Raw genomic sequence first — 57,671 nt, 5'->3', positions numbered from 1 at the left:
TCGTATGCTCTGTGTTTCTTATCAGCAAATTCAGGAGTTGTTGTTTTTGGTTCAACAATATATACATTATCTTTAGTAGCTTTTATGAACCAATCGTTTAAGTCAGTATCACTTGTGAATAGACGCATGTTATAGTCTAAGAAACTGTTTAACTCGCCTATACCGATAACTCCACCGATAGTTTCGCGATAAGCCTCTAAAGTTCTATCACCTTTAATATTACTTTCTTTAGAACCAATCTTAATTAAGAAGTCTAACACATTAACATTCTTACCATAGAAGTCCGGTTTGAATAACATTAATTCTTTAATATTAAAGTCATCGAATTTAACGCCGTAGTAACGGTTTAGATAAGCTAATCCAAGAAGGACTGCAGCTTTATTGTCATCAATTTTCTTAATTAATGCACGTTTAGCAGCTTCATCAGTGTTAAGTTGGTGATCTTCATTTTGAACTAACTTAGTAACGAATTTATTAAGGTTATCTTTAACATACTTGAAGCTTTCTTCTAGGTAAAGGTCCTTAATTGCATTTACCTTGTTACCACCTGTTCTTCCTAAGAGTTGATAAACAGGATCAGATTGTAATTCAACTGGACTTAATTTACTTTCGATAGCGCTGATTAAATCGCTACGCTCTTTATCAACGATGTTAGGAGTGTAAACTATTTCTCCAAGTTCAGCGATGCTATATTCTTTAACTTGTTTCACTTGAGATTCTTTAGGTGAGATGTTAAAGATTTCTTTTGTCTTATCAGCGTAATGAACGATAATGCGGTTGGCATCACCAAGTTCAGTTACGAACTCATTATCTTTCATCGCAGCAACAGATAAAACTTCTGTAGTTAATAATTTAGAGTTTGCAGGAATCTTGTTACCTTGGTTAACGATCCACTCTTTATTATAGAACGGTTGAAGTTTTTCGATGTTACGGTAAGCAAGTTCGTGGTCTGCTTTATAATCTTGAGTATCTTTATAAGTATCAGCTTTTGGTTTGATGTTGTTAAGTGTATTAACTACTGGTTCGTTAATTTTATACTCATGAGCAGTGATTCCCATTTTAGCAAATTTTTCTAAGGCTTGAGCTTCTGTAATACCTTTAATTTGTTTAGATTTTTTGTATGAAGATAATCCTGTAGCTACATCAGTTACATAGAAGTTATTCTTGAAGTTATCAAATCCGAAGTATGAATCTCCAGTGTCAACTGAACTTGCTCCATACATGATTTCTCCATTTGTAACTTTCATCATACTAACGTTGTTTTCAACCCATCCCCAGTCATAGTTTTCGTGGATTAGACCACCACTTTGACCGTGGTTTTTAAGTGTCATAGTACCTTTAACAAATGAATTTGTTAATCTACCACGTTGTTTGAAATCGTTAGGGTTCCCACCGTGGTTAACTTTAGCGACAAGTCCACCAAATTTAGAGTTGTTACCTACAATATCACCATCGAAATAAACGCTGTCTGTATTACTTCTCCAGCTTTCACTTACAAGTCCTCCAGACCACCAAGATTTATCTCCAAGACTGTTAATCTTACCGATAAATGCAACGTTACGCATATTTGATTCATCAAGTTTGTTAACCATACCGGTAACATCGTTGTTACCTACAACATTACCTGTTACCTTAATATTTTCGATATTTGAGTTTTTGAACATTTCACCAAGAGGTGCAACTTTATTTTCTCCAGGTAAATTAATATCTACATTACCTAAGTTAATATCATGAACATGGGCATTTTCGACTCTACCAAATAGAGGACGTGCTAAGTTGTGGATAGTAAATCTGCCGCCATCATTACTTAGTAATTTGCCTTTAAATGTATTAGTAACATAAGATTTTCCATTAGGTTTTACGTTTGCTGCATTAAGGTCTGCACCAAGTTTAAACTCTCCAGTAGGGTTAGCTTGCATGTCTTTTACAAGTTCGTTGAAGTTGTAGTAAACATTACCTTCTTTTAATTTTTGTTTTTCGAAGTAATGAACATACTCATTTGCTAATTTAGAAGCGTCTGTGTGTTGAACTAAATCAGGAGCTGTAGCAGTAACTTTGTATAAAGTTTTTCCATCTTTAACTACTTCTTCAACTTTATCAACAGAAAGTCTTGTCACTTTGTTATCGTGAGTTGTAACTCGTAGGTAAAGTGGGGCAACATTCGTTGGTTTTTCCGAAAGTAAACTGATGTCAGTTTCAACACCTGCATTATCAACGCTTATTAAGCTTGTTTCTTTGATGTTTTTGATTTCAACTTTTTTAAGATCTAATTGAATTGGTTGATCTGCTAATGTTTCAGTTTCTTCACCATTACCTTTATCGTAAACCATTGTAGTAGATAGAGTGTAACCTTTGAAGTATTCTACATTGTCTAATAAAGCATCTAGATTATTTTCTGTCAGATTTACAGTCTTAACAATTTGTCCATCTTTTTTCAAGGTAGCCGTGATTGATTTGATTTTAGCTTTAGTAGGATTTTCTAGAGAATACTTAGCAATCACTTCGTGGTCTAATACTTTCTTGTCAGTATCAACAAATTTCAGTATCGGTTTTTCAGCTAATGGAGCTAAGTTTTTGATAGCTTCTTTTAGTTTTTCAGTAGCTGCGTTTACTTTGCTTTGAGTAGTAGCTTCATCTGCATTTACAGGATTTGCTGCTGCAAGTGCTTCTTCTAAAGCTTTCCATGTTTGAGTAGTGTATTCTTCTTTACGTTTGCTGTTAGCTGTGTTAATAGCCGTTTGTAATGCAGTTTTATCTACAGCAAGAGCTTTAATAGCATCTTGAAGAGCTTTAGTAGCCGCATCTATTTCACTTTGTTTAGGAAGTGGAGTAGTTTGGTTGTTGATTTCTTTTGCTTTGATTTCAGCATTTTTGAATTCATTCCAAGTTTTAGGGCTATAGTCAGCTTCTTGTTTAGTTTCTGCGATTGTTATTTGTTTTTGTAATTTTGTTTTATCAACATTAAGAGCATCGATAGCGGCTTTAAGTTTTTTAGCGGCTTCATCGATTTGAGTTTGAGTAGCAGTAGCGTTATCTTCTACAGCTTGAGCAGCTTTTTTAGCTTCTTCTAATGCAGACCAAGTCACAGGGCTGAAATCTGAAGCGGTTTTAGAGTTAGCATTTGCTAGTTGTTTTTCAAGTTCAGTTTTATCTGTGTTTAATCCAGCGATAGCTGCTTTAAGTTTTTCGTTAATGTAATCTACTTCGCTTTGTTTTGCTGCTGGGTTGTTTGTAACTTTTTCAGCATCAGCTAATACAGATTGAAGGTTTGCCCAAGATGTATCACTGTAGTGTTCTTTAGTTTTTGATTTCGCATCTACGATAGTTTTATTTAAGTCTGTTTTATCAACATTTAGTGCATCGATAGCAGTTTTAAGTTTAGCTGTCTCGCTATCTACTTCAGGTTGTTTTACAGAATCTGAAGCGTAGACGCTTTGAGCAGCGGCTAAAATTGGTTTAAGAGCGTTGTAGCTTGCAGATGAATAATCAGCAGGAACAAGTGCAAGAGCTCTATCGATTTGGGCTTTTAGTGCTGTTTTGTCTACTTTCTCTTCTAGTTTAGTTTCTGCTGGTTGAGAAGGCTTAGTTCCCTCAGGTTTTGGAGTTTTCGGTTGAGGAGTAGGCTTAGTTTCCTCAGGTTTTTCAGGTTGAGGAGTAGGCTTAACTTCTTCAGGTTTTGGAGTTGGAGTAGTTGCTTCCTTAGTTCCTACAGCAATAATGTTATTTACAGGTTCTTTAGTGACTGAAGTTTTAATAACTTTGCTAGATTCTTTACCATCAATAGTAGTTACTTCGCTAAATACGATTTGTTCACCGTCAACTCCTTTTTGAACAATTTTAGTTTGCCCTTTAGGTAAAGTAGCATCAGGTTGTTTAACAGTTTGGAAAGCAACAGATTCAGTAGTAGATTTAAGTTCAGGTTTGTTTTCAATTACTGTTTTAATACCTTCCTCAGGTGTTGTTTTGTACTCAACTTTAGGTGCTGGAGTTGGTTCTGGTTGAGGTTGTGTCGGCTCAACGATAGGTTGTGTTGGTTTTGGAAGAACTTTTTGTTCTTCTTGAGGTAATACACCTAAATCACTAAGTGTGAAATACCCAACATAACGGTAACCATCAATATTGATTACACCATTCGCAAGTTCACTAGAATTAGCAACTGTTGTTTGTGTGTTGTAACGTACTAACTCTTTGTTTTCGAATGCAAATGATTGGTAAGGCATAACGATACTTTGCCCCATAGCTCCAATCAATACAATGCTAAGAACTTTGTTTCTGTGTTTTTTAGACATCAAAAGAACTACCAATACTGCAGTACCGATTCCAAGACCAGCTACTGGTAGTGAACTTTGCCCAGTATTAGGTAATTCTTTTAATTCTGTCGTAGGTTTAGCTTCTTTTTTATAAACCATGTAGTATGTTTCGTTGTTTTTCGCATCATTAGGAATACTTCGTTTAATTAAAGCTTTTTCCGATTCTGTAAGTTCGTTTTCAGCTAGATAAGTATATTTAACGCTTGAGTTATTTTCGTTGGCAAGCGCCTCACTTGGTACGTGGCTTCCGAAGAATAAAGCACCGATAACAACAGGTGCCGCACCAAAAGATAATTTTCTAATTGAAAACTTTAAAATTTTATTATTTTTATTTTGCGTTCGCATGAAAATTTTCTATCTCCTTATTATGTATTTTGTTGCTATTATATTCTATCAAAAAAGGTATGGTATTGCAATTGATAGACATTATGTAAAGCGTTTAAAGTTCAATAATTTTTTATTTGAAAGTATGGTAAGTAATAAAAATTTTTTCGATGAATTGAAAAATTAAATATATAAAAATTATAAAAACTATAATCGATTTAAATAGAAATGAGATTTTTAATAAAAAGATAGAGGTGAATTGTAAAAATTATAAAAAATTAATTTTTGTAAGAATACTCTTTTTAAATGAATTGTGATATAGAGAAAAATGAGGTGAAAAATGTCAGAAACCCGAAATCTAAGGGAATAGAACATAGAGAAAGGAGGAATGACGAGCTGAGGATTACTTAAGTGGAGTTTAAATGGTAGACAGGCAATCTTATAAAGTTAGTAGTTTAATTAATTGCCTAATTATTGAAATAGTTGTGACAGTTGAGTTTTTATGGTATAATATATAAATTAAATTGTATTATTACAGTTTAAGGAGATTGAAGTTGAAATTAAAATATTAGAACAAAAAATTATGAAAGGAAGATTTTTATGGGTGAAGAAACAACCAAGAAGAAAACAAAGCAAAATGTAGTTGTTAAGAAGGCTGTAAGTTTAGAAACATTTGTCTTTCTAGCGATATTCTTCTCGATATTTGGACTGATGGCGAGAAAAATGGGAACACCGCTTATGTTTAAAACGATGATGGCGACAGCTCACGATTTATTACTGAATACAGTATTTTTTATTATGGCGATGGCTGTTATTGCTGGAGCTATGAGTGCTCTATTATCAGAGTTTGGAGCGATAGCGTTAATTAACAAAATATTTGCACCTCTTATGAAACCACTTTGGGGAATGCCTGGAGCGAGTGTAACTGGGGCAGTAGCGACGTATTTATCAGATAACCCGGCGATTATTCCATTCTCAAAAGATAAACGTTTTATAGCTTTCTTCAAAAAATATCAAGTTCCAGCGTTATGTAACTTAGGGACAGCATTTGGTATGGGGCTTATCGTAACAATGTTTATGATGGGTCAAGGAGAAGGATTTGTTAAAGCAGCTATTATTGGGAATGTCGGGGCTATTATAGGAAGTATAATAAGTGTGCGTTTAATGTTAAGACAAACTAAAAAATACTACGGAGATGAAGCAGAAGATTCAGTTGTAGATGCTGAAGTAGAAGGTCAATCACTAGAAAAAGTTAGAATAGTACGTGATGGAAATTTATTCCAACGTACGCTTGATACTATCTTAGAAGGTGGAAAAGTAGGTGTAGAAATGGGTATGGCGATTATTCCAGGGGTACTTATAGTTTGTACTTTTGTAATGATGTTAACATTCAAAATGCCTGCTGGAGGATATACTGGAGCTGCTTATGAGGGAGTAGGATTTCTACCATGGTTAGGGGAGAAACTGAAATTTATTCTTGAACCATTATTTGGATTCCATTCTGCAGAGGCAATTGCCTTCCCAATCACAGCGTTAGGAGCTGTAGGAGGAGCGATTTCTCTAGTGCCAGAATTCTTGAAAAACGGACTTATTGGAGCTAATGATATCGCAGTATTTACAGCGATGGGAATGTGCTGGAGTGGATACTTAAGTACACACATTGGTATGATGGATGCACTTGGAGTTAGAAAATTATCTTCAAAAGCTATCCTTTCTCATACTATCGGAGGAATTGCGGCTGGGATTATAGCTCATTATTTGTTTGTACTATTAGGATAATAGGATTATAAAAGACGTAGCTTTGAAAGTTACGTCTTTCTTTGTTGTTAGAGAATTTTATAAATTTATATTCGAAAAACTATTGATGGGTGTTATTAATTTTTATGATTCCTTGAAGAGAAGTACGGGAAGTAGTATAATTAAGCTATATGTACTTTTTACAAATATTATAAAAGGGGAAATCTTTTATGGAAAGATTTAAGAGTGTTAATTTTTATTATACTTTGGGTATAATGTTAGTTATTTCGTTAGTTGCGAAGTATCTAGCACAAGTACCGGCATTAAAACTTTTTGGGCATTTGGTAATTGCGCTTGTTATCGGTATGGCGTTACAAACGTCAAAAGGATTAAAAGAACAGGTTAAGGCGGATATTCCGTTTATAAGTAATAAGTTCTTGCGCCTTGGGATAATTTTACTCGGATTTAAGTTAGCGTTAGATAGACTTTTAGCTGAAGGGAAGAAAACATTAGTCGTTGCCTTCTTTATTGTACTATTCATGATTACTTTAACGTACTTTATGTGCCGCGCGTTTAAAGTAGATCACGAACTTGCCTTACTTTCTTCGTGTGGTTGTGGTATCTGTGGAGCTGCGGCTGTTATGGGGGTAAGTGGTCAACTTCGTGCGAAAACCGATAACAGTGTTCTTGCTGTTGCGGTAGTTGCAATTTTAGGTACAGTGTTTACCTTGATAGAAGTAACCTTGCAACCTTATTTAGGGCTTGATGTATACAACTACGGAGTGTTTACAGGAGGAAGTCTTCACGAAATAGCTCACGCAGTTGCGGCAGGAGGAGCAGGTGGTCAAGTAGCTCTTGATGCTGCGATTCTTACTAAGTTGTCACGTGTTCTTATGCTTATTGTTGTGGCAGGTGTGCTGATTGTAGTTAATAAAAAAACTCAAGATGAAACGAAAGGTAAAGTTCCGATGCCGTACTTTATTTTAGGGTTTATCTTTATGAGTATTTTAGGAAGTTATGTTACTTTCTTAAAACCATTAGCGCCTTATTTCGTTGATGCAGCGTATATCTTCTTAGGTATGGCGATGGCAGCTCTTGGTATGAGTGTTAACTTTAAGGTTATTAAAGAACGTGGTGTGCGTGTATTCACAGCGTGCTTCTTATCATCGGTAATCTTGATGATAGTTTGCTACGTAGTTGCTAGATTTGTTTTCTAATAAACTATTTGTGATTGATTAGCTAGCAGGTGACAAGATTTGTTTTGTAGTGAAATTTCGATAGGAACAAGCAAGATAAATTTTCAAGTAGAAATTTTATTGGGAGTGACTCAAAAATTGTGATTTTAGAGAAACAAGATTTTGTCGAGTCACCCCCGCACGGTTTATTAGATATCTAAAAAGCTTTTATAAAGCGAATTTAGATATCAATAAACCACTGTGTCTATGAGTTCTCATATGAACTGTGTTAAATTTCAGGACTCTTGGTTCAGCCCCTTTTAAGAAATTTAAAATATAAAATCGATAGAGGAGAATGTTTATGACAATTACCAATCTTTTAGGGATAAAGTATCCAATTTTTCAAGGAGCGATGGCTCAAATAGCAAGACATGAACTTGTTTCAGCAGTATCTAATGCTGGTGCGTTAGGAATACTGGCATCAGGGGGAGTGAGCCCTGAAGAACTACGTAAAGAGATTCAACAGTGTAAAGAACTTACAGATAAACCTTTCGCGGTTAATCTAATGCTGATGATGCCGAATATCGATGAAATAATCGATGTTGTTATTGAAGAAGATGTCAAAATCGTCACAACAGGAGCTGGTACACCTAGAAAGTTCATGCCGCGCTTAAAAGAAGCGGGGATAAAAGTTATTCCGGTTATTCCTTCTGTGAAAGCTGCGGTGAAAATGGAAGAACTAGGCTGTGATGCGGTCGTTGTCGAAGGTATGGAAGCTGGAGGACACGTTGGAACTAGTACGTCTATGGCGTTATTACCGCAGGTAACGAGTGCGGTGAATATTCCGGTTATTGCGGCTGGTGGTATCGCCGATGGACGTGGAATGGCTGCGGCATATTGTTTAGGAGCTAGTGGAGTTCAGATGGGAACTGTATTCTTAGCTTCAGAAGAATGTCCGGTGACAGATGCATATAAAAATATGATATTAGAAGCGGTTGATACATCTACTACCTTAACTGGAGAAAAATTTGGAGCGCCTGTTCGTGGTATTAAAAATGAACTTACAAAAAGATATCATGAACTAGAAGAACAATCTTCAACTCTTATGGAATTAGAAGAGCTAACGCTTGGTTCATTAAGATGTGCTGTTTATGATGGTGATGTAGAAAACGGATCGGTTATGGCAGGGCAAATAGCGGGGTTGGTGACTGAAATTCGTCCTGTGAAAAACATAATAGAAGATATCATGAAAGAAGCAAAAGAAGTGTTGAAACGAACAGAAATATAGAATGTAAAATAAACCTTAGGTAATAAAAAATCTAAGGTTTATTTTGTTTAAAGGAATTGTAGCTAAAAAGGAAGTACAATATTAAATATAGTGTAGAATTAACTTTTATTTGAATTTTTAAAAAGTGCAAAAGTAGAGGTATTAATGAAATTTTAATTGACTATAGCTAATCTTTATTATATTATAATTATATAATTTAACTTTATTACAACAGGAGGGTTTTATGATAGACCAAAGACGCAAACATGTTACTTATGGTTCTTCTTTTAAAGACTTCTTTAAAGGGTTCGTGGACTTCACAGGTTATACATCTGTATCTGGACACTGGTTTCCTGTAGGGAGTATTTTAGGAGGACTTATCTTATTAACAGTTATAGTATTCCAAGGTATGTTCTCTTCATTTACAAGTATTGGTAGAAAATCAACGAGAAGTGCAGATTACCTACTAGGTGGAGGAGCATTCAATGATGGAGTTTCTACTCTTCAAACAGGATTAGCATTTGGAGTATTTATTATTATAGTTGGACTTATTTTAATTTTACCTATAACTGCAAGTTTCACAAGAAGACTACGTGATGTAGGTTTTGCAACATGGGGGATTGTTATTTTAATAGCTTTATATTATATTTTAAGTTATTTCTCAGTGTATTTATTAACTCCGGTTTATACTATTGTATTCTTCTTTGTGTTAATGTCACTACCATCAAACGCGGTAGAAACTAATTCGAATAGTGAGCTTGCCAGATTCTTCTTAAGACAAACACCGCAAGCACAACAATACTATAGCCAATTTGCAAATCCATTTGGACAACCAGTTCAATATGATCAATTTGGTAATCTAATTCCGAATCAGCCATACTTCAATAATGGTATGAGTCAAGGATTCCCAGGACAACAAGGGTTTAATCCAAATGCACAACAAGGGTATCAAGGGCAAGGATTCAACCCGAATGCACCGCAAGGGCACTCGCAAGGATTCAATCCAAATGCACCGCAAGGGCGCCCACAACAAAGGTATCAAGGACAACCGCAAGGATTCAATCCAAACGCGCAACAAGGACGCCCGCAACAAGGGTATCAAGGACAAGCACCACAAGGATTCAATCCAAACGCACAACAAGGACGCCCGCAACAAGGGTATCAAGGACAAGCACCACAAGGATTCAATCCAAACGCACAACAAGGACGCCCGCAACAAGGGTATCAAGGACAAGCACAAGGATTCAATCCAAATGCACAACATGGAGGACAGGCACAAGGATTCAATCCAAATGCTAAACATGGAGGGCAAGCACAAAGCTTCAATTCAAACACTCAACATGGAGCTCAAGTACAAGGATTCAATCCAAACACTCAACATGAAGCTCAAGCGCAACCTGTGAATGAAGTTCGAAAAGAGCAACCAGTACAAGCTTCTCAAGAAGTACGTGTTGTACCAGAGCAACATGGGGGACAACCACAAGTAAAAGAGGCTCCAGCTCCTCAAGTTGAACAAACTCACCAAGTAAAAGCTATAGAGGTTGTTGGTGGATCAAGAAGTAGAAGACTTCAAAAGCTAAACAGAGCTGAAGAAGAAGTTGGTTTCAAAAAAAGAAGATAATTAATAAGATAACTTATTAGATTAAAAAAAGGGGCTGAGACAAAAGTCCTAAAATTCAACAAAGTCCATGTGAGAACTCATAGACGCAGTGGTTTATTGATATCTAAATTCACTTTATAAAAACTTTTAGATATCTAATAAACTGTGCGGGAGTGACTTGATAAAATCTCGTTTCTTAAGAAATCACGATTTTGAGTCACTCCCTTTTTTATTTGAAATTATTTGAGGTTTAGGTTTGAAAATTTGTGTTTTTAAGTCGTGAAAAATCCTATTTCAAGATAATTCTTGATTTTTTCTTATTTGCTAATTTTAATACTTTAAAGTATAATACTTATGAGTAGTAAAATTGAATGGATGAGATTATAAATTTTTTACAGAATAAGTAATAAAGTAGCAAAAATCACTCATCAATCACGCTAAAAAAACCTTTGCAATGAGGATTTGGAAATCTTAGCTAATTTTGTTTATAAGTATTTTGAAAACATCTTAGAAACATATATGAAAATAAAAATCGCTCATCATTTAGAAAAACAATCAAATATCAAAAACAAAACACTCATTTTAATCACTTATTTTGATTATTTATGAGTGTTTTTGCTTGAATTTGATTGAATAGCTATATTATATTAGATATAATAATCATGGGAGTTAGGAGAGAAGAAAATGTTGAATGAAAGATGGAATAAAATTTTAGATTTATTAGATGAAAGAGGTTCGTTGAATCTAAAGGAGTTGATGGAACATTGTAATGTTTCAGAAGCTACGATAAGACGCGATCTTACAAATCTAGAAGATAAAAATTTATTATATAGAACACACGGTGGAGCGATGAAACGCTCAGTAGCCCGAGGTAGTGAAGAAAGTGTCGAAGCAAAACGTGCAGACTTCCTACAGGAAAAAAGAGAAGTTGCGAAGTACATTTGCGATAATATCTTACAATCAGGGCAGACGATTTATCTTGATGCGGGGACATCTACATATGAAATGATAGAATATCTTCGTGATAGAAGGATAACTGTTGTGACGAATTCAACATATCATTTACCGAAGCTTATTAATAACAAAATTCATACAATAATATTAGGTGGAACTATAAAACATTCGACGCAAGCTGTCATCGGTTCGGTGGCTATCGAACAATTGAAGAAATACAGCTTTGATATGTGTTTTGTAGGTTGCAATGGGATAGATGAGACTTTTGGTGTAACAACTGCCGAAGAAAATGAATCTTTTATAAAGGCTACGGCACTAAAAAACAGCAAGAGGAAGTATATTCTTGCTGATAAATCAAAATTCGGACATAGAAAATTCCAAAAATTCGCCGAATTAGATGATGTAACCATCGTATCTTATGAAGTTCCAGAAGAATATAAGAAGTTTAAAAATATAATAGAAGTAAAAAGTATAAAGGAGGACTAATAGTGTATTATACAATTACTTTAAATCCAGCTGTTGACATGTTGACAACGGCGGAAAATTTCGCACTTGGGAAGTTAAATAGAACCCAAGAAGCGAAGTATGTAGTAGGTGGAAAAGGTATTAACATCTCTATCTTGTTAAACAACGTTGGTGTTGATAGTAAAGCGTGGGGATTTGTCGCTGGATTTACAGGGTATTTTATAAAATCAGAACTAGATAACTTAGGTGTAGAACATGATTTTGTAGAAACGCGTGGAGCGACTAGAATCAACATGAAGTTAACTACAGAAACTGAGACTGAAATAAATGGTCAAAGTAGCAGTGTAAACCTAGATAACGTGAGCGACTTCTTTACTAAACTAGAAGTGTTGACGAAAGAAGATGTAGTATTCTTATCAGGTAATGTTATCGCGGGAATGGGTGTAGAAGACTTTAAAGCTATCGCGAAGAGAGTATCTGAATCAGGAGCTACATTAGTTGTAGATAGTAATAAAGAGTTAGTGCTAGACACACTAGAGTATAAACCATTCGTCGTTAAACCAAATGAATTTGAACTTGGAGAAATGTTCGGAGTAACTCTAAATGGTATCGAAGAAATCTTACAATATGCTGAAAAATTACAAGAACGTGGTGCGAAAAATGTTCTTGTTTCACGTGGAGCAGACGGAGCTTTACTACTAACTGAAGATAAAGAAGTATTCGAAGTTAATGTAGCTAAAGGTAAGATAGTATCGACTGTTGCGGCAGGAGACAGTATGCTTGCGATGTTTGTTGCGAAATACAATGAAACAAAAGACTACCAAGAAGCCCTACGCTATGCATCGGCTGCAGGTGGTGCGACATCATTCTCAGTAGGAGTAGGAAGTAAAAAGCTAATTGAAGAATTACTACCACAAATCGAAGTTAAAAAATTAAAATAGAACTTGGATAGATTGACGGTGGGAAAATAAAAAAATGCTCCTGAGAGTAGAGGTCAAAATAAACCACAATAAATTATTTACAGAAAAAATAAAATATTTCCTCGGAAATATGCAATCAACAAAGGAGAAAGAAATGAAATTAACAGATGTTCTAAATTATGACTTAGTTCAATTCGGATTCAGTGCTGCTGATAAAAAAGAAGCTCTGGACAAACTAACAAGCATGTTAGTGGAAAAAATATTATCGCTAGTAAAGAAAACTTCTTAAACGCATTACTAGCCCGTGAAGCTCAGTCAACTACAGGAGTAGGAGAAAACGTAGCTATCCCTCATGCGAAAAGTGCAGACTTTAACAAAGCGATGATTGTTTATGCGAAAAGTGATGAAGGTGTTGAGTGGGAAAGTTTTGACGGACAACCTGCTAAACACATCTTTATGATTTGTGCGCCAGACGGTGGAGCAGACGAGCACCTTAAAGCTCTAGCTTCATTATCACAAGCTCTTATGGATGCAGATGTAAAAGCAGGATTAGATGCAGCTACAACAAAAGCAGATGTAGAAAAAGTATTCGCAGACTTCGTAGCGCAAACAGAAGCTCCAAAAGAAGAAAAAATAGAAGCTCCAAGTGGAGAAAAACCATATATCATTGCGGTAACAGCTTGTCCAACAGGTATCGCTCATACATTCATGGCTGCGGAAAAAATCAAAGAAACAGCAAAAGCGATGGGACTAGATGTTAAAGTAGAAACAAATGGTCAAATCGGTGTAGAAAACAAACTTACAAAAGAAGATATCGAAAGAGCGGCGGGAATCATCGTTGCGGCTGATAAAAAAGTAGAAGTTGCACGTTTTGATGGACGTCCAACAATTATGACTAAAGTAGCTGACGGAATTAACAAACCAGAAGAACTTATCCAAACAATCTTAGACGGGAAAGCACCTATCTATAAACATGATGGAGCAATAGATTCATCAGAAGAAGCATCTGCGAATGAAAGTATTGGACGTCGTGCTTATAAACACCTAATGGAAGGTGTAAGTAACATGCTACCATTCGTAGTAGCTGGTGGTATTCTTATTGCACTATCATTCATCTGGGGTATTAACTCATTTGATCCGAAAGATCCATCTTACAACAAAGTTGCAGAAGTATTATTCTACTTCGGTAAAATTTCATTTAGTATGATGTTACCAATCCTAGCAGGATTCATTGGTCGTTCTATCGCTGACCGTCCTGGATTCATTGTTGGTATGATCGGTGGTATTTTAGCAGATCCAAGTATTTTAAGTCTGAAAAGTGATTTATTAGCATACACTCCATCAGGATTCTTAGGAGCGTTAGTAGCCGGATTCTTAGCTGGTGGAATTATTCAAGTATTAAAAATTGCCTTCAGCTGGATGCCTCGTTCATTAGATGGTATAAAACCAATCTTCCTATTCCCTATCTTAGGGTCGCTAATCATGGGATTATTAATGATTTTCCTAATCAACGCGCCTATGGCAAGTGTTATGGAAGGATTAAAACACTTTATCGAAAGTCTTAACGGAAGCGGTAAATTCATCCTTGGATTCGTAGTAGCTGCGATGATGGCTATCGACATGGGTGGTCCAATTAACAAAGCTGCTTACGTAACAGGCACAGCTCTATTAACATCTGCAGGTTCAGCGGGGAGTGATGTAATGGCTGCGGTTATGATTGGTGGTATGGTACCTCCATTAGCAATCGCAATCTCAGCTACAATCAATAAAAACATCTGGCCAAAAGCTCAACGTAGTGGAGCTTTAGTAAACTACGTAATGGGATTAGCATTCATTACAGAAGGAGCTATCCCGTTTGCTGCAAGTAACCCAGCGCGTGTTATTCCACCATTATTCATCTCAAGTGGTATCGCTGGAGCTTTAAGTATGACTTTTGGAATTGTATCGAAAGCTCCGCACGGAGGAATCTTTGCTGTTTTTGCTAATGCTGTAAGTAACCAGCTTATGTATCTATTAGCCTTAGTAATCGGTGCAGTATTAGGTGCATTACTATTAATCGCATCACTAAGCTTTGGTAAAAAGATAGTAAAATAAAATATTAATTAACTGTATATAAAATCATTATTTTGATATAAGTAAGAAATAGCCTCGAAATTCGCATTGAATTTTGGGCTATTTTTAGGAAAGTTGTGTATTCTAGTTGTCTGAGATTTTCTTGTGTAGTTATCGTGAGAAGTTGCTGTATTGCTTTTTTATTTGTTTTTTGTGTTTTTAAATATTGCACAGAGAAGCATATTTGTAATAGTGATATCATTAGAAAAAATGCTTTTTTTTTAGTATAATAAAGTTAAAAATAGGGTAGAATAAAATTAAAAAAATTATAATTAATACAAACAAGGGGGAGAACATAATGGAGGAACGACATAAAAACATAAAGCCTATTTATGATTTAGTTGTTAAAAAAGTATTTCGTAATGAAACTGTAGCATTGCAATTTGTAAAAGATATTTTCGAATTACCCGCAAAAAGTGCTAAATTAATTGAGGGAAATCAAATTTTTACAGCCAACAGCAATGTAGATTCTGATTTTAATATAGCTGTAGATATTCTAGTTGAGCTCGATAACCACGCACAGGTAATTATCGAGGTGCAGCTCGTTAAGCAAGTATTTTTTATTAATCGCATTTGGGCATATTTATGTAAGCAGGTTAATGATAATATTGAAAGAGTAAAATACATAAGAACAATAGCTCGATTAGTAAATAATGGTATACTGACAAAATAGATGGTATGTGAGGAGTTAGGTATAACAGAACAAGAGTTCGAGGCGTATTTGTAGGATTTTTTGAAAGGGAATGATGAAATAGTGAGTTCCCTTTTTAAAGAAGATTATATTTTTCCGAAAATCTCGTGGGAAATCGAGTAGTGAGGTAGAGGATTTAGTTGAATATTTGATGAGGGCGGGGCTGACTCGATAAAATCTTGTTTCTTTGAAATAACGATTTTTGAGTAACTCCCGCCTTTTTTATTGTTGAGTAGGGATTGTGTTTTTTATAGAACGTATCAGGTAGGGATTTACTGTTCGTTTTATAGAATAATTGAGACGAGTTTTGTGGTTGTTTATCTTTATTAGCTGTAAAGAAATAAGTTTGTAATTTGGGTTGTTAAAAAAGTTTCGCACATAGAAGAGCTTCTTAGTAGGCAAGATGTCTTGGTATAACAGAGTTTTCAGTAGTTAATTTCCCAGAGAAATTTGTTGTACATGGATGAAGAAGCAAAGGAAATATAAAGAATAATAAGAAGTGTTCTAGAGTAAAAGTGGGGGTGTTCATAGTTAAAGAGAGGAGGCGGTTAATATTTAATTGACTAGCTTTTTTTAGCGTGATAAAATAGGCTATGATTATAGGAATAAGTGGCTTTAAATAATTAAAAAAGTGAGGAATGTATTTGTGAATATTATTTTTTGTACTTCGCCATTTCAGGTTCTGATAGCTCGAGAGATAGTAAAAACAATAAAAGAGAAATTTATAGGGATCTATTTGAAAATGTCTCATGATAGGAGACAGGACATATACGCAGCAAAAATGATGGAATTTTGCGAAGATACGCTATTTATAGAAAATAAAAACTGGGTTTCTGAACTTAGAAAAAAACTAGGAAAAGTAAAAATTGAGAAATTCTATCTCGCTAGTCTAGATAATCCGATAGCTTTAAGTATATTAAGTTTTGAGTCGATGCAATTATTCACTTTTGACGATGGTAGTACTGCTGTTATTGCACCAAATATGTATACAGCTAATAAGCAAAGGATAGTGTCGCATAACGGTATGACTTTAGAAAATGTTGTAAACTTATCTCAAGGACACTATACGATTTTTGATAGCAACACTGTATTCCCAGATTCAAAACTTATTAAAATAGATTTCAATACACAGCCAGAAGATTTTATTCGAGCGAATAATGGAAAAACGGTGAGAGTATTTTTAGGGCAGGCATTAGGGTCTTGTTTTGATGAGAAGGATATAGTGATTACAAAAGAATTAACTAAGAAAGCATTGACTAGCCTGGGGGATGTTTTATACTACCCTCATCCACGATTTTCTTTGGAATTAGAAAATGTAAATAACGTCAATACGGATGTTTGCTTTGAAGAGGATATATATAAGTTGCTAACTGAGTATGAATATGTAGAAGTCTATGGTTTTTACTCTACGTCGCTCCTTTTGGTAAAAGACATTCCAGGAGTAAGCGTCAAAGGATTTAGAACATTTTTGACTACAAATGAATCGCAGGTGTTAAACGATTTTGGGATAGAATATATAGACTTACCGATATCAGATAGAAAAGTAGATATTATCATACCGGTGCACAATGCTCAAGCAACTGTAGCGTCTGCTGTAGAATCGGTGCTGAATCAAGTACACAATAATTTCAGACTTATTATTGTGGATGGTGATTCGACTGATGATACAGAACTAATTTGCAGAAAATATCTAGAAGATAGTAGGGTGAATTATTATAAGATTGAGAGTGGGGGAATTTTTAAAGCTCTTGATGCTGGTATTTCCCTATCGACTGCGGAGTATATAGCAAGGTTAGATGCTACGAATGAGTAGTTGCCGTGGCATCTTGACTTTCTTCTTAGTGAATTGGAGTTGAATCCTAGATTAGATGTAATAGGTTCAAAGGTTATAGAAGGAGATTGTGTTGGTGGTATAAGGCGAAGTGTCTCTAATAATTTATCAGGAGAAAAGTTGTGGATGATGTTGGCATATAAAAATATTTTCAATCATTCCGCTGTTGTTTTTAGAAAAGAAGCATATGAACAGGCTGGACGATATGATTTTAATAGCTGTGGTTTCGAAGATTGGCATTTGTGGGCGCGTATGGTGACTAAGGATAATGCTTTAGTGTTAGGTACTGTAACTGTATTTTGTAAGATATCGGATGAATATGACAGGGAAATGCTTTTTAGAAGTAGGCTTGCTAGGAGTCGAGGGTTAAGATTACAGGATGTATTGGAGTAGAATATGGTTAAAGTGTTTACAATAAAAGAAGGAGTACCTTGTCGTATTTATGGCTTTGAAAGAAGTCAATTGGCACGTCAAGATATTTTCGAAGAGATAGGTATAGAGCACCAATTGGTTGTTACGAATTTTGATGAATTTGTACCTAATTTTGTTGAGACTCTTGAAAGTTTAGGGTTTAAGAATTTTTATCATGTCATTTTAGAAAAATCTAACATCGCTAGAGATAAGCCGTGTGTTGATGGAAAATTTGTGGAAACATTAGAAAATGTTGCGGCAGTAGAATATACTAAAGAAGGTTTTGTTGGTCTTGTTTTCTATAAAGATGGAGTTATCGAATGTTACACTTCGCAGTTATTATATAAATACATTCCGAAGGAACATAAGTTTATTCTTTATGGGAAAGAGGGGATAGTCTTAGAAGGTGATGCTTCGGAAAATTATCATCAATACCACGTAAGAAAGACTGACGAAATATTATCACAGTGGCAACTTGTAAGTGAATATTTAGCAGAAAATTCAACGACAAACGATAAGTTTGTTATAGATATGATTAATGAGTATCCACTTCAGTTGAGGAAATTTTTCCAAAATACTAGAAGAGAATTATTTGCGTATACGCATTATGATATACTTGCACCGTTTATGAAATTTGTATTGCAAGGTTGGTGTAAGAATATTGTTGCGAGTCCTATTTTAGAAGAGAGGCTTGGAAGTGATCGGGTTAGATTTTTGCCGCCAGTGTATGTAGAAGAAGTTAAGGATAAAACTTATACAAAAGTAAAAGATTGGTGTATTGTTGGTAATATGACGATAATAAAAAAATGCGAACTAGCGATAGAAGCATTTAGACGAACGCCAGAAAGTATGCTAACTATTTATGGTAATCTGCCGGAGGGATATAAGAAGGATAATCTACCAGAAAACGTTAGGTTCGCTGGGTTTGTAAAAGAGGTACCTTATGAGAAACATGAGGGTTATATTTCTTGCTCGCTTAGTGAGTGTTTTGCAAATGCTGCAGTAGAAGCATCATCGAAAGGTTTAGTCTGTCTTCTTTCAAATGTTGATTTAGCTCATAGCTACTATGCAAGTATCTGTGAGAATACTAAAACTTTTAATTCGTTTGAAGAGTTAGTGATTTTGTTAAAAAAATATCAAGAAGAAGGTGGATATCCATCTTCAACATTTGCAAATGAATATACAAGGCAAAAGGCAGTAGATGCTTATATAGAAGTTTTGAAAGTAAAGTAAAAACATCTATAAAACAAACGAATATACATATTATTAAAAATCCTTATGGTGCAATTTCTTGTAGAAGAAATCTAATTATAGACGTGGATTCTCTATAGAAATGCATAATAAGGATTTTTTTAGAGGCTCTTTGCCAAGTGCGGGGGCAACTCGATAAAATCTTGTTTCTTAAGAAATCACGATTTTTGAGTTGTGAACAGGTCTCGAAAAATTTAGGTAATACACACAAAGAGGAGAGGCTGACAAGAAGGTCCTAAAATGTAACAAAGTTCATATGAGAACTCATAGACGCAGTGGTTTATTGATATCTAAAATCGCTTTAGAAAAGCTTTTTAGATATCTAATAAACTGTGCGGGGGTGACTCGACAAAATCTTGTTTCTTCGAAATCACGATTTTTGAGTCACTCCCTCTCTGATTATAGAACTCTAGTTAGTTTACTAAAGACAATCCCAGTTGAATAAAACATCTTCAAAGTCTAGATTTTTTAATTTATCATTGTTTATGAAGAAATTAGCAACACCAAAATCGCCCCACATGATTTGAGCATCGTTAGAGTCGTTGCTCCACTGACTTTCTACTTGTAGGAGAGTAATGTCGTATGCGTTTGGTTCGTCCGGATTTCTAGGATCCCACTGAGTAAATGTAGGATAAGCGCCGATAGCGTGATTAACCCCGTTAAACGCCTTAAATAACGTATCAAAAATATCTTGCTCTAAGTAATCGTATAAATCTTTGACATCTTCATTTGGAAATAATTCTTGAATAGTCTGTAGTGCCACCTCCTCAAACTGAAAATCATTTGAAGTAATAGATGACATACCTTTTTCAAATTTTAAGGCGAAAGAGGTATTTTTTTTATTAAAAGGTGAATATTCTTCGTCATTATCTTCGTTTAGTAAATTATACTTATTTAAAACATCTTCATTTGTTATGCCATCTTCGATTTCTTTAATGTATTTTACGCGATAATCTTCTCTATTATTCAATCCGAAGGTCTCATTACGGCTAATCCAAAATTGTAATAATCCCACTTTAGGATATAAATTATTCTCCGGTAATTCAGTACAATTTATTTGAGCTAGTAAGGACAACTGTATGTCGTTAGAATCTTTAGGAACATTAGAATCGTTAGCGATATACGGAATACCACCGAATTTACTATCTGTAATGCCAAGATTATTATTTTCTTCAAGCATGATATTGATGCATTCGTGCGTATTATCATTTTTTATTTTCTCTATAACTTTATTAATATCCTCAAGTGTAATCATAAAAGCCTCCAGTATATGATGTTAATTAAATGTTCTCTGAAATTATATGAAAAGATTTAACCATAGTCAAGGAAATAGATGTGAAAATAGAGGTTATGTTAATGAAAAGTGATAGTGTCTTAAGTAGAGAAAAGGAAAAATATGATGAAATATATCCTATTAGTTTATTTATCATATAAACAGAAAGAATTTCCAATATATTTTTATAAAAAATGATTAATAAAGTAGGGGGTGAATCAAAAATCTCGCTTTTGAAGAAATAAGGTTTTGTCGAGGTCCTGTAAGGTTTATTAGATATTTAAAAAGCTTTTTAAAGTGAATTTATATATCAATAAATACTGTTCCTATGAGTTTTTATATATACTTTTTCTAAAAATTAGGATTTTTGGGTCACCTCCCATGGTAATTTATGGTATAATCAAAACAATAACATTAACTAAAGGAGAATTTGATGAAACCATTCAGTAGAAAAATTGAAAAGATATTAGCTTGGATAGCGAATGTTATTATGATACTTATGACAGGATTAGTATCACTTGGAGCATTTTCTGGGCAGTTAGAAACAGCACTACAACAACCACAGCTTGAACCTATGTTAAGTAGCTTAGCAGCAGATCAGGGAATTTCCGCATTTCTAACGAGCTCAGGAATGTCTATAACAACACTTTTTGTGACTGCGGTGAAAGTATATGCAGTAGTGGCGATAATTGCGTTAGTGATTGCTTTGATAGCGTCATTTACTATGAGAGCAAGAATCGTTTCAGGAATTTTATTCCTAATCTCGGCAGTGTTAGTTGGACTAATGACAGCGGGTGTTCTAATTCCTGTGTACTTATTATACTTCGTAGTGGCAGTTATGTTATTCGCGAGAAGAGCGCCAAAAAACACCGATAACTCAGATTTCACACAAACAACTTCTGAAAAACCAGAGATAGAGAGACTAGAGTATATGTAAGGGGCTGACCTAAAAGGTCTAAATTTAAAAAAGTGTATATGATAACTCATAGACGCAGTGGTTTATTGGTATCTAAATTCGCTTTATGAAAGCTTTTTAGATATCTAATAAACTGCGCGGGGGCGACTCGATAAAATCGATTTCTACGAAATCACGATTTTTGAGTCACTCCCTAGGAAATCAATAAACTATTTTATCAAATGTGCACCATCGAAGATTAAAACTGTCTTCATGCGCCAAAGATAGGATAGTTTTTTTATTTTGAAATAGTTTTTGCTGAGAAAGAGTTCGTAAAAGTTAAAAATTAAATTTAATGTGGAGATTCTCTAAATATAAAAAATAATTTTGTATAACTAAACTTTATTAATAAATCATAATAGATAGAAATAGTCAGTGAAAACTAAAGAATTCTATTGTTTTAAAAGGTTTTAAATAGATAAATCTTTGATAAATATTGTTTTTTATAGTATAATTATTAAGATAAAGTATTTTCTGTATAGGATTGGAATATGATTGAAATAATAGTTAATTCTAGAAGTAAGAAAAGTCTTATTGAACTTGATAAAATAGAACAAGTTTTGCAAGAAAAGAAGTTGCCTTACAGAGTGTTAAAAACATCGAAGAACAACAATGCAGAAAGCCTTATGAATAAAATTCATGGAAATGAGTTGATAGTCATCGGGGGCGATGGAACTATTAACGAAGTGATAAATAACTATCATGGTAAAGAGATTATCTATCTTGCATATGGTTCGGGGAATGATCTTGCTAGATCTATAAGGTTCAAAAAAGATGTTGAAATAAGTCGATTATTAGATTCAAAAAAGTTTATTGAATATGATGTAGGTGTTGTTAACGATAGAAAATTCTGTTCGGGATTTGATATAGGGTTTAATGCTGACGTTATAAAGAGAGCCAATGGCTCAAAGATGAAGAAATATCTAGGAAAGCATATCTATCTTCTTAAAGGAGTAATAGGTATTTTAATGCTGAAAAAATATAAAGCGAAAATCTCATGGGACGACGGAGAAATCGAAACAGACAAGTTGTACTTGCTTAATGCGATGGTTCAACCTTATGAAGGTGGCGGGATAAAATTTGCACCGGATGCGACAGGTCAAGATGGAAAACTTCACGTTATGATAATGGAAAATATGTCTTTAATAACTTTTATTTATAATTATATATGTCTGCTTCTTAAAAAACATAATAAACTGAGGAAAGTTAAACAAATAACGACGGATAGATTAACTATAAAGACAAATCAGAGATACTTTCAAATTGATGGAGAATTAATAGACAGTGAGGAGAAATTAAATCTAAGCTGTATTAGCAAATTTTATAAATTGAAGAGGATGGAGAAAAATGAGAAGAAATTCAAGTAGTCGAAATAGAAGACACGAGGATAGCATAGGAGCTTTCGAGATTGTCAATGGGATACTGACTATTTTACTAATTATACTTGGAGGGTTAGTAAGTTGGACGATGCTAAAATATGACTTTCTAAATTTTAGAGGAATTAACTATGGGATAATCGGAGTAATAGTTTTAGCGGTAGTACTTGCGATATTCCTCGTAATTAAGAAAAAAGCGAGAATATTCAATGCGATAATGTTGATTGTTATGAATATAGCCTTGATATTTTCTTACATGCAGTTTAGAACGGCAATCGGCTTATTCGACAACTTAAACAGTAATGCAGCGGTGAGTGAGTACACGATGAGCGTTGTTGTTATGAAAAACGATGCAGCTGAAAAACTTGCCGACTTAAAAGGAGAGGCAGTAGCAGCTCCGGTATCTGTAGATGGTGAAAATATTAATAAACTGATGAAAGAGATTCGCGATAAAGAAAAACAAAGTCTAAACCTTACGGAATCTAAAAACTACATCTCAGCTTATGAAGAATTAGCCGCAGGAACTAGCAGAGCAATGATTCTTAATAGCTCGTTCGAAGATCTTATTACTAGCCAACATGCAGATTTTAAAGATAAAACGAAAAAAATCTATGAATTTAAAATAAAAAAATCAGTAAATGCGAAAGCAAAACAAAATGCAGGTGACACATTCAACGTGTATATAAGTGGTATCGACACGTATGGACCGGTGTCAAGTGTTAGCCGTTCAGACGTTAATATTATTATGACGGTTAACAAAAAAACTGGAAAAATCTTATTAACTACAACACCACGTGATTCTTATGTGAAAATCGCTGATGGTGGAAATAACCAATACGACAAACTTACACACGCAGGTCTGTATGGGGTAGATTCTTCAATACATACACTAGAAAATCTATACGGTATTAAAATAGATTACTATGCTAGACTTAATTTCACATCATTCTTAAAACTTATTGATATAGTTGGAGGGGTAGATGTGTATAATGATCAGGCGTTTGTATCGTATGGCGGAAAAAAAGCTTTCCAACCAGGTTTATTACATATGAATTCTGAAGATGCTTTAATGTTCGTTCGTGAAAGATATGGTCTTACAGGTGGAGATAATGACCGAGGTAAAAACCAAGAGAAGGTTATTACAGCGATAATTAAAAAACTAACTTCAAAACAAGGTTTATCAAATTATCAAAGTATTATTAAAGAACTAAGTGAATCAATTCAGACAAATATGCCAATAGAAACAGCTATGGGGCTTGCGAATGAACAGCTTAGTGCAGGTAAAGATTATAATGTAACATCACAAGCATTAACAGGAACAGGAAGCATGGGCTTACCATCATATGCAATGCCTGGAGCTACATTATATATGACACAGATCAATGAACAAAGTTTAAAAGAAGTTACAGAAAATATTAAAGAAGTATTGGAAGGTAAGTAGATGAAAGACGGGGTTAGAATGATAGACATACATTCCCATGTTGTCTTCGGAGTGGATGACGGTGCAAAAACTGAAAAAGATACTCGTGATTTACTAGAAGAAAGTTATAGACAAGGTGTTAGAACTATTATCGCAACACCTCACAGAAGACGTGGAATGTTCGAAACAGACATAGAAATAATAAGAGAAAACTTCAAGCGAGTAGAAGAAATCGCTGCTGAAGTAGCTGAAGATCTAAGAGTATACTTAGGTAGCGAAGTCTACTATAAAGAAGGGGAAATCGCTAAGATTGAAAGTGGGGAATACCCTCGATTAGCGGAAACAGACTATGTACTTGTAGAATTCCCTTATGAAATGCGTTATAAAGAAATCCATAGAGCATTGAACAAGGTTATACTACTTGGATTAACACCAGTAGTAGCACATGTTGAAAGATATAACGATGTAGATGAAAAAGGTGTTCAAGAGTTAATTAACATGGGTGTGTATATCCAAGTTAATGCAGCTAGTGTTCTAAAACCAAAATTACTTGGTGATAAACACAAGCATTACAAAAAACGTGCTAAAAAATACTTAGATGAAGAGTTAGTTCATTTCATCGCAAGCGACATGCACAACATGGATTCTCGAAGAACGTATATGAAAGAAGCGTACGATATTATCGAGAAGAAATACGGACCGACAATAGCTTATGAATTATTTGAAAAAAATCAAGAAAAACTACTAATGAATAAAATAATATAAAGAGAGGAAAAATATTATAATGGATAATCAAGAAAAAGATTTAATACAGTTAGATATTATGCTACTGTTAAGAAGAATTTGGGAGAAGAAGGTATTAATAGTACTAGTAACATTACTATTCACGGCGGTATCACTTGCGGTTAGCATATTCTTAGTAACACCGCAATATTCATCTACTACAAAAGTATATGTAGTTAACCAAACGAAGGATGAGAAGAAAGCAATTACTACACAAGATGTTCAATTAGGGTCATTATTAGTAAAAGACTATAAAGAGATTATTCTTTCTAACAGGGTTATGGAAGATGCGGCAGAGAAAAGCGGAACGGATATTACTGCAAAAGAATTAGCGAAAAAAGTTAGTGTAGAAGCACCAAAAGATACACGTATTATCTCAATCACTGTTCAAGATAAAGATCCACAAGTAGCGAGTGAATTAGCGAATATTGTAAAAGAGGTATCAGCAGACCAAATTAAAGAAGTAACGAAAATCGAAGACGTAACAACATTAGAAGAAGCCAAAGCAGCTAACTCTCCAAGCTCTCCAAATATTCCTAGAAATGGAATTTTAGCGACAGCATTAGGATTTATCTTAGCTGTGGCTGGAGTAGTGTTATTTGAGTTACTAGATGATAGAGTTAAACGAGCAGAAGATATTGAAGAAACAATGGGATTAGTGCTTTTAGGGGTAGTTCCAGATACAAAAACAGGAAAGAGATAAGGTGAAAATACATGGCACAAATTAATTTACTAACAAACCAAAAAATAGTAGATCCTAAAAATGATGAATATTTTAACGCCTTACGTACAAATATCCAATTTTTAGGGAAAGACAAAAAAGTAATCGCGATAACGTCAACTTCAGAGAATGAAGGAAAGAGTACTGTATCGACTAACTTAGCAATCTCATTAGCGAAGCTAGGATTAAAAACTATGTTAGTTGATGCCGATACGCGTAAATCAGTTATGGCAGGACGTTTTAAATTTAAACACAAAATTAGTGGATTATCAAATTACCTATCAGGGGTATCTCCAATAGAGGACGTTATTTATGAAACTGATGTGGAACATCTTAATGTTATTCCAGCGGGGCAAGTACCACCGAATCCAACAGGATTACTACAAAACAAGAACTTCAACATTATGATCGAAGTATTTAGAGAATATTACGACTATGTAATTATCGATACACCACCAGTTGGTCAGGTAATAGATGCGGCTATCGTGGCACCTAAGACTGATGGGGTAGTAATGGTAGTGGAAGCAAATCGTGTTAAGAAAAAAAGTCTAGAAAAATGTAAAGAACAACTTGAAAAAGGTGGAGCAGAATTCTTAGGAGTAATCTTAAACAAAGTTAGCTCAAATGAACTTGGTTATGGTGGTTATTACGGGTACTATGGTAGCTATGGAGAACATGGAAAAAAAGGTAAAAAATAGATATTAAATTAAGAGGAGAACAAGATGTATTATATAAGAAGAAATAATAAGTTTTTGTTCTTGGTGACCGATTTAATAGCTTTATCTTTAGCCTATATCCTTAGTTTTGATTTTCAATCGAAATCAAAAGATAACTTATACTTCTTTATTGCTATGAATATTATCGGTATTCTTGTGGCGCTTATGTCGGAAGAATACTGGACAATATCTGAACGAGGTTATCTTAAGGAAGTTAAGACTACATCGTTATATGTCCTAAAAGTTGTTTCATTATTCACATTGTTTTTAGTGGTAATTAATAGTAATGATTTCTTTAACATGATGAAGAGTTTTGAATGGATTATTTATTTAATTTTATCTTTTGTTTTTATTTATTGTGTAAGAACTATTTCTAAAAGAATAAATAATCAATATCGAGATGATAGTCGTAATATTATAATATTATCTGACTTTTGTGATTTAGGTACAATTGGTGAACTTCCAGATAATTATGAGGTGTTGGCATACGCTAACACTTCAAAAGAGGATTTTTATAATGATAAGCCTGTAGTTCATAATATAAGTGAAATTAGAGATTTTTTATCTTGTCACAGGGTTGATGAAATATATGCCAATTTATCATCACAGACTAGTTTGGTCGAGATTTTTAAGATTTTTGAAGTGCTTGGTATACCTACAAAAATCAATATCACCCCGATTATAAAAGAGGTTGGGGCGAATACAGTGGTTACCTTCCAAGGGGATAATATTTACCTAACATCAGCTATAAAAATTGCAACACTGCGCCAGATAATTCTGAAGAGAGTTATGGATATAGCAATTTCAATAGCGGGAATACTATTAACAATTCTTGTTGGAATAATAATACTACCAATAGTGAAAAAACAAGCCCCAGGACCACTTATATTCACTCAAACGAGAATAGGTCAAAATGGTAAAAAGTTCAAAATATATAAATTTAGAAGTATGTATATGGACGCAGAGGAAAGGAAAGCAAAATTACTTAGTCAAAACGAGTTAGAGACGACGTTAATGTTTAAAATGGATAATGATCCTAGAGTCTTTCCATTTGGACAAAAGTTAAGAGATTGGTCATTGGATGAACTTCCACAGTTTATCAACGTCCTTAAAGGAGATATGAGTGTTGTAGGGACACGACCTCCGACAGTTGATGAATATACGCAGTATGATCTTCATCACTTCAAACGTATGCAGGTAAAACCAGGTATTACGGGAATGTGGCAGGTTAGTGGAAGAAGTAATATTCTTGATTTTGAAGAAGTAGTCAAACTAGATATGAAATATATCGAAAATTGGTCGCTAAGACTGGACATAAAAATTATAGTTCGTACTATAATGGTTGTCCTAAAAAGAGAGGGAAGTAAATAATACGGGAAAAGTAAAAATAGGGAGTGGCTATATAAGTATATACAACCGCTCCTTGTTCTGATAAAAATAAAAAAGACTGTGTTTCGTCGCCAAACTAAAACACAGACTTATATAAGTGAATATGGATATATTAACATAAAAATTGATAAAATGGAAGTGAGAGGATTAAATTTGTCTACAAAAATTAAAATATTAATAGCAACGCATAAAGAGTTTACTCCTCCTAAAGATGAAATATACCTACCTATTCATGTAGGTGCTGAAGGTAAAGGAGAACTAGGTTATCAAAAAGATAATATTGGTGAAAATATATCATGTTTAAATCCATACTTTTGTGAATTAACAGGTGTATATTGGGCGTGGAAAAATTTAGATGCAGAGTATATTGGATTAGATCATTACCGTAGATATTTCAGTACTAAAAAAGTGAAATATAAAGAGGGTATGGATATAAATGAAATAGTTCTAGATAAAGAAAGTACAGAACGATATCTGAGGGAAGCAGATATACTAGTTCCAAAATTAAGAAAATATTATATCGAAACACTTTATGATCACTATGCAAATACACTTGATGGTAGTCATCTAGATAAAGCAAGAGATATCATTTCAGAGATGACACCAGAGTATATTGATGTATTTGATAAAGTGATGAAACGAACTAGTGGTTATATGTTCAATATGTTTATTATGAAGAAAGAACTACTTGATGAATATTGTGCATGGCTATTCCCAATTTTATTCGAATTACAAAATAGAATAGATGTTTTTAATCTTACAGCTTTCGAAGCAAGATTATTTGGAAGAGTGAGTGAACTTCTATTCAATGTTTGGTTAGTAGAGAAGAAATATAAAGTTAAAGAAGTACCATTTTTTGATGCTTTTGAAGTAGATTGGTTAAAAAAGGGTGGAGCATTCTTAAAAGCGAAGTTTTTCAAAAAGAAATATAAAGAGAGTTTTTAGATAAATATATATTGAGAAAATGATTTATAGATAATAGGAGGAAAATAGTGGAAAATAAAGTATTAACAATAGCAGTACCATCATATAATGCAGAGAAATATCTACTCGAAACTATACCAACAATTTTAAATTCAAAATATATAGATTTGATAGATTTAATAATTGTTAATGATGGTTCTGCAGACTTAACTAAAGAAGTAGCATATGAGTTGAAAAATAATAATCCTAATTCAATCAGAGTCATAGATAAAGAAAATGGTGGACATGGATCAGCTGTAAACACGGGTATAGAATATGCGATAGGAAAATACTTTAAAGTAGTTGATGCAGACGACTGGGTTAATACAGAAAATCTAGATACATTAATAGAGTATTTAATGCAAACAGATGTAGATGAGGTTTTATCACCTTACTATCGTGTATATGTAGATTCAATAGGAAGTATAATACGTGAGGAAGAGTATAATGAGTTTATAAATGTCGAAGACAGAAAACAATATTCAGCCGATGAATTTTATAGTCTAATAAAACAAACAGTAGGTATGCATACAATAACGATAAAAACTGCAATATTGAAAGATAATAATATAAGATTATCGGAGAAAATGTTTTATGTAGATATGGAGTATATAAGTTTAATTCTTCCTTATGTAGAATCAATTGTCTGTTTGAATACTCCAATATATAGATATAGACTAGGTACTACAACTCAAAGTGTAAGTGATGATAGCTATATTCGAAATAGAGAAATGCATAAAAAGGTGATATTAAATATAGTAAGATTTTATACAAGTATTAGCACATCAGAAATCCGAAAAAATATCCTGTTAAAATTAATAAAAAACTTAATAAAAAAACAATGGACGATTTATTTTTCGATAGAGAACGCAGAAGAAGCTAAAAAAGAACTAATTGAATTTGAAAGGGATATCTATAATATAAATATTAATCTTATTAATGATATGAAGTTAAAACAGTTGAATCTAATTAGAAAATATAATTATAAATTGTTTAAAATAGCGAAAGTATATTTTAACTGGAGAAAAAAATGAATAAAATAATGAATATAATACAAGAATATATATACTTGAATAAAAAATTCTCGTTTAAAATAGCTAATAATAGGATTTTAGAAATTCTATTTTCTAGATTAGCAAAATTTAGTTTTTTTGAAAAAAAAGTTATAGAATTTTATAGGAAAAAGCACAATGATATAATTAATATTTTGGAAGTAAATTTAGAAAAATTTTTAGAAGCTTACACGTATAATAATGATGTAAACAAAGATAACGAGGAAAAATATATATTCTCTCTTTGGTTACAAGGATATGAAAATGCGCCTATAATTGTAAAGAAAACTATAGAAAGTCAAAAAAAATATGCTCAAAAATATGGATATAATTATATATTATTAGATGAAAAAAATCTCTATGATTTTGTGGATATGCCAATAGAATTAGTAGAAAAATATAATACAGGAAAGATAGATGCCATTAAGTACTCTGATATTATAAGAACTATACTTCTATCAGAATATGGGGGAGTATGGTTAGATTCTACAATATACTTGGATTGTTCAGAAAAACTAGAATATTTAGAAAGTAAATTTTATACGATAAGAGCTTCAGGAACTGAATATTACCCTAGGTATGTTTCTAATGGGAGATGGGCATTATTTTGTCTCGCTGGAGAGAAAAACAATATTGTTTTTGATTTCTTAAAAAAGATACAACTAGAGTATTATAGATTGTACGATAGTCCAATCGATTACTATTTGATTGACTACTTAATGGAAATAGGATATAAAAATATTGATGAAATAAAATTACAGGTGGATAGTGTGTTAGATAATAATAAAAAACTATATTATCTAGTGGATAATTTTTCTAATACATTTAATAGAGAAAATTGGAATGAAATTCTAGAAGATACAAGAATATTTAAATGTAGTTACAAGATTTTAATAAAAAAAAATAAACAAACCTATTATAGTATGCTTATAGAAAATAAGTTGTGATACAGAATTGGTAATTTGTTGTTTTTTCTGATTTTTAAATATTTGTTAAATAGTACTAAAATGAAATTATAATAGAAAAAAGAGGATTGTCATATTATGAAGATAGCATTCATAGGTCAAATTAAAAACAAGCAAACTGGATTAGGTAAAGCTATAAATGATACTTTAGTATATTTGAAAGAAAATACAGAAAAATTAGAGGAAATTGATATAACAGATAATAAGAAATTTATTTCAAGTATAAGGAAGATTCTAAAATCTGAAGCAGAGTTATATTATTTCACACCATCAGGTTCAATTTTTGGTAATATAAGAGATACAGTATATTTATTTGTAATGATTTCTAGAAAAAGAAAAATAATAACTCATTTCCATAATAGTGCATTTGGAAAAGTTATTGAGAGCAATATATTTATAAAACTAATAAATAAGTATATATATTCTAAAGTAAATAAAATTATTGTTTTAGGTGAAAAGTCTAAGGATATGTTTAAATTACTAGGTGTTGAAGATAGTAAATTTGAAATTGTTAGAAATGGAATAGATGAATATCTATTTATAGAACCTAAAAAATTATCAGAAAAATTTTTAAGTAATAGAAGAAATATAGTTTTCTTTAGCAATATGATAGAAGCCAAAGGATATAATATCGTGCTTAATTTAGCGAAAAAAATGGAAAATAATCACGATTTTAACTTTTATTTCTCTGGGAAATTTTTTGATGAAAAATTAGAAAAGAAATTTAAAAATGAGATTTCTTCACTAACAAATGTGGAATATATAAGTGGTGTATATAGTATGGAGAAAAAATACTTGTTAGAAAAAATGCATTATTTTATTCTTCCTTCTTATTATAAAGATGAAACATTACCCATTAGTATGTTAGAAGCTATGGCGAACGGGTTATATATAATAGTTAGTGATGTTGGTGTTATTTCTGAAGTAGTTAATAAGGAGACATCAAGATTATTGACTAAAATAGATGATGAAACTGAAAAAGAAATAGAAAATATAATTTTGGAATCTTCGAACTGTTTAGATAAATTAGATTTTAAGATAGATTCACTTGCAAAATACTATTCTAATAGACAGATTCAGATAGAAATATTTAAAATTATAAAGAAAATAATTAAAGAAAATAAAAATTAAAGAAAGTGATAGAAATGAAAATTAGTATTATTATACCAGTTTATAATGTAGAAGAATATTTGCATTATGCTATGGAAAGTTTATTAAAACAGACATATAATAATTTTGAAATTATATTAGTTAATGATGGTTCGACTGATAATTCTGGAGAATTATGTAATAGGTATTCAGAAGATTATGATTTTGTTAGAGTGTATCATAAAGAAAATGGTGGACTATCAGATGCTAGAAATTTTGGAGTAAACAAGAGTGAAGGGGAATTTATTACATTTTTAGATCCTGATGATTTCATAGAGGATTATACATTAGAGTTAATGTATGGTTTACAAAAGGAATATAATGCTGATTTAGTTGCTACTAATATTAAAGTTGTGTATAACCATGAAATTAATAATAAAAAAGAAAGAAATAATAATGTCTATGAATGTAGTAATAAAGAAGCTTTGGAACTGATGTACTATAATGAAATTGCTACAGTGTCTGCATGTGGAAAGTTATTTAAACGCGAGTATCTATTGGATGTACCATTTCCAAAGGGGAAAATATATGAAGATCTATTTATAGTGGCAGATTTATTAAAAAATATGAAAAAAATAGTTATAACTCAGGAAGAAACATACAATTATTATCAGAGAGAGAATAGTATAGTAAATTCACCTTTTTCTGAAAAACAGTATGATTATTTTTCGGCAATAGATAATAATGAATTAGTAATAAAAAAATATTATGAGAATAATCAAGAAATATTGAAGGCGTTAAATTCAAAAAGGTTTATTGGTTCATTTCTTTTAAGTAATATGGCTATAAAAAGTAGTAAAAAGGATGTAAAGAAAATAAAAAAATTAATAGCACCCTACTATATTAGTCTACTTTTAAATGATAAAGTATCTATGAAAAGAAAAATTCAAGCAACAATATTTATGATATCAAATAATGCTTATTATTTATTGAAAAATGTTCTAAAATAAGGGGGTAGTATATGAGTAATAAAAATATTAATTCACTAATGGAATATTTTCTAGTGGGATCATTATTGTTAACCTCAAATACAGTATATCAATATAGTGATTTTTTTAATTCTTTTAATATTGTTTTAAATATAGTAATATTAATATCATTATTATATATGATTGTGAATACAAGTATATCGAAACAAGTTTTGTATAAAACAATGATTGTCATAAGTATATTTATTTTCGTTGTATCTTTAATAAAAATAAGTAATAGAGAAAAATTATTAAGTATAACTAATGTATATTATTATTTATATTATCCTATAATGTTTCTTGTTTTAGTAATACTATATTACAGAAAAAGTATAGTACGAATATTGGAGAAATATGTAAGAATAAGTGTAATATTAAGTATAATATCATTGTTTTTTTGGAGTTTAGGAAGTATTTTAAAAATCGTTCATCCTTCTAATGTGATAACATCATATTGGGCAGATGGGGTAATAGATAATTACTATTATCTTCATTTTGATACGCAGCAGATTGAAGTCTTTGGTAATGTAATTATAAGAAACAGTGGAATTTATCCAGAAGCACCGATGTTTAATTTATCGCTATGTATAGCGTTACTATTCCAAATATTAATATTAAAGAGAATTAACTTAAGCACTTGGATACTGATTGTTACTATTATCACAACTACATCAACTACAGGGGTTTTTGTTTTAGGATTTTTAGTAATATATATGTTTATAATTAAAGTCAAAGGGTTATTAAAGTACATTTCAATATTTTGTACTACAATTGTTATGTTTTTATTAATGGAATTATGGGATAATAAGTCAATAAGTGGTTCAGCTAGTATTCGCTTTGACGACTATAATGCAGGTTTGATCACTTGGAAAGAAAATCTATTTTTGGGTTCAGGATTTACAAACGGTTTAACTAATATTCAAAGAAATATGGATACTACAATACGAGATAACTTAGGTTATAGTAATAGTTTATTTGTTATCTCTGCACAGGGAGGAATTTTGCTGATAATGTTTTATTTTTTCCCGATATTATATATTTTTATAAAAAGAAAATATTCATATGATTTAAAATTTTTCTTATGTATGATTATTACACTTATGGTTACAACAATTTTTGTTGATACATATATATTTTTATTTGTTATTGGTATGATATATGCAACAATAATAGTGGGAGAAGTTAAAAATGAAGAAACTATAAGAGATATAGTTTGATATGGATAAGTAATTGAATATTTAAATTGTTACTAATTAATATAAAATTGATTAAGAAAGAGAGAGGTTATGAAACAAGCATATTTAATAATAGCACATAACAAAATAGAACAATTAAAATTTCTAGTATCTTTATTAGATTATGAAAAACATGATATTTTCATTTTGTTTGATAAAAAATCAAAAATTACCAAAGAAGAAAAAAACAGGTTGAGAAGAGTGTAAAGAAGTCGGCTGTATTTTTTACGAAAGAAATTCCTATTTATTGGGGGGACTATTCTCTAGTTGAAGCGGAGTTAGAATTATTTGAAACTGCTGCAAAAAGAGGTAAGTATAGTATGTATCATTTGTTATCGGGGGTAGATTTACCTCTAGATACCGCAGAAAATATTTATAATTTTTTTGATGAAAATAAAAGTTATAGTTTCATAAATATATCACCTAAAGATGTATTCGCTAGAGCGAAAGCAGATGAACGAATCAAGTACTATTATTTAAATACTAAGTTAATTAATATTAAGAATACAAAAAGTAAGATGCTGAAAGCTATATTTATATTGTATAGAAAATTAGAAAAAGTGTTTCAAAAGATTGTTCGAATAAATAGAGTTAAAAATATTACAATCTCATATGGATCGAACTGGTGTTCTTTAAATCATAGTTCTGTGAATACTATAGTAAAAGAAAAAGAATTTATTGAAAAAACTTTTAAACAAGGATATTTGGTAGATGAATTAGTGATACATACTACATTAGCTACATTTAATAATTTCTCTAATTTATACCACTATGATTCAACAGACGATTTTCAAGGAAATCTTCGTTATATAAATTGGTGGGATGGTAGCCCGCATACTTGGACAGATTCTGATAAAGATATTGAACAACTTAAATATGGTAAAAAGCAGGGACATTTATTCTCTAGAAAATTTGATTTAGACAAATATCCTGAGATGAGAGAAAAAATAATGGATATTATTCAGAATTAAGAATATAGTGGTGCGGATATTGTTAAATAGATACCGACAAGCAAGTTTAGGGAATTAAGGTATGAATCTAGAATGATAAATGAATTATATTATAAAAATAGAGAGTAATATATTTACTTTATACTATGTATAGTTAGTAAGCTTAAAAATTACTTTTTCGTTTACTGGATATTCATTGTAGTCTTTTTTGGGTTTGTATTAAGATTTCTATTTAAATTAAAGGGAGAAAATATATTAGTGTAGTATTAAAAAATAGGCAGATTACTGTATTATTAGACTTGTTATTTGCCTATTGGATATAGTATGTTTAGTTTTAATGGGATTAGTCAGGATACTATTAAGAGAAAAAGTATAAAGATAATAATCAAGCGAAATTAATTAGTTGTAGGAGCTGGATAGTTAATTGCAATCTGTGTATATGTATATTTACGAAGAATTAGAGTAAGCTAAAAATAGAAGATAAAAAGTGAGAAAAAGATATGAAACAAGCATATTTAATTATTGCACACAACAAAATAGAACAATTAAAATTTTTAGTATCTTTATTAGATTATGAAAAACATGATATTTATATTTTATTTGATAAGAAATCTAAAGTTACTGAAGATGAAAAGAGGCAAGTAGAAAGTGGTGTAAAAAAGTCTACAGTATATTACACAAAAGAAGTACCTATTTATTGGGGTTGTTATTCTCAAGTAGAAGCAGAGTTAGAATTATTTGAAACTGCTGCAAAAAGAGGTAAGTATAGTATGTATCATTTGTTGTCCGGGGTAGACTTACCTATAGATACTGCGGAAAATATATATAGATTTTTTGATGAAAGAAAAGAGTATAACTATTTAACTATGATTTCAGATGAATTGTTTTTTAGGAATAGAGTTTATGAAAGGGTATCTTTTAAATATTTAGTACCTTACTTATCTAGTAAAAGTGCTAAGAACAAAATCCTTAGAAAGATAGTAAGTATTTATAGAAAATTTGAAATTGGTATTCAGAGAAGACTAAAAGTTGACGTTTTTAGAAAATTTAATTTAGATTTAAAATATGCTTCAAACTGGTGTTCGTTAAATAATAAAGCAGTTCAAGTATTAGTGAAAGAACGAAAATTTATAGAAAAAGTTTTTAAACAAACAATAGTTAATGATGAATTGTTTATTCCAACAATATTAGAAAAAAATAATTTATTGAAGAGTGTATATTCATTAAAACCAACAAATGATCAACCAACAGATTTTCAAGGGAACCTGCGTTATATTAATTGGTGGGATGGAAGTCCATATACTTGGACAGATTCAGAAAAAGATATTGAACAACTTAAGTATGGTAAGAAGCAGGGACATTTATTTTCAAGAAAATTTGACTTAGAAAAATATCCTGAATTGAAAGAAAAAATATTAGAAATAATATATGAGAATAAAAATAAATAAAATCAGGAGGGAATGATGTACGATTATTTAATAGTAGGAGCTGGATTGTTAGGTGCAATCTTTGCTCACGAATCAACAAAACAAGGGGAAAAAGTAATAGATAAACGTGACTACAATTATGGAAACACTTATTGTGAGAATGTTGAAGGAATTAATGTTCATAAATATGGTGCGCATATCTTACATACTTCTAATAAAAAAGTTTGGGATTATGTGAATCAGTTTGATGAGTTTAATAATTATATTAATTCACCAGTAGTAAATTACATAGGAGAGTTAAATGAAGAAATCAATAGAAGAATATAATATTTTGAAATTTTTCGCCATTATCTTGGTTGTTTTAAGTCATAGTACATACTATAAGATAATATCTAATTATGGGGGTATTGACTATCAAGTTTTAATAAACAATAATTTTTCTTTGTTATTATATACGGGTTTTGATAAGATTCGAGAAGTTCTTTATTACTTCCATATGCCAATGTTTATGGCATTATCGGGAACATTTTATTATTTACAAGTGAAAAATAGTAAGTGGACTAGTTTTAATATGTTATATAAGAACAAGGTAAAGAGACTATTGATACCATTCATTATATTTAGTGCTTTATATACACTACCATTAAAGTATTTTTCAAATTATTTTGAGAATATCACTTTAATTAGGGCTATCAGTGGACAGGTGTTTTTATTAGGAAACTCGCACTTATGGTATTTATATGCATTATTTATTATATTTTTATTAGCGTATTATATTTTAAGAAGAGGGACGAATATATTTACTTATTCAATATTATATTTTATACATTTAATAAGTTTTAAACTCACGCTTACATTAATCGGTGCGCCATTGCAGTATTTTTTCTGGTTTTCAATAGGGTTTCTATTTGAATCAAAGAGAGAGAAATGGAATGATAGAGTATTAAAAAATAATTGGATTACTATTTTATTGGGTTTTTCATTCATTACAATCGTGTTAGTATACACCAGTATTAAAGGTGAATATAGATTAATAAGTAAGTTCTTACTAGATATTCTTGCGATATTAGGATCTTTATTTGTTTATAATATATCTTTTTTAATGTCTAAGTATACTACAATAGAGAATAGCAAATTTTGTAAGTTAATAGTTATGAATGGATTAGGAATTTATATTTTTTCAGACACACTTAATTATTTTATATTACATGTCATTTACTTATTCGGAGGAGATTTTATGTTTTCACCAATAGGTGTAGTGAGTTTAGTTATAATACGATTTGTTGTTACATTATTTGGTGGATTGCTGATAACAATAATATTTAAAAAAGTATTTAAAAATTATAACTGGTTAGTAAATTAGAGATAGAATTTTACAAGAAATGATAATCAGGAGGAACACATGTACGATTATTTAATAGTAGGAGCTGGATTGTCAGGTGCGATCTTTGCTCATGAAGCAACAAAACAAGGAAAAAAAGTAAAAGTAATAGATAAACGTGACCACATCGGTGGGAACATTTATTGTGAGAACGTTGAAGGAATCAACGTTCACAAATATGGTGCTCATATCTTCCATACTTCTAATAAAGAAGTTTGGGATTATGTGAATCAGTTTGCTGAGTTTAACAACTATATTAACTCGCCAGTAGCAAACTACAAAGGTAAGTTATACAATCTACCTTTCAATATGAATACTTTCTACGGTTTATGGGGAACTAAGACTCCTGCAGAAGTAAAAGCGAAAATCGCTGAACAAACAGCTCATCTGCAAGATAGTGAACCTAAAAACCTAGAAGAACAAGCTATCAAGCTTATTGGTACTGATGTATATGAAACTTTAATTAAAGGTTATACAGAAAAACAATGGGGACGTAGTGCTACAGAACTACCACCGTTTATTATTAAACGTCTTCCAGTACGCTTCACATTCGATAACAACTACTTCAACGATAGATACCAAGGTATTCCAATCGGTGGATATAATGTTATTATTGAAAACATGTTAAAAGGAATCGAAGTAGAACTAAATGTAGATTTCTTTGAGAATCGTGACGAGTTAGAAGCAAGTGCGAAAAAAGTTGTATTTACAGGGATGATCGATCAATACTTCGATTACAAACACGGAGAATTAGAATATAGAAGTCTTCGCTTTGAACATGAAGTACTAGATGAAGAGAACTATCAAGGTAACGCTGTAGTGAACTATACAGAGCGTGAAGTCCCTTACACTCGTATTATCGAGCACAAACACTTCGAAAAAGGTACTCAAGAAAAAACAGTTATTACGCGTGAGTACTCAGTAGATTGGAAACGTGGGGATGAACCATATTATCCAATTAATGACGCTAAAAACAATGAAATGTATCAAAAATATTTAGAAGAAGCAAAAGGTAAAGATGTTATCTTCTGTGGTCGACTTGCAGATTATAAATATTATGATATGCACGTAGTAATTGAAAGAGCTCTTAATGTAGTAAGAGAGGAATTAGATAATAATGACTAAAAATAGAATAAACTGGATAGATTTTGGAAAGGGATTCACAATTTTTTTAGTCCTATTAGGTCATGTATTTTTAGGGTTATATGAATCAGGAAAATTCATAAATTATTCTGAGAAATTGATGGTTATTATTACTCAGATATATATTTTTCATATACCGGTATTTTTTGCTTTGTCAGGTTTTTTCTTTAAATCTGTAGAAGACTTAAAGAGTTTTAAAAATTATGCATTAAAGAGAACTATAATATTAGGTTTACCTTATATCTTCTACTCTATAATTCATTTTATTCTGCAAAAAGCAGCGGGAGCATCAGTAAGAGTTCCAACAACAATACATAATTTAATTGATATATATAAGACTCCTCTTGGAGTATCTTGGTATTTATATACTTTATGGATTATATCAATGGTATATGGATTGTTATCTGTTTATATAAAAAGAAGAGAAACATTATTTATGATTAGTGGAGTAGGTTTTGTAATTGCCTTATTAATGAATTCCGATATCTACATAGTTCAAAAAATACTAGTATGGGGAATGTTCTTCATGTTAGGAGCAGTACTTCGTTCAGTAGATTTAAGCAAATTAAATATTAAGTTAGTGGTTGCTGGAGCTATAATTTTCGATATAATTTATATGATATGTTGGTCGATTTATTACAGACCAAATGTGAAGAAAATGTATGTAACGTATGATACACCACAGTTTTGGGCTATTGCATTTATAGTGAGTGTAGGGCTAGCGTTTGTAATATATCCTAGAGTTGAGAAGGTGTTTCCAAAGTTCTTTAACTATTTTTCTAAATACGGTAAGGATAGTTTAGGAATATACATATTACATGCTCCGATTTGTAGTATGTTAAGAATAATTATGTTAAAAGCAGGAATCACATCAGTATATATACATATAATCTGTGGATTAGTACTAGGTTGGTTTTTATCGATAGTAGCTACTAATATTCTTAAAAAAATTCCGTATATCAATATTGTATTAATACCACAAAAATACATTAATTTTAGATAATGAAAATTTCGAATCTAATGTGATTAAGGTATAGTTGTATACTGATAATAATAGATAGGAATAGAGTTTCTGATTTCATGCTAAAATTAATATCAAAAAATTAGAAATCTTTTATTTTGAGATTTTATAATTGCTGAGGAGATATAATGAAAGTAATAAAAAATTATTTATATAATCTTTCGTATCAAATTTTAACGATAATTCTGCCTATAATTACAGTTCCATATGTTACAAGAATTTTTACTAGTGAAGATTTAGGTAATTATGTATTTTACAGTTCTATTGTAAATTACTTTTCTTTATTTGCCATGTTGGGAGTTGCGGTTTATGGTACGAAGCAAATCGCTGCTGCAAGTGATGTTAGTAGCACATTTTGGAATATTTATGCAATTCAACTTATTGCAAGTTTGCTTGCACTTATTGCGTATGTGATAGCGGTTATTAGCATTCCAAGTATGAGTGGAATAATACCGATAATATTAGGTGTTGTTCTATTTTCAAAAATGATTGACATTTCATGGTTATTCGCAGGAAAAGAAGATTTTAAGAAAATAACACTTAGAAATACTGTTGTAAAATTATCTGGGGTAATTAGTATTTTTACCTTTGTTAAAAGCAGTGAAGATTTATATCTTTATGTATTTTTAATTGTCATATTCGATTTTCTAGGGCAATTTGTAATGTGGGTACCAGCGAAAAAATTCATAAACCGTCCTTCATTTAATACGAAAATAATGAAGAAAAACCTACATCCTATTGTACTTCTATTTTTACCACAGGTGGCAATATCGCTTTATGCAGTGTTAGACAAAACGTTATTAGGTATTTTAGGATCGTATTCGGATGTTGGGATTTACGAACAAGGGCAGAGGTTAACGAGTATACTTATTACCGTGGTTAGTTCGTTAGGTGCTGTTATGTTGCCTAGAGTAGCGAATCTTCTTTCTGAAAAAAAAGAAAAAGAAGCACAAAATATGGTGAGATTTTCATTCATTTTGTATAATATGATAATTTTCCCAATGATTTTTGGATTAATTGCGGTTAATGAAGTGTTTGTTAAACTATTCTTAGGAGAAAACTTTCAGGATGTTAAGTATGTCTTGTATATTGTAGTGTTTAACATTATGTTCATTGGGTGGACGAATATTCTTGGATATCAAGTATTAGTGGCTAGAAATAAAAATAAAGAATTTATGTTGTCAACAACGATACCTGCCTTTGTCAGTGTAATCGTTAATATTGCAGTTATTCCACTTTTTGGATATATTGGAACGAGTCTAACATCTGTAGTAGTAGAAATTCTTGTATTTGCTATTCAATGGTATTATAGTCGTAATATTATTAATAAGAATCTATTATTTAATATTGATTTAATAAAAATTATTAGTGTATCTTCTCTAATGTTCATAGCTATTATGCTATGTAAATATATGTTAGGATTAGAAGGAGTAGTTGGACTGTTAATTTATATTGGAGTCGGCGGTATTACGTATGTTATAATGAATGTTGTATTAAGAACCATAAAAATTAAAGAAATTAGGATGCTTTTGAAATAATATATAAAGATAAGAAAGATATAATTAAGAAAAATAAACTATTCTAAAATAAGAATGTGATTTTTATGAAAGGAATAATTTTAGCAGGAGGAAGTGGAACACGCTTATATCCTCTTACAAAGGCGGTATCAAAACAATTGATGCCAATATATGATAAACCAATGATTTATTATCCGATGTCTATCTTAATGCTTGCGGGAATTAAGGATATCTTGATAATATCTACACCAACTGATACCCCACGTTTTGAGGAGTTGTTTGGAAATGGTAATGAGTTAGGGTTAAATATTGAATACAAAGTTCAAGAAAGTCCAGATGGATTGGCGCAGGCGTTTATTATTGGAGAAGAATTTATCGGTGATGATTCTGTATGCTTAATTCTTGGAGATAATATATACTATGGTGGTGGACTTAGTAAGATGCTTCAACGTGCTGCTAGTCGTCCAAGAGGTGCTACAGTATTTGGATACCATGTTCATGATCCAGAGAGATTTGGAGTTGTTGAGTTTGACAAGGAAATGAAGGCTGTGTCAATCGAAGAAAAACCAGAAAAACCTAAATCTAATTATGCAGTAACTGGTTTATATTTTTATGATAACAAAGTAGTAGATATAGCTAAGAATATTAAGCCATCTCCAAGAGGTGAGTTAGAAATAACAGATGTGAATAAAGCATATTTAGAAAAAGGTGAATTAAATGTAGAGCTTTTAGGACGAGGATATGCTTGGTTAGATTCAGGAACACATGAATCATTACTAGAAGCAAGTAATTTTATTGAAACAATAGAAAAACGTCAGAATCTTAAAGTTGCATGTCTAGAAGAAATAGCATATCGTATGGGATACATTGATAGAGAACAATTGATTAAGTTAGCACAACCGTTGAAGAAAAATAATTACGGACAATATATGTTACGTATAGCTGAACAGGAGTTATAATAATGAGAGTAATAGAAGCGAAATTAAAAGATGTAAAAACAATAGAGCCAGATGTTTTTGGTGATCACCGCGGATTTTTCACGGAGAGTTATTCAGAAGAGAAGTATAAAAAACTAGGTATAGATTTTAACTTTGTTCAAGACAATCATTCATTATCAGTTGAAGCTGGTGTTGTTCGTGGTTTACATTTCCAAAGAGGAAGTGCTGCGCAAACAAAGCTTATTCGTGTGGTGACTGGAGCAGTGCTTGATGTTATTGTCGACATGAGAAAAGGCAGTCCTACATATGGTCAGTGGGAAAGTTTTATCCTTTCAGAACATAATAGAAGACAACTTTTAGTTCCTAGAGGATTTGCTCATGGTTTTGCGACTTTAACACCTAATGTTAACTTCATGTATAAGTGTGATAATTATTATAATGCAGAGGCAGATGCAGGAATTGCATTCGATGATAAAGAGCTTGGAATTGACTGGCAGATTGATCTATCAAAAGCTATTACATCAGAAAAAGATGCTAAACATCCTACATTTAAAGAATATGAAGCAAATAATGATTTCGTATATGGAGAGATATAATAACTGAGTAGGAGCTCATAACTCATCATTGATGAGAAAGTAGTTGTATATGTTATTTTAAAGATTCAAAGTTGAAGTATATTAAAGAATAATTTGATAAGATTAGAGTGTATATTTATATTATATAAAGGTGAGAAAATATTATGAAAATAGAAGATATTAAGGAGCTTGCGAATGAAATTTTGCAATCAAAGAAAATAGAGAATGAATATATAGAATATAAAAAATCTGCTAGTTTTAAAGATAAAATTTTAAAAACCGCATGTGCATTTGCCAATAATTATATGGAATCGGAAATAGGTTTAATATTCATTGGAGTAGAGGAAGAAAACGATATCGAGAAGGGGATAAAGGCTATTCCGAAAATTCCAATTTGTGGAATAGAAGAGTCTGTGATAGAAACAACAGAAAATCAATTGAGGAACTTATTAGCGAATATACATCCAAAAATATGTTATCAAATTATAGTAAATGAATATCAAGGTATTAAGTATCTAATAATCGCTGTAGAACCTGGTACTAATGGACCCTATTAAACCAGTGATAAAGCTGAGAGTACTAAGGGGATTAATCTGAAACCTGGTAGGTATATAAGGGATAATAGAGACAGTGTTTTACCATCTCCGTCACAAGAATTAGTGTTATTAAAAAAATTTACTGGGAAATTATTTTCGAGTTCATTAAATAATACTGCAACTCTAGATGATTTAAATTATGAATATATGAGAGAATACCTTATTGAAACAGAATCAAAACAAGATATAAAAGAACAAAAAAAACTTGAAATGGCTAAAAGTTTAGATTTGATTAGTAAGACTGAATTAGGGAAATCTAGAGTTAAGAATTTTGCTGTACTTATGTTTTGTGATGAACCTAGGAAATTTATTCCTGGGGCATTTGTTAAAGTGATAAGAGAAGTTTCTAAAACAGATGAAATGGAAGTTAAGGATTTTACAGGACCAATTTGGAAGCAGGCAAAAAACGTGATAAACTATTTTAAAGATGAGGTTATGCGATCACATACAATTAGGAAAGAAGGTGAAATTGAGCATAATATCAAATATAATTATCCACTTGCCACATTTGAAGAACTACTAATAAATGCAATAGTTCACAAAGATTATGAATCACAAGAATATATAGGTGTATATATTTATAAAAATTATATTTCGATTATTAATCATAATCGCCCATTGCCACCTGTGACTATAGATTCCTTAAATTCTAAGGATAGTTTTGATAATAGGCAGTATATTAGTGGTGAATTAAAAGATATGTTCTATTCCTTGAATTTAATAGAGTCTTATGGTTCGGGGGTAAGACGCGCCAAAGAAGCGCTGAGAGCAAATGCATCACCTTCTTTGGAATATGTATTAGATAATAAAGATGATGACTATACAAATGTAATAATAAAAATTAATGAAGGGTTCATAGAAACAGTTCAAGATAATAATAAAAATGAGATTCATAAAACTACCCAAGAAACTACCCAAGAAACTACCCAGTAAGGTAGAATTCTAGAGATAATTAGAAGGCATCCACGGATTACTATAAAAGAATTAGCTGTTGAATTGGGATTAACTTATGATGGAGCTAAATATCATGTAAGTAAGTATAAAAAAGAGGGTATATTAGAACGTAAGGGGTCAACAAAAGCAGGAGAATGGATCATTAAAAGTATAGAGAAGTAGAAAGATAAAATTAAGTAGGAGTTAACAAGAAAAAATGAAGAATATTATAGTAACAGGTGGAGCTGGATTTATCGGTTCTAACTTTGTACATTATGTTATAAATAATCATCCAGATATTCATGTGACTGTTCTGGATAAATTGACTTATGCGGGAAATAGAGAGAATCTTGCTGGGCTTCCAGAAGATAGATTTGAATTAGTAGTTGGAGATATTTCAGATGCTGAATTAGTAGATAAATTAGTTAGTAAGACTGATGCAGTAGTACACTATGCAGCAGAGTCTCATAACGACAATTCCCTAAAAGATCCGTATCCATTTTTACATACGAATATCATTGGAACATATGCTTTAATCGAAGCGTGTCGTAAGTATGATGTTAGATATCACCACGTATCTACAGATGAGGTATACGGAGATCTTCCATTACGTGAAGATTTACCAGGAAAAGGTGAAGGAGTTGGAGAGAAGTTTACAGCTGAAACACCTTATAATCCATCAAGCCCATACTCATCAACAAAAGCAGGTTCAGATCTACTAGTAAAAGCGTGGGTGCGATCTTTTGGACTTAAGGCAACTATTTCTAACTGTTCAAATAACTACGGACCATATCAACATATTGAAAAATTTATCCCTAGACAAATAACTAATGTTTTGTCAGGAATAACACCAAAACTATATGGTGAAGGAAAGAATGTGAGAGATTGGATTCACACAGAAGATCACTCATCAGCAGTTTGGACTATCTTAACAAAAGGTAAAATTGGGGAAACTTACTTAATCGGAGCTAATGGAGAAGAGGATAACAAAACTGTTATTGAATTAATTTTAGAGCTAATGGGTAAAGATAAGAATGCATATGAGCATGTGAATGATCGAGCAGGACATGACCTGCGTTATGCGATAGATGCATCTAAATTACGCGATGAATTAGGATGGAAGCCGCAGTTCACAAACTTCCGTCAGGGACTAGCTGATACTATCCGTTGGTATGAAGAAAACGAATCTTGGTGGAAAGAACAAAAAGAAGCAGTAGAAGCTAATTATGCTAAAAATGGACAGTAATAAAAAAGGGGTTGACCCGAAAGTAATAGTCCTAGATTAAAAAATCTATATGAGGGTTCATAAACTTTGCGGGGGTGACTTGACAAAATCGATTTCTCCAAAATCACGATTTTGAGTCACTCCCTTTTTATTAGGAGGTAATATAATGATATTAATTACAGGTAGTAATGGACAACTAGGTAGTGAATTAAGAAACCTTTTAGATTCAAGAGATATTTCTTATGTAGCTACGACAACAAAAGAATTAGACATAACAGATAAAGATTTAGTTATCAGATATGTTAAGGAATTAAATCCTAGTGTAATCTATCACTGTGCAGCGTATACAGCTGTCGATAATGCTGAAGATGTTGGTCGTGAAGATAATCACAAAGTAAATGCAGAAGGAACGCGTAATCTTGCTTTAGCAGCAAAAGAATGCGGGGCTACTTTTGTGTATATTAGTACTGATTATGTTTTTGATGGGACTTCTAAAACAGAATATTTACCAGAAGATAAAACTAATCCACAAAATGAATATGGTCGAGCAAAATTGGAAGGTGAAAATGCAGTACGAGAATTATTAGAAAAATATTATATAATTCGTACATCATGGGTATTCGGAGAATATGGAAATAACTTTGTATATACAATGCAAAGATTAGCTAAAGATCGTGATAGATTAACAATTGTAGCGGACCAATTCGGAAGACCAACATGGACAAAAACATTGGCAGAATTCATGGTATATTCAGTAGAAAATAATGTAGAATACGGAACATATCATTTATCAAATGATAATAGCTGTTCATGGTATGAATTTGCGAAGGAAATTCTAAAAGATGAAGAGATAGAAGTAGTGCCGATTGAATCTAAGGATTTTCCACAAAAAGCAAATAGACCAAAATATTCGATTATGAGTTTAGAAAAAACAAAGAAAACAGGATTTAAAATTCCGACATGGCAAGAAGCGTTGGGAGAGTTTAAAAATAAAATTTTTAATAATATATATGAAAGTTAATTATAGGAGGTGGATATTATGAAATATATTTCTTATTTAGCCGAGTTGATAACCATTATTAAAGAAATTATTGCTGTGCTATTTCGTGTGAAAAAATATTTTAATAAATATGTAGAAAAAAGAAAATTAAAAAGGAATAATATATATATTTTTATTGCTGATCGAGCAGAAAAACGATTTTCTATAAATTATGAAAAAAGTACAAAAATAGATTTTAATGATTGGAGTGATAAGATAAATAAAGGAGGAGAGTTATTTGTGGAATGTGAGTGGTCTAAGGAAATAGAAAAGGGACTTAGTGACAAGAATTTAGATGAGAAAACTAGCAAAGAAATAAAAAATGCAATAAGAATATTGGACAAGCATGAAGATAGGATAAAGAGTATGCTTATGATGGCGTTATCAGATGGTATAATATCTTCTAAAATTAGTTGTTTCCCTCGTGTTGTAGAAGCTATTATAGATAAATATTTTTCTGCTTATAGAGGAAATGACAGCAAAGATAAAAAAATAGTTCTTGCTGTATATAATCATAAAAATCAGCATTTTAATTTTGAAATCTCTAAAGATGAGTATTTGAATGTTTTGGATAAGAGTAACGGAAGAATAAAAATCATCCATTTTGTCAGTTTAAAAGAGTTTATAACCATGCTAAATGATAAAACGATATTAGAAAGTGAAATTATTCCGAGTTATTTGATGAGTACTGTAAAGACAGTAAATAGTGAAGTGCCGATTGAAGATTTTATGCACTGGGATATTTCAGTTGCTTAGAGTTGAGAATAGATGATAGTGAAAAATTTTTTAAATAACGTAATAAAGTTAGATAAATATCATTTATTCTCAACTTAAGTTCCAGTTAATGGATTTAGCCAACTGAGGAGGCAAAGTCTCCGAAATAAAAAAATACCTGCTATGTGGGTGCGAGATAATAGTTAAAGAATTGAAAAAACATCCTTCTTTGATAAAATAAGAGTAGGTCAAGCTCTAAGAAAAAAGTTCTTTGTTCAGTCTGTGGCATAGGAAAAAATCAATCTAGAAATCTAGGCAGCATTTTGTTGCTTAGATTTTTTCTTATTTTCTTTAAATTTAATATTATTTTTATATTCAGAAACAAATAATCTAGACATAATTAAAGGTTGTATACTAAATCCGGGGCTGGAATTTTTTCCATGTCCTGAATTTAGTATACAACCTAATAATTTAAATTTAATCTTAATAGATCATAATTATTTAATGAATTTATTGTATATTAAAAACTATTTTGCTATAATTATTAAATACAGGTAAATAAAGTAACTGCAATGGAGGGGCGATTAATATATGATAAAAAATAAAATTATTGTGATAATAAAAGATAATATAACTAATGTCGATTATAGTTTTGTTTTGAGGGAATAATATGAGTGGTGATATTTTGAGTAGAAGTAATTTATTTTCAATATTAAAGAATAAAAATATTTGTATATTCGTTATATTTTTTGTAATTATCGAAGGTCTTATTAGTTGTTTTAGTGTTAATTCGTTAATAATACTTAATGAAAACAGAGTATTATATGTTTCCTCTACTTTATCTCAAGTGGTAGCTACTTTATTTGGATTATCTATAACTGGATATATTTTTCTTGATGGAAAATTAAAAAATGATGTTGAAGAAGACGAATCATTAATTGATATAGTAGCTGATTTGAAAGCTAACTATAAATTAAAAATTCTTTTTACTGGGAGTTTAACCTGTGTGAGTATCTTCCTATGCATAATAAATATGTGTTTAAGTACAAATATCTTTATTTCTATTTTTGTTTTTGACAACAGTCTCGTTTTTACTTTCTTTTCAATAGTGGAGATAATTTTGTTTGTAAAAAAAATTATTGATCCTGAAAAAATTCAAAAAGAAAGTTATATTGGGAAGAGACAGTTAGAGGAAAAACTAGAAGAGAAAACGGATAATTTTTCTGAACAAAATGATAGTGACAAAGTAAGTCTAGAAGATTTTTTGAAAACTTATAATAGTATAGAAAGTAGTATATCGAATCTTGTAAGTTCTTCAGTAAAAATAGATGGCAAATATACAAATATGTATCAAAACTTAAAAATATTACGATACGAAGGGAAAATAGATACAAAATTGTTTGAAAAAATAAGTGTTCTTAGAAGATATAGAAATTATTTAGTTCATGGTCAAGATATGATTATGGATGAGAAGGTGTACTATCTGGCAAAAGAAATAAATAAAGAATTAGAAATATTGCGTAGTAGTAAGAAGGTTAATGAGTCAAATTAAAGTTTGTATCCCTTTATAAAAGTGGCTGCAATAAGAATATCCCTAAAGGCTATATAGATGTGATTAAGCTCCTTATCCAATATTAAAGAGTAAATACCGAAGACTGTTCGAGAAAATGATGTTAGAGGGAGGATCTTCTTTTACTAATGATAATGAAATAATTTCTTATTATTTTTTTCTAAGGATAGATAAATGATTTCGTTTTTTGTCGATAATTTATGTTTATTCTAGTGTTCTAATAACAATTCTAGTTAGATAGTGTTTGAATTTGCTATTAAATTATGGTGTTTTGTGAAATATGTTAAATGTTGGAGGTTATGAAATAAGTTGATAAGTAGTATAATAAAGTTAATATATTATAAATCAAAACGTAAAAATATAGTTATATAATTACATAAAAAAATTATAAGGGAAACATGTAAAACGATTTTATTTTAAAGTTAAAATATTAATAATTTATTATGGAGATTAAAGTATGGATATAAAGAAAAGTATATTAGAATTATTAAAATCTGAATATAATATTAGATATTCGTATATGGCAATAGAGAAAATAATACTTACAGTTTTTGAAGACTATTTAAAAAAACAGGATAAAGAAATTATATTCCCAAAAAATATTAATCATAGAATAAATTTTGATGCAATACTCCCAGAGGGGTTTGATACTATTAGTGGAAAAGTAGTTGTAGAATTAAAAATATATAGAAATAATACTCAGATAATTAGAATATATGACATTATAGGGCGAATATTAGTAAATAGTGATAATATAGATACGTTATTATTAGTATTGATTACTGAAGTTTCAGAACGTACTAAACAAAAAATTTATAGAGAAACCGCTCATTTAAACTTTAAAATATTAATATGGGATATTAATGATGTTGTTGATATGTGTAGGAAAAATGAAAGTTTCTTTTTTGAAACATACACTAATATAAATAATATATTGCTTAATGATACTGTAACAACAGGATTGTATAGGGATAGTGCTAATTATAAGCAAAAGAGAGATGAATATGTTAATCAACTTAGTCAGGAATACAGTAGGGATAATATTGTATTATTTCTAGGAGCGGGAGCATCTTTTGATGCCGGAATTTCTACATGGGATAATCTTATTTCTAAATTATTTGTAGCATTACTTGAAGAGAAATTTAGAGAAAATGGTGTAAATATTTCTTTTGATAAGAAAGACAGAATAATAAAGAAATTGATGGAACAAAATAGCGGATCACAATTGTTACAAACCAGATTTATAAGAAGTGGATTTGAAAATAGATTTACTGATACAGTCAGTGATATTTTATATGAAAATTCTCAGTCTACCTCTAGTTTAATAAATGAAATCTGTCAATTATGTATTTCAAAACGTGGAAAAGTTGGAGTCCAAGCAGTTATTAACTATAATTTTGATGATCTAATTGAGAGGAATTTAGAAAGGTTAAGAGTTAAGTATCGTTCAATTTATGCAGAAGGGATGATCCCGGATAGTGAAGAAGTTGGAATTTATCATGTACATGGGTTTTTACCTAAGGATAAACAAAACTATAAGGATTTGGAGAAGTCTTTATTAGTATTTTCTGAAGAAGGGTATCATAAATTATTTTTAGAACCATATAATTGGGCCAATATGATCCAACTTAATTATTTGATTAATAATACATGTATATTTATCGGATTATCAATGACAGATCCAAATCTAAGAAGACTGTTAGAAATTTCAGCTCAAAAGAGTGTGGATATAGAAAAAAGAGCAAAGCATTATACTATATTAAAAAGAATGGAGTTTAAGGAGGAGGAAAATTTTGAAAGAGATGATAAAATAGTTAAATTTGAAAAAATATATGAAGCATTACAAGAATCTTTATTTGCAGAATTAGGGTTAAATATTATTTGGATAGATAATTTTTTAGAGATTCCTAATTTATTGAAAAAAATTAAAGAAAATAAATTTTTTAATGGCGAATGATAAATAATAGTATAAAATTTATTATAATAAGCTAGTTTGTGTATAAATTGTAAAATTCAATCTAAATATGTCAAAAAAACTCAAAGTAAAAATGCACATTTTATTCATCTGATTTTTGGAAATAATCTTTAAGTCTATAAGAATTTCCAGCTATTTTATTACATGTGAATGGTGTAGTAATCTGTCAATAGCGATAAACGCTGTGCCATATCCAGTTAAGACTCTTCCCTTGTTTACTAATAGTGCTTGAAGAAGTGTTATAGTCTTTGCTTGGTCAAGTTTGGATGTTGCCATTTTGATATAGACTAATAATTGATCTTTTAAACTCTTCATCGTAGACATTTTTTGCCATTTTAAACACTTCCTTTCTGTGTCTGCTTTTATTATATTGTTTATTTTTGTGTCTGCTTTTTTAGTATAACTCCAACTTCTAGTTCCTAGAGGTTTTGCGCATGGTTTTGCGACGTTAACACCTAATGTTAATTTCATGTATAAGTGTGATAATTATATAGTGCAGAAGCAGATGCAGGAATTGCATTCGATGATAAAAATCTTGGGATTGATTGGCAGATTGATTTATCAAAAGCGATTATTTCAGAGAAAGATAAAAAAACTTCCTACATTCAAAGAATTTGAGAAGAACAATGATTTTGTGCATGGGGAAGTGGAGTTATAATATTTTTTCGGAGATGTTCCTAAAGTCCTTGTTATAAACGAGAACTTAAAGACACGATAGTTTATTGATATCTAAATTTTCTTCATAAGAGCTTTTTAGATATTTAATTAACCTTGTTGAGGCGGCTAGATAATCAAAATCATGGTTTCTGAGTCGCTCTCATTTTAATGAAAATCTACGTTGAGTTGCTCATGTGAATAAGTTCCTTTCTGTGAGTGTTGCAATTTATAGTTTAAAGAAATTTATCCCTTCTGTAATATCGTTAGAAATTCTTCGAATTAATTGACAACAAGAAAAGGTATGTGATAGAATATAGGAAAGTGAATGTGAAATGCTAGTACATTCCAACACGAAAGCCAATTGAAGTGCTATTTCAATTGGCTTTTTATATTAATATTTAATATTCACATACAAAGTGAAGAGTATGCGTCGTGTCCTAAAATGGCTACTTTTTCTTGTTGTTATCTTTTAGGAAATAATATTCTATTATCAGAAGAATAACTCCGGATAATAGATTCACAAGAATTTGTGAAATGCTAGTATTCATACCAACACCTCCCTTCCGGGGCAGTAGCCTACCTTTATTATAGCACTAGAAATCATTTTAGAAAAGGTTTTCTTATTAATGTTAAGACTAAAGTTAGATTTTTAAGATTATGTAAATAGGAGAAGGGATAGAGGATATGCCTTCGAATTAATTGACAACAAGAAAAGGTATATGGTAGAATATAAGAAAGTGAATGCAGAATACTAGTACATTCCAACACGAAAGCCAATTGAACTCGCATTTCAATTGGCTTTTTATATTAATATTTAATATTCACATACAAAGTGACTAGTATGCGTCGTGTCCTAAAATGGCTACTTATTCTTGTTGTTATCTTTTAGGAAATAATATTCTATTATCAGGAGGATTACTCCAGATAATATATTAACAAGAATTTGCAGAATACTAGTATTCATACCAACACCTCCCTTCCGGGGCAGTAGCCTATCTTTATTATAGCATTAGAATTCGTGTAGGAAAAGGTTTTCTTATTAATGTTAAGACTAAAGTTAGATTTTTAAGATTATGTAAATAGGAGAAGGGATAGAGGATATGCCTTCGAATTAATTGACAACAAGAAAAGGTATGTGGTAGAATATATATAAGTGAATTGGACGATTATATTCACATGAGACCACGAAAAGCAACTGAAACGCCATTCAGTTGCTTTTTTATATGTATTAACATATTACTTAGTATGAGAATAGATATTCATACATGAGTGAATAACATGTACGTCGTGCCTAAATAGGGCTACTTTTTCTTGTTGTTTTTATCATTTAGGAAATAAAAATATTCTATAAATAGGAGAATAATTCCTACAAATAGTCCAACAAGAATTTGAACGATTATATCGTACATGCGACCACCTCCTTTTGGAGCTAGTAGCCTAACTTTATTATAGCACTAGAAGTCATGTTAGAAAAGGTTTTTTTATTGATACTGAGATTAAAATTGCATTTTTAAGATTATGTAAACAGAAAATAAAAAAGGTGGTTGTCAAGAAAAAAGAACAGTGATTTTAAATGAAAATTGTTTGACATGATATAGAAAGATATGATAAAGTATAGACAAGTGAATAGGAAGTAATAATACTTTTTAATATAAGCTCTAATTTTGATTTTAATCAGATTAGTGGTGGAAATCACGTATAGAGTGGAATTTATGAGCTGTGTCTAAAAGTAAGTTGATATAAATTAAGAGGATAATATTATATATTAGGATTAGTATTTCTGATAATAATTAACAAGAATTTGGGTAATGTCTATCTCCATTCGACCACCTCCTTTCGGGCAAGGTATCAATTGATATTAGACATAAGTGAAGATGATTTACGCTGGGTCAATAGCTAAAACATGGGATAGACTATAAGAAGTGAATGATGTCTATCAAATTCCACCACGAAAGCCAATTGAAGATTCAGTTCAATTGGCTTTTTATACTAATATTCACACACAAGTGAAGTGTGTGCGTCGTGAGCTAAAACGACTATTTATTTTCCTTGTTTTATCATTATAGTGCATTAAGTAAAGTTATGAAGAATCTTATCTTGTTAAGTGTGAGATAAGGCTTTTTTTATTTCTGTTAACTACCATAAATTATTTTTTATTCTTCACATTTGGCGATTTGCTGATTGTTAAGTTTGTATTATATTGAAATTTGGTGTAGAATAAAGTTGAAGGAAGAGTGAATTTTATAAAGATTTTCATATATAAGAGGATTGATAAAATCGCTGTAAATTTTGTATATTTATTATAAAGATAAAAGGAGGGGCAGACATGAATAATAAAAAAATTATAAAATTTCCTGTTAATAAAAAAGGATATACAGGAATTAGGAATAAAACATCTAGAGCCTTTGAACTTAATCAAGGTTATGGTAAGATTAGATTTACTTCTAAAGAGATTGAATCTGATTTTAAAGAATCGATGAGGCTTTTTGCGGAGTTTATTGAGAATATTGATGATTCTAAATACGCGATTTATATTGAAGATGCAATAGCTTTATCTAAGTATAATGTGGATGCTAGGGTCTGGAAAATTGTTAGTAAAGATTGTACAGAATATGAAATAGAATTAGCATTACTACGCCTAAAAGATGAAGTATACACCTTTGAAGAAGGTTATGTCGAGGGTAAACTATTTCCGATTAACTATCTTCATCTAATAGTTTGCCACCACCTTGCGGAATTTTATTTAGGTAATAAGCTTTACAATAAAGTTTGGGATGCATATAAACCTTTTTATATGGCTTTAGATATGGCTGATGAAGTTTTAGTGCCGATGTATCATAATTTTATCGTGGCTAGTCTTATATTAAATGATTTCACAATGCTTAACCATTACTATAAACTTATGAATAAACGTGGTAAAAATGATGATGTAATTTTATTGTCAAAAGTTTTCTATCACTTGATGCAAGGTGAGGAGAAAGAGGCAGTTGCATTCTATAATAAATTGATAAAAAATAATAAATACATTTCGGATGTACTAGATAGAATTGCTAATCCTAAACTGATAGAGTTCAGTACAGATGATGATTGTAAGTATCTAGATGCGCTTAATACGGTTATGAAATTTGATTATTTTATAAATAGAGAGTATTATTTCGACTTCCTTATGCACGTGAGAGAAAGTGAATATGTAATTGGAAACGAACTGGATAAGTATGCAGAACGTAAGGAAATTACAGTTGCTGATATGAAACGTGATAGATCGTTTATGGCAATTAGAGATACGGAATTAAAAATTATGCATGAGAACTTTTTATTAACAAAAGAAGATTTCTTGAAGATTACGAAGTCAGAATTTCTTAAAATAAAAGGTTTAGGTAAGGGGACTATCAGAAACCTACATTTAAACGGTGTAATGTTCGCTGATGATAGTGAGTTTGATATCCAGATGGAACTTATGGAGGATGACTTATGGTAAAACATGATAGAGAATTTGAAATATTGCTTAAAGAGTTTTTAAAAACCGAAGGGAAGCATTTTTCGAGTAAGGAAGAGGCTACCGAGGTATTTGAACGTATTTACAATCTGGTTGATTCAGGTTATGAGATAGATGCTTCTCTTAGCGATCTTGTTGATGCGATAGATGAAGGGAATATGAGTGTCGTTGATAAAATAAGTGCCTTACGTGAGCTTCATGAGGAAAATAAAGATGCTCTAGAGAGGGCTGTAGAGCTGGAAGAGGATATTATGTACTCAGATAATGATGAAGATGCTGAACAGATGATAATAGCGGATGTTCTGGCTGAATATTATAGTAAGGCTGGTATGAATGAAGAAGCCGCGAAACTATATGAACTTATGTTGATGGCGAATCCAAGTGATTTCCATGAGGTGATAGATCTCTTGACACTTATGTATGTTCGCCTAGATAGAGAAAGTTTATTGATGGATCATATTGATTGTTTTGACTATGAAGATTCAGAAGCGACATTGCTATTGTTAAGTATCTTTAGCATAAATCAAGAAAGATTTGATGAAGCACATTATTATATGACTAAACTTAAAAAACTTAATAAGTGCACGGGTGATATTTTTAAAGGCGGATTCAATAAAGTTCTAGATTATTTAGAAGGAAATCCAGGTAATGTGAAAGGTGCTAATAAGGAAAAATATTTTGAAATGCAATTCTCAGTGGGCATTGCTAAAGAATATTTGACTAATAAATATCATTACGAATTATTAGAGAAATTCTATAGAGAAGATATAGAGAAAAAACAAAGCCTGATTGTTGAAGGACGTAAGTCTGTGTCTAAAGAAGATATGAAAGAAGATCCTGTCTTCAAAGGTATGGAAAAACAATTGAACAAGATTATCGATGCAGAATTGTATAATAAAGAAATTATCGAATGTTATACAGAAAAGGAACTGAAAAAACTAGATGGTATCGGAGTAGGTATTATCAAAAAACTGAAAGATAATGGTGTGAAGTTCAAAGAAGAATAAACTAGATTTATTTTTCGAGACATATATATACAAAAACAAGAAATCTAGGAAGAATGAGTGTCTCAAAATTGATTTTATTGAGTTGGCTCGTAGTTTCCTAGATTTTTTTATTCAAATATTTTAGCTAGAAAGTCTTCACTAAGCGTATATATTTTTGGATTCTTCTTAATCACTGTAATCTTATCTTCATTTTCTTCTAAATATTTATTTAAGGTTCTTTTAGAAATTCCTAAAACATTAGATACTTCGTCATGAGTTATTAAAGCATCTTTAGCACTAAATAAACGACTTTGTAGAAGTAGGAATAGTATATTTTTAAGTTTACCATCATCGATATTATAGTTAATATAATTTTCAGCTATAAACATTTTTTCAATATTTTCTGTTAAGAAAGATAATATATGTTCTTGACCTGAAACTAAAAGTTCTAAGTTTTCTTTAACAAACAGAGTCATATCACCTTTGTTTAAAGGGTGTGATGTTTTCTCGAAACTCTTATAGTATTTATTTTTATTTCTATTAATGCTGTATGAAAGAGTAATTGCCGTAAATATATCTACTACACTCGTAAGAGATTTGGCGAGTAAGTATCTGCCTACACGACCATTTCCATCATAAAATGGATGGATGTATTCAAAATAGTAGTGCCCAATAAAGATTTTATATAGTTTTGGCAAGTTGTCATAATTCATAAATCTAATTAAATTAGCCAATCCGTTGTTAATATCGTCTTCAGTTGCTAAACCATGGTGAATGATATCATTTCCAGCATAGACACTTACGCTGCCTTTTCTAAAAAATTCTCCATCTAAAACATCTTCTTTTGAAACCTCATCTCCAACGAGAACATCATAAATTTTTCTGAAATCTTTAGGTTCAAGTATCTGAACTTCTTTGTCTAGGTAAGAATATAATGTGGCCATACCAGCAAAACGTCTAAGGTTAGGGGAATCACTATCTTTTTTAGAAAGTGCTTCGCTAATCTCTTTTTTTGAACTATGAATACTTTCGATTTCATTAGTGCTTTGAAGTTCGTTGATAAGCAACAAATTAAAGAACTTCTCTTGTGCAGCTTTTGGAAGCATACTTTGTTTCGCAATAATCTCGGAACTATTAGTATAAATTTTTTCTAGAATTAAGATCAATTCGGCAGAGTTGTATATAAATAATGGGTACTCTTCTGGTTTTCTTACTCCCTTAATAAAGGGATTGATTCTAAGTGAAGTAACAGAAGTAGAAGGAGAATGGATTCTATTGTTATATTCGTTTTCTATATCAAAATTCATATGAAATAATTTTTCTAGTGGATAATACTTATTCATATAAATCACCTACTTTAATCTATTTTTAATAATTATAGCATATTCAAAATGGAAAAAATAGTCAAAATTTCCATTTTGGGAATAAAAAGAGAGTTCAAAATGGAAAAAAACAGCCAAAATTTCCATTTTGGAAAGAAAAAGGGAGTTCAAAATGGAAAAAATAGTCAAAATT

48 protein-coding genes and 2 pseudogenes (1 of these 50 only partly in view) are annotated in these 57,671 nt (G+C 31.2%); 46 read left to right on the top strand and 4 right to left on the bottom strand.

Translation table 11 applies throughout. The features are described from left to right. A protein-coding gene (locus ACO6OL_RS03115) for a ZmpA/ZmpB/ZmpC family metallo-endopeptidase (RefSeq protein WP_485502100.1) crosses the window boundary here: on the bottom strand, positions 1-4,655 show its 5' portion. It extends 1,513 nt beyond the left edge of the window; only the first 4,655 of its 6,168 coding nucleotides appear in the window; the start codon lies at positions 4,653-4,655; the stop codon falls past the left edge of the window. Between the two features lie 579 nt (positions 4,656-5,234). On the opposite strand from ACO6OL_RS03115, the gene ACO6OL_RS03110 reads away from it, so the two are divergent. The 12 genes from ACO6OL_RS03110 to ACO6OL_RS03055 all read left to right on the top strand — a co-directional run bounded on the left by ACO6OL_RS03110 (position 5,235) and on the right by ACO6OL_RS03055 (position 19,030). Next, positions 5,235-6,413 carry a CD0519/CD1768 family membrane protein gene (locus ACO6OL_RS03110; protein ID WP_485502099.1) on the top strand — a complete coding sequence of 393 codons (1,179 nt, stop codon included), beginning with the start codon at positions 5,235-5,237 and terminating at the stop codon, positions 6,411-6,413. Between the two features lie 188 nt (positions 6,414-6,601). Continuing rightward, the gene (locus ACO6OL_RS03105) at positions 6,602-7,588 is read left to right on the top strand and encodes a YeiH family protein (RefSeq protein WP_485502098.1); all 987 of its coding nucleotides are present in this window, start codon (positions 6,602-6,604) and stop codon (positions 7,586-7,588) included. A gap of 319 nt (positions 7,589-7,907) precedes the next feature. Continuing rightward, on the top strand, positions 7,908-8,834 hold the full coding sequence (locus tag ACO6OL_RS03100; protein ID WP_485502097.1) for a nitronate monooxygenase: 927 nt from the start codon (positions 7,908-7,910) through the stop codon (positions 8,832-8,834). Positions 8,835-9,057: 223 nt separating this feature from the next. Next, positions 9,058-10,434 carry a hypothetical protein gene (locus tag ACO6OL_RS03095; RefSeq protein ID WP_485502096.1) on the top strand — a complete coding sequence of 459 codons (1,377 nt, stop codon included), beginning with the start codon at positions 9,058-9,060 and terminating at the stop codon, positions 10,432-10,434. A gap of 663 nt (positions 10,435-11,097) precedes the next feature. Continuing rightward, positions 11,098-11,853 carry a DeoR/GlpR family DNA-binding transcription regulator gene (locus tag ACO6OL_RS03090; RefSeq protein ID WP_485502095.1) on the top strand — a complete coding sequence of 252 codons (756 nt, stop codon included), beginning with the start codon at positions 11,098-11,100 and terminating at the stop codon, positions 11,851-11,853. A 2-nt stretch (positions 11,854-11,855) separates the two neighbouring features. After that, entirely contained in the window at positions 11,856-12,773 is a 918-nt protein-coding gene (locus tag ACO6OL_RS03085; RefSeq protein WP_485502094.1) for a 1-phosphofructokinase family hexose kinase, read from the top strand. 133 nt (positions 12,774-12,906) lie between these two features. After that, positions 12,907-13,041, top strand: a complete 135-nt coding sequence (locus ACO6OL_RS03080) for a hypothetical protein (RefSeq protein WP_485502093.1) — start codon at positions 12,907-12,909, stop codon at positions 13,039-13,041. Next, entirely contained in the window at positions 13,014-14,846 is a 1,833-nt protein-coding gene (locus tag ACO6OL_RS03075; protein ID WP_485502106.1) for a PTS fructose transporter subunit IIABC, read from the top strand. The genes ACO6OL_RS03080 and ACO6OL_RS03075 overlap by 28 nt, the downstream gene beginning before the upstream one ends. A 316-nt stretch (positions 14,847-15,162) precedes the next feature. Next, entirely contained in the window at positions 15,163-15,537 is a 375-nt protein-coding gene (locus tag ACO6OL_RS03070) for a PD-(D/E)XK nuclease family transposase (protein ID WP_485502092.1), read from the top strand. Between the two features lie 649 nt (positions 15,538-16,186). Beyond that, positions 16,187-17,368, top strand: a complete 1,182-nt coding sequence (locus ACO6OL_RS03065) for a glycosyltransferase family 52 (RefSeq protein ID WP_485502091.1) — start codon at positions 16,187-16,189, stop codon at positions 17,366-17,368. Next, on the top strand, positions 17,369-17,779 hold the full coding sequence (locus ACO6OL_RS03060; RefSeq protein WP_485502090.1) for a glycosyltransferase family protein: 411 nt from the start codon (positions 17,369-17,371) through the stop codon (positions 17,777-17,779). 3 nt (positions 17,780-17,782) lie between these two features. Continuing rightward, positions 17,783-19,030, top strand: a complete 1,248-nt coding sequence (locus ACO6OL_RS03055; RefSeq protein WP_485502089.1) for a glycosyltransferase — start codon at positions 17,783-17,785, stop codon at positions 19,028-19,030. Positions 19,031-19,469: 439 nt separating this feature from the next. On the opposite strand, the gene ACO6OL_RS03050 is transcribed toward ACO6OL_RS03055, so the two are convergent. Continuing rightward, positions 19,470-20,303 carry a YwqG family protein gene (locus ACO6OL_RS03050; protein WP_485502088.1) on the bottom strand — a complete coding sequence of 278 codons (834 nt, stop codon included), beginning with the start codon at positions 20,301-20,303 and terminating at the stop codon, positions 19,470-19,472. A 451-nt stretch (positions 20,304-20,754) separates the two neighbouring features. On the opposite strand from ACO6OL_RS03050, the gene ACO6OL_RS03045 reads away from it, so the two are divergent. The 31 genes and pseudogenes from ACO6OL_RS03045 to ACO6OL_RS02895 all read left to right on the top strand — a co-directional run bounded on the left by ACO6OL_RS03045 (position 20,755) and on the right by ACO6OL_RS02895 (position 50,999). Further along, positions 20,755-21,258: a DUF4064 domain-containing protein gene (locus ACO6OL_RS03045; protein WP_485502087.1), complete on the top strand. Its 504-nt coding sequence runs from the start codon at positions 20,755-20,757 to the stop codon at positions 21,256-21,258. Between the two features lie 509 nt (positions 21,259-21,767). After that, a complete protein-coding gene (locus ACO6OL_RS03040) occupies positions 21,768-22,643 on the top strand; it encodes a diacylglycerol/lipid kinase family protein (protein WP_485502086.1) in 876 nt (291 codons plus the stop codon). Next, positions 22,624-24,093: an LCP family glycopolymer transferase CpsA gene (gene cpsA / locus ACO6OL_RS03035; RefSeq protein ID WP_485502085.1), complete on the top strand. Its 1,470-nt coding sequence runs from the start codon at positions 22,624-22,626 to the stop codon at positions 24,091-24,093. The genes ACO6OL_RS03040 and cpsA overlap by 20 nt, the downstream gene beginning before the upstream one ends. Then, positions 24,094-24,837: a CpsB/CapC family capsule biosynthesis tyrosine phosphatase gene (locus tag ACO6OL_RS03030; protein WP_485502084.1), complete on the top strand. Its 744-nt coding sequence runs from the start codon at positions 24,094-24,096 to the stop codon at positions 24,835-24,837. A 19-nt stretch (positions 24,838-24,856) separates the two neighbouring features. Beyond that, positions 24,857-25,558, top strand: a complete 702-nt coding sequence (locus tag ACO6OL_RS03025; RefSeq protein ID WP_485502083.1) for a YveK family protein — start codon at positions 24,857-24,859, stop codon at positions 25,556-25,558. Positions 25,559-25,569: 11 nt separating this feature from the next. After that, on the top strand, positions 25,570-26,274 hold the full coding sequence (locus ACO6OL_RS03020) for a polysaccharide biosynthesis tyrosine autokinase (protein WP_485502082.1): 705 nt from the start codon (positions 25,570-25,572) through the stop codon (positions 26,272-26,274). A gap of 24 nt (positions 26,275-26,298) precedes the next feature. Next, positions 26,299-27,663, top strand: coding sequence for a sugar transferase (locus ACO6OL_RS03015; RefSeq protein ID WP_485502081.1), 1,365 nt, complete (start codon positions 26,299-26,301; stop codon positions 27,661-27,663). A 171-nt stretch (positions 27,664-27,834) separates the two neighbouring features. Next, entirely contained in the window at positions 27,835-28,626 is a 792-nt protein-coding gene (locus ACO6OL_RS03010; protein WP_314397628.1) for a DUF4422 domain-containing protein, read from the top strand. Between the two features lie 47 nt (positions 28,627-28,673). After that, positions 28,674-29,678 (top strand): glycosyltransferase family 2 protein, encoded by a 1,005-nt coding sequence (locus ACO6OL_RS03005; RefSeq protein WP_485502080.1) that lies wholly within the window; start codon positions 28,674-28,676, stop codon positions 29,676-29,678. Next, positions 29,675-30,643, top strand: coding sequence for a capsular polysaccharide synthesis protein (locus tag ACO6OL_RS03000; RefSeq protein WP_485502079.1), 969 nt, complete (start codon positions 29,675-29,677; stop codon positions 30,641-30,643). The genes ACO6OL_RS03005 and ACO6OL_RS03000 overlap by 4 nt, the downstream gene beginning before the upstream one ends. A gap of 96 nt (positions 30,644-30,739) precedes the next feature. Then, positions 30,740-31,792, top strand: coding sequence for a glycosyltransferase family 4 protein (locus ACO6OL_RS02995; protein ID WP_485502078.1), 1,053 nt, complete (start codon positions 30,740-30,742; stop codon positions 31,790-31,792). 14 nt (positions 31,793-31,806) lie between these two features. Further along, positions 31,807-32,760, top strand: coding sequence for a glycosyltransferase family 2 protein (locus tag ACO6OL_RS02990; protein WP_485502077.1), 954 nt, complete (start codon positions 31,807-31,809; stop codon positions 32,758-32,760). An 11-nt stretch (positions 32,761-32,771) separates the two neighbouring features. Next, positions 32,772-33,995: an O-antigen ligase family protein gene (locus ACO6OL_RS02985; RefSeq protein ID WP_485502076.1), complete on the top strand. Its 1,224-nt coding sequence runs from the start codon at positions 32,772-32,774 to the stop codon at positions 33,993-33,995. Positions 33,996-34,064: 69 nt separating this feature from the next. After that, positions 34,065-34,220 (top strand): hypothetical protein, encoded by a 156-nt coding sequence (locus ACO6OL_RS02980; RefSeq protein ID WP_485502075.1) that lies wholly within the window; start codon positions 34,065-34,067, stop codon positions 34,218-34,220. Continuing rightward, positions 34,175-34,984, top strand: coding sequence for a beta-1,6-N-acetylglucosaminyltransferase (locus tag ACO6OL_RS02975; protein WP_485502105.1), 810 nt, complete (start codon positions 34,175-34,177; stop codon positions 34,982-34,984). Before ACO6OL_RS02980 ends, ACO6OL_RS02975 begins: the two co-directional genes overlap by 46 nt. A gap of 479 nt (positions 34,985-35,463) precedes the next feature. Then, a complete protein-coding gene (locus ACO6OL_RS02970; protein ID WP_485502074.1) occupies positions 35,464-36,411 on the top strand; it encodes a beta-1,6-N-acetylglucosaminyltransferase in 948 nt (315 codons plus the stop codon). Positions 36,412-36,426: 15 nt separating this feature from the next. Beyond that, positions 36,427-36,690, top strand: a pseudogene (locus ACO6OL_RS02965) (NAD(P)-binding protein); the annotation flags it as partial. 1 nt (position 36,691) lies between these two features. Beyond that, complete coding sequence (locus tag ACO6OL_RS02960; protein WP_485502073.1) at positions 36,692-37,753, top strand: acyltransferase family protein; 1,062 nt, start codon at positions 36,692-36,694, stop codon at positions 37,751-37,753. 39 nt (positions 37,754-37,792) lie between these two features. Further along, on the top strand, positions 37,793-38,896 hold the full coding sequence (gene glf, locus ACO6OL_RS02955; protein ID WP_485502072.1) for a UDP-galactopyranose mutase: 1,104 nt from the start codon (positions 37,793-37,795) through the stop codon (positions 38,894-38,896). Then, a complete protein-coding gene (locus ACO6OL_RS02950; protein ID WP_485502071.1) occupies positions 38,889-39,917 on the top strand; it encodes an acyltransferase family protein in 1,029 nt (342 codons plus the stop codon). Before glf ends, ACO6OL_RS02950 begins: the two co-directional genes overlap by 8 nt. A gap of 146 nt (positions 39,918-40,063) precedes the next feature. Then, positions 40,064-41,473, top strand: a complete 1,410-nt coding sequence (locus ACO6OL_RS02945; RefSeq protein ID WP_485502070.1) for an oligosaccharide flippase family protein — start codon at positions 40,064-40,066, stop codon at positions 41,471-41,473. A 65-nt stretch (positions 41,474-41,538) separates the two neighbouring features. Then, positions 41,539-42,411, top strand: coding sequence for a glucose-1-phosphate thymidylyltransferase RfbA (gene rfbA / locus ACO6OL_RS02940; protein WP_485502069.1), 873 nt, complete (start codon positions 41,539-41,541; stop codon positions 42,409-42,411). A gap of 2 nt (positions 42,412-42,413) precedes the next feature. Then, positions 42,414-42,986, top strand: a complete 573-nt coding sequence (gene rfbC, locus ACO6OL_RS02935; protein ID WP_485502068.1) for a dTDP-4-dehydrorhamnose 3,5-epimerase — start codon at positions 42,414-42,416, stop codon at positions 42,984-42,986. 143 nt (positions 42,987-43,129) lie between these two features. Continuing rightward, positions 43,130-43,522 carry an AlbA family DNA-binding domain-containing protein gene (locus ACO6OL_RS02930; protein WP_485502067.1) on the top strand — a complete coding sequence of 131 codons (393 nt, stop codon included), beginning with the start codon at positions 43,130-43,132 and terminating at the stop codon, positions 43,520-43,522. A gap of 102 nt (positions 43,523-43,624) precedes the next feature. Beyond that, positions 43,625-44,494 (top strand): hypothetical protein, encoded by an 870-nt coding sequence (locus ACO6OL_RS02925; RefSeq protein ID WP_485502066.1) that lies wholly within the window; start codon positions 43,625-43,627, stop codon positions 44,492-44,494. Between the two features lie 6 nt (positions 44,495-44,500). After that, positions 44,501-44,677: a winged helix-turn-helix domain-containing protein gene (locus ACO6OL_RS02920; protein ID WP_485502104.1), complete on the top strand. Its 177-nt coding sequence runs from the start codon at positions 44,501-44,503 to the stop codon at positions 44,675-44,677. A gap of 34 nt (positions 44,678-44,711) precedes the next feature. After that, entirely contained in the window at positions 44,712-45,740 is a 1,029-nt protein-coding gene (gene rfbB / locus ACO6OL_RS02915) for a dTDP-glucose 4,6-dehydratase (protein WP_485502065.1), read from the top strand. Positions 45,741-45,885: 145 nt separating this feature from the next. Continuing rightward, positions 45,886-46,740, top strand: coding sequence for a dTDP-4-dehydrorhamnose reductase (gene rfbD / locus ACO6OL_RS02910; RefSeq protein WP_485502064.1), 855 nt, complete (start codon positions 45,886-45,888; stop codon positions 46,738-46,740). An 18-nt stretch (positions 46,741-46,758) separates the two neighbouring features. After that, entirely contained in the window at positions 46,759-47,514 is a 756-nt protein-coding gene (locus tag ACO6OL_RS02905) for a hypothetical protein (protein ID WP_485502063.1), read from the top strand. 628 nt (positions 47,515-48,142) lie between these two features. Next, positions 48,143-49,024, top strand: coding sequence for a hypothetical protein (locus tag ACO6OL_RS02900; RefSeq protein ID WP_485502062.1), 882 nt, complete (start codon positions 48,143-48,145; stop codon positions 49,022-49,024). A gap of 475 nt (positions 49,025-49,499) precedes the next feature. Then, positions 49,500-50,999, top strand: coding sequence for an SIR2 family protein (locus ACO6OL_RS02895; protein WP_485502061.1), 1,500 nt, complete (start codon positions 49,500-49,502; stop codon positions 50,997-50,999). A gap of 150 nt (positions 51,000-51,149) precedes the next feature. Here the strand turns inward: ACO6OL_RS02895 and ACO6OL_RS02890 are convergent, their stop codons facing one another. Further along, on the bottom strand, positions 51,150-51,488 hold the full coding sequence (locus ACO6OL_RS02890) for a hypothetical protein (RefSeq protein WP_485502060.1): 339 nt from the start codon (positions 51,486-51,488) through the stop codon (positions 51,150-51,152). Between ACO6OL_RS02890 and ACO6OL_RS02885 the strand changes: the two are divergent. The 3 genes and pseudogenes from ACO6OL_RS02885 to ACO6OL_RS02875 form a co-directional block, all read left to right on the top strand. Beyond that, a pseudogene (locus tag ACO6OL_RS02885) lies at positions 51,484-51,635 on the top strand (dTDP-4-dehydrorhamnose 3,5-epimerase family protein); the annotation flags it as partial. The gene ACO6OL_RS02890 and the pseudogene ACO6OL_RS02885 overlap by 5 nt on opposite strands. Before the next feature lie 2,365 nt (positions 51,636-54,000). Continuing rightward, on the top strand, positions 54,001-55,152 hold the full coding sequence (locus ACO6OL_RS02880; RefSeq protein WP_485502059.1) for a hypothetical protein: 1,152 nt from the start codon (positions 54,001-54,003) through the stop codon (positions 55,150-55,152). Next, entirely contained in the window at positions 55,146-56,177 is a 1,032-nt protein-coding gene (locus ACO6OL_RS02875; RefSeq protein ID WP_485502058.1) for a hypothetical protein, read from the top strand. Before ACO6OL_RS02880 ends, ACO6OL_RS02875 begins: the two co-directional genes overlap by 7 nt. Positions 56,178-56,284: 107 nt before the next feature. Here the strand turns inward: ACO6OL_RS02875 and ACO6OL_RS02870 are convergent, their stop codons facing one another. After that, on the bottom strand, positions 56,285-57,499 hold the full coding sequence (locus ACO6OL_RS02870) for a Fic family protein (RefSeq protein ID WP_485502057.1): 1,215 nt from the start codon (positions 57,497-57,499) through the stop codon (positions 56,285-56,287). Positions 57,500-57,671 lie beyond the last annotated feature (172 nt).

The organism is Gemella sp., from assembly GCF_057272915.1.
This window is presented reverse-complemented; position numbering and strand designations above follow the sequence as displayed.

Bases quoted from the DNA above. Each gene is read 5' to 3' on its own strand.
- ACO6OL_RS03110 (WP_485502099.1), top strand. From the start codon at position 5,235: ATGGGTGAAGAAACAACCAAGAAGAAAACAAAGCAAAATGTAGTTGTT.
- ACO6OL_RS03105 (WP_485502098.1), top strand. From the start codon at position 6,602: ATGGAAAGATTTAAGAGTGTTAATTTTTATTATACTTTGGGTATAATG.
- ACO6OL_RS03100 (WP_485502097.1), top strand. From the start codon at position 7,908: ATGACAATTACCAATCTTTTAGGGATAAAGTATCCAATTTTTCAAGGA.
- ACO6OL_RS03095 (WP_485502096.1), top strand. From the start codon at position 9,058: ATGATAGACCAAAGACGCAAACATGTTACTTATGGTTCTTCTTTTAAA.
- ACO6OL_RS03090 (WP_485502095.1), top strand. From the start codon at position 11,098: ATGTTGAATGAAAGATGGAATAAAATTTTAGATTTATTAGATGAAAGA.
- ACO6OL_RS03080 (WP_485502093.1), top strand. From the start codon at position 12,907: ATGAAATTAACAGATGTTCTAAATTATGACTTAGTTCAATTCGGATTC.
- ACO6OL_RS03070 (WP_485502092.1), top strand. From the start codon at position 15,163: ATGGAGGAACGACATAAAAACATAAAGCCTATTTATGATTTAGTTGTT.
- ACO6OL_RS03055 (WP_485502089.1), top strand. From the start codon at position 17,783: ATGGTTAAAGTGTTTACAATAAAAGAAGGAGTACCTTGTCGTATTTAT.
- ACO6OL_RS03050 (WP_485502088.1), bottom strand. From the start codon at position 20,303: ATGATTACACTTGAGGATATTAATAAAGTTATAGAGAAAATAAAAAAT.
- ACO6OL_RS03045 (WP_485502087.1), top strand. From the start codon at position 20,755: ATGAAACCATTCAGTAGAAAAATTGAAAAGATATTAGCTTGGATAGCG.
- ACO6OL_RS03040 (WP_485502086.1), top strand. From the start codon at position 21,768: ATGATTGAAATAATAGTTAATTCTAGAAGTAAGAAAAGTCTTATTGAA.
- cpsA (WP_485502085.1), top strand. From the start codon at position 22,624: ATGAGAAGAAATTCAAGTAGTCGAAATAGAAGACACGAGGATAGCATA.
- ACO6OL_RS03030 (WP_485502084.1), top strand. From the start codon at position 24,094: ATGAAAGACGGGGTTAGAATGATAGACATACATTCCCATGTTGTCTTC.
- ACO6OL_RS03025 (WP_485502083.1), top strand. From the start codon at position 24,857: ATGGATAATCAAGAAAAAGATTTAATACAGTTAGATATTATGCTACTG.
- ACO6OL_RS03020 (WP_485502082.1), top strand. From the start codon at position 25,570: ATGGCACAAATTAATTTACTAACAAACCAAAAAATAGTAGATCCTAAA.
- ACO6OL_RS03015 (WP_485502081.1), top strand. From the start codon at position 26,299: ATGTATTATATAAGAAGAAATAATAAGTTTTTGTTCTTGGTGACCGAT.
- ACO6OL_RS03000 (WP_485502079.1), top strand. From the start codon at position 29,675: ATGAATAAAATAATGAATATAATACAAGAATATATATACTTGAATAAA.
- ACO6OL_RS02995 (WP_485502078.1), top strand. From the start codon at position 30,740: ATGAAGATAGCATTCATAGGTCAAATTAAAAACAAGCAAACTGGATTA.
- ACO6OL_RS02990 (WP_485502077.1), top strand. From the start codon at position 31,807: ATGAAAATTAGTATTATTATACCAGTTTATAATGTAGAAGAATATTTG.
- ACO6OL_RS02985 (WP_485502076.1), top strand. From the start codon at position 32,772: ATGAGTAATAAAAATATTAATTCACTAATGGAATATTTTCTAGTGGGA.
- ACO6OL_RS02980 (WP_485502075.1), top strand. From the start codon at position 34,065: ATGAAACAAGCATATTTAATAATAGCACATAACAAAATAGAACAATTA.
- ACO6OL_RS02970 (WP_485502074.1), top strand. From the start codon at position 35,464: ATGAAACAAGCATATTTAATTATTGCACACAACAAAATAGAACAATTA.
- ACO6OL_RS02960 (WP_485502073.1), top strand. From the start codon at position 36,692: ATGAAGAAATCAATAGAAGAATATAATATTTTGAAATTTTTCGCCATT.
- glf (WP_485502072.1), top strand. From the start codon at position 37,793: ATGTACGATTATTTAATAGTAGGAGCTGGATTGTCAGGTGCGATCTTT.
- ACO6OL_RS02950 (WP_485502071.1), top strand. From the start codon at position 38,889: ATGACTAAAAATAGAATAAACTGGATAGATTTTGGAAAGGGATTCACA.
- ACO6OL_RS02945 (WP_485502070.1), top strand. From the start codon at position 40,064: ATGAAAGTAATAAAAAATTATTTATATAATCTTTCGTATCAAATTTTA.
- rfbA (WP_485502069.1), top strand. From the start codon at position 41,539: ATGAAAGGAATAATTTTAGCAGGAGGAAGTGGAACACGCTTATATCCT.
- rfbC (WP_485502068.1), top strand. From the start codon at position 42,414: ATGAGAGTAATAGAAGCGAAATTAAAAGATGTAAAAACAATAGAGCCA.
- ACO6OL_RS02930 (WP_485502067.1), top strand. From the start codon at position 43,130: ATGAAAATAGAAGATATTAAGGAGCTTGCGAATGAAATTTTGCAATCA.
- rfbB (WP_485502065.1), top strand. From the start codon at position 44,712: ATGAAGAATATTATAGTAACAGGTGGAGCTGGATTTATCGGTTCTAAC.
- rfbD (WP_485502064.1), top strand. From the start codon at position 45,886: ATGATATTAATTACAGGTAGTAATGGACAACTAGGTAGTGAATTAAGA.
- ACO6OL_RS02905 (WP_485502063.1), top strand. From the start codon at position 46,759: ATGAAATATATTTCTTATTTAGCCGAGTTGATAACCATTATTAAAGAA.
- ACO6OL_RS02900 (WP_485502062.1), top strand. From the start codon at position 48,143: ATGAGTGGTGATATTTTGAGTAGAAGTAATTTATTTTCAATATTAAAG.
- ACO6OL_RS02895 (WP_485502061.1), top strand. From the start codon at position 49,500: ATGGATATAAAGAAAAGTATATTAGAATTATTAAAATCTGAATATAAT.
- ACO6OL_RS02890 (WP_485502060.1), bottom strand. From the start codon at position 51,488: ATGAAATTAACATTAGGTGTTAACGTCGCAAAACCATGCGCAAAACCT.
- ACO6OL_RS02880 (WP_485502059.1), top strand. From the start codon at position 54,001: ATGAATAATAAAAAAATTATAAAATTTCCTGTTAATAAAAAAGGATAT.
- ACO6OL_RS02875 (WP_485502058.1), top strand. From the start codon at position 55,146: ATGGTAAAACATGATAGAGAATTTGAAATATTGCTTAAAGAGTTTTTA.
- ACO6OL_RS02870 (WP_485502057.1), bottom strand. From the start codon at position 57,499: ATGAATAAGTATTATCCACTAGAAAAATTATTTCATATGAATTTTGAT.